Source organism: Pseudomonas sp. 58(2021) (assembly GCF_017491585.1).
Lineage (GTDB): Bacteria > Pseudomonadota > Gammaproteobacteria > Pseudomonadales > Pseudomonadaceae > Aquipseudomonas > Aquipseudomonas fluorescens_BT.
The window spans coordinates 165,569-222,737 of record NZ_JAFGYZ010000002.1 but is presented as its reverse complement, the minus strand read 5'-3'; the positions used below and the strand labels follow the sequence as shown (position 1 = coordinate 222,737).

At 61.5% G+C, this 57,169-nt stretch carries 49 protein-coding genes (2 of these 49 cut by a window edge); 29 read left to right on the top strand and 20 right to left on the bottom strand.

The window, feature by feature from the left end; all coding sequences use genetic code 11:
• Positions 1-849: the 3' portion of a LysR substrate-binding domain-containing protein gene (locus J5M72_RS03090; protein ID WP_169431005.1), read on the top strand. The gene continues 12 nt to the left of window position 1, outside the view; the window shows 849 of its 861 coding nt (coding positions 13-861); the start codon falls outside the window, past its left edge; its stop codon occupies positions 847-849.
• Here the strand turns inward: J5M72_RS03090 and J5M72_RS03085 are convergent.
• Positions 819-1,718, bottom strand: coding sequence for a LysR family transcriptional regulator (locus J5M72_RS03085; RefSeq protein WP_207863986.1), 900 nt, complete (start codon positions 1,716-1,718; stop codon positions 819-821). The two genes, J5M72_RS03090 and J5M72_RS03085, sit on opposite strands and share 31 nt — an antisense overlap.
• 289 nt (positions 1,719-2,007) lie before the next feature.
• Between J5M72_RS03085 and J5M72_RS03080 the strand changes: the two genes are divergently transcribed.
• A complete protein-coding gene (locus J5M72_RS03080; protein WP_207863985.1) occupies positions 2,008-3,333 on the top strand; it encodes an MFS transporter in 1,326 nt (441 codons plus the stop codon).
• A 67-nt stretch (positions 3,334-3,400) separates the two neighbouring features.
• Positions 3,401-4,798 (top strand): FAD-dependent oxidoreductase, encoded by a 1,398-nt coding sequence (locus tag J5M72_RS03075; RefSeq protein WP_207863984.1) that lies wholly within the window; start codon positions 3,401-3,403, stop codon positions 4,796-4,798.
• A gap of 3 nt (positions 4,799-4,801) precedes the next feature.
• Here J5M72_RS03075 and tssI read toward each other — a convergent pair whose 3' ends face one another.
• Positions 4,802-6,208, bottom strand: coding sequence for a type VI secretion system tip protein TssI/VgrG (gene tssI, locus J5M72_RS03070; RefSeq protein WP_207863983.1), 1,407 nt, complete (start codon positions 6,206-6,208; stop codon positions 4,802-4,804).
• A 219-nt stretch (positions 6,209-6,427) separates the two neighbouring features.
• Between tssI and J5M72_RS03065 the strand changes: the two genes are divergently transcribed.
• Positions 6,428-7,132 carry a YebC/PmpR family DNA-binding transcriptional regulator gene (locus tag J5M72_RS03065; protein ID WP_085712455.1) on the top strand — a complete coding sequence of 235 codons (705 nt, stop codon included), beginning with the start codon at positions 6,428-6,430 and terminating at the stop codon, positions 7,130-7,132.
• Positions 7,133-7,197: 65 nt separating this feature from the next.
• On the opposite strand, the gene J5M72_RS03060 is transcribed toward J5M72_RS03065, so the two are convergent.
• Positions 7,198-8,511, bottom strand: a complete 1,314-nt coding sequence (locus J5M72_RS03060; protein WP_207863982.1) for a leucine-rich repeat-containing protein kinase family protein — start codon at positions 8,509-8,511, stop codon at positions 7,198-7,200.
• Positions 8,512-8,574: 63 nt separating this feature from the next.
• Positions 8,575-9,705, bottom strand: a complete 1,131-nt coding sequence (gene zapE, locus J5M72_RS03055) for a cell division protein ZapE (protein ID WP_207863981.1) — start codon at positions 9,703-9,705, stop codon at positions 8,575-8,577.
• Positions 9,706-9,991: 286 nt separating this feature from the next.
• Between zapE and J5M72_RS03050 the strand changes: the two genes are divergently transcribed.
• From J5M72_RS03050 to J5M72_RS03020, 7 genes are all read left to right on the top strand, one after another.
• Positions 9,992-10,513: a spore coat U domain-containing protein gene (locus tag J5M72_RS03050; RefSeq protein WP_207863980.1), complete on the top strand. Its 522-nt coding sequence runs from the start codon at positions 9,992-9,994 to the stop codon at positions 10,511-10,513.
• Between the two features lie 82 nt (positions 10,514-10,595).
• Complete coding sequence (locus J5M72_RS03045) at positions 10,596-11,129, top strand: spore coat U domain-containing protein (RefSeq protein ID WP_169430998.1); 534 nt, start codon at positions 10,596-10,598, stop codon at positions 11,127-11,129.
• A 19-nt stretch (positions 11,130-11,148) separates the two neighbouring features.
• Positions 11,149-11,685: a spore coat protein U domain-containing protein gene (locus J5M72_RS03040; protein WP_207863979.1), complete on the top strand. Its 537-nt coding sequence runs from the start codon at positions 11,149-11,151 to the stop codon at positions 11,683-11,685.
• A 4-nt stretch (positions 11,686-11,689) separates the two neighbouring features.
• Entirely contained in the window at positions 11,690-12,190 is a 501-nt protein-coding gene (locus J5M72_RS03035) for a spore coat U domain-containing protein (RefSeq protein ID WP_207863978.1), read from the top strand.
• A gap of 23 nt (positions 12,191-12,213) precedes the next feature.
• Entirely contained in the window at positions 12,214-12,996 is a 783-nt protein-coding gene (locus J5M72_RS03030) for a molecular chaperone (protein ID WP_207863977.1), read from the top strand.
• A gap of 108 nt (positions 12,997-13,104) precedes the next feature.
• Positions 13,105-15,462, top strand: a complete 2,358-nt coding sequence (locus tag J5M72_RS03025; RefSeq protein ID WP_207863976.1) for a fimbria/pilus outer membrane usher protein — start codon at positions 13,105-13,107, stop codon at positions 15,460-15,462.
• The gene (locus tag J5M72_RS03020) at positions 15,459-16,430 is read left to right on the top strand and encodes a spore coat U domain-containing protein (RefSeq protein WP_169430993.1); all 972 of its coding nucleotides are present in this window, start codon (positions 15,459-15,461) and stop codon (positions 16,428-16,430) included. Before J5M72_RS03025 ends, J5M72_RS03020 begins: the two co-directional genes overlap by 4 nt.
• A gap of 5 nt (positions 16,431-16,435) precedes the next feature.
• On the opposite strand, the gene J5M72_RS03015 is transcribed toward J5M72_RS03020, so the two are convergent.
• Both J5M72_RS03015 and J5M72_RS03010 read right to left on the bottom strand, forming a co-directional pair.
• A complete protein-coding gene (locus J5M72_RS03015) occupies positions 16,436-17,188 on the bottom strand; it encodes an anti-sigma factor (RefSeq protein ID WP_207863975.1) in 753 nt (250 codons plus the stop codon).
• A complete protein-coding gene (locus tag J5M72_RS03010) occupies positions 17,185-17,691 on the bottom strand; it encodes a sigma-70 family RNA polymerase sigma factor (RefSeq protein ID WP_169430991.1) in 507 nt (168 codons plus the stop codon). Before J5M72_RS03010 ends, J5M72_RS03015 begins: the two co-directional genes overlap by 4 nt.
• 254 nt (positions 17,692-17,945) lie before the next feature.
• Between J5M72_RS03010 and J5M72_RS03005 the strand changes: the two genes are divergently transcribed.
• The 5 genes from J5M72_RS03005 to J5M72_RS02985 all read left to right on the top strand — a co-directional run bounded on the left by J5M72_RS03005 (position 17,946) and on the right by J5M72_RS02985 (position 23,423).
• The gene (locus J5M72_RS03005) at positions 17,946-19,523 is read left to right on the top strand and encodes an amino acid adenylation domain-containing protein (RefSeq protein WP_207863974.1); all 1,578 of its coding nucleotides are present in this window, start codon (positions 17,946-17,948) and stop codon (positions 19,521-19,523) included.
• Entirely contained in the window at positions 19,520-20,854 is a 1,335-nt protein-coding gene (locus tag J5M72_RS03000; RefSeq protein WP_207863973.1) for a hypothetical protein, read from the top strand. The genes J5M72_RS03005 and J5M72_RS03000 overlap by 4 nt, the downstream gene beginning before the upstream one ends.
• A gap of 46 nt (positions 20,855-20,900) precedes the next feature.
• Positions 20,901-21,665, top strand: coding sequence for an enoyl-CoA hydratase-related protein (locus tag J5M72_RS02995; RefSeq protein ID WP_169430988.1), 765 nt, complete (start codon positions 20,901-20,903; stop codon positions 21,663-21,665).
• A 121-nt stretch (positions 21,666-21,786) separates the two neighbouring features.
• Positions 21,787-22,881 carry a catalase family peroxidase gene (locus J5M72_RS02990; RefSeq protein ID WP_207863972.1) on the top strand — a complete coding sequence of 365 codons (1,095 nt, stop codon included), beginning with the start codon at positions 21,787-21,789 and terminating at the stop codon, positions 22,879-22,881.
• Positions 22,878-23,423, top strand: a complete 546-nt coding sequence (locus tag J5M72_RS02985) for a cytochrome b (RefSeq protein ID WP_169430986.1) — start codon at positions 22,878-22,880, stop codon at positions 23,421-23,423. Before J5M72_RS02990 ends, J5M72_RS02985 begins: the two co-directional genes overlap by 4 nt.
• A 9-nt stretch (positions 23,424-23,432) precedes the next feature.
• On the opposite strand, the gene J5M72_RS02980 is transcribed toward J5M72_RS02985, so the two are convergent.
• Both J5M72_RS02980 and J5M72_RS02975 read right to left on the bottom strand, forming a co-directional pair.
• On the bottom strand, positions 23,433-24,638 hold the full coding sequence (locus tag J5M72_RS02980; protein WP_207863971.1) for an MFS transporter: 1,206 nt from the start codon (positions 24,636-24,638) through the stop codon (positions 23,433-23,435).
• A 151-nt stretch (positions 24,639-24,789) separates the two neighbouring features.
• On the bottom strand, positions 24,790-25,941 hold the full coding sequence (locus tag J5M72_RS02975; protein ID WP_207863970.1) for a M14-type cytosolic carboxypeptidase: 1,152 nt from the start codon (positions 25,939-25,941) through the stop codon (positions 24,790-24,792).
• A 97-nt stretch (positions 25,942-26,038) separates the two neighbouring features.
• Here J5M72_RS02975 and J5M72_RS02970 point away from each other — a divergent pair, with 97 nt between their 5' ends.
• Positions 26,039-26,278, top strand: coding sequence for a hypothetical protein (locus J5M72_RS02970; RefSeq protein ID WP_207863969.1), 240 nt, complete (start codon positions 26,039-26,041; stop codon positions 26,276-26,278).
• 131 nt (positions 26,279-26,409) lie between these two features.
• Here J5M72_RS02970 and J5M72_RS02965 read toward each other — a convergent pair whose 3' ends face one another.
• A complete protein-coding gene (locus tag J5M72_RS02965; RefSeq protein WP_169430982.1) occupies positions 26,410-26,748 on the bottom strand; it encodes a DUF3077 domain-containing protein in 339 nt (112 codons plus the stop codon).
• Between the two features lie 129 nt (positions 26,749-26,877).
• On the opposite strand from J5M72_RS02965, the gene J5M72_RS02960 reads away from it, so the two are divergent.
• Positions 26,878-27,534 (top strand): LexA family transcriptional regulator, encoded by a 657-nt coding sequence (locus J5M72_RS02960; protein WP_085648459.1) that lies wholly within the window; start codon positions 26,878-26,880, stop codon positions 27,532-27,534.
• A gap of 39 nt (positions 27,535-27,573) precedes the next feature.
• Here the strand turns inward: J5M72_RS02960 and J5M72_RS02955 are convergent, their stop codons facing one another.
• Genes J5M72_RS02955 through J5M72_RS02940 form a run of 4 tightly spaced genes read right to left on the bottom strand, consistent with a single transcriptional unit; the run spans position 27,574 to position 33,135 of the window.
• Entirely contained in the window at positions 27,574-29,523 is a 1,950-nt protein-coding gene (locus tag J5M72_RS02955; RefSeq protein ID WP_207863968.1) for an acetyl/propionyl/methylcrotonyl-CoA carboxylase subunit alpha, read from the bottom strand.
• A complete protein-coding gene (locus J5M72_RS02950; RefSeq protein WP_207863967.1) occupies positions 29,523-30,338 on the bottom strand; it encodes a gamma-carboxygeranoyl-CoA hydratase in 816 nt (271 codons plus the stop codon). Before J5M72_RS02950 ends, J5M72_RS02955 begins: the two co-directional genes overlap by 1 nt.
• Positions 30,339-30,351: 13 nt before the next feature.
• The gene (locus J5M72_RS02945; RefSeq protein ID WP_207863966.1) at positions 30,352-31,959 is read right to left on the bottom strand and encodes a carboxyl transferase domain-containing protein; all 1,608 of its coding nucleotides are present in this window, start codon (positions 31,957-31,959) and stop codon (positions 30,352-30,354) included.
• Between the two features lie 12 nt (positions 31,960-31,971).
• A complete protein-coding gene (locus J5M72_RS02940) occupies positions 31,972-33,135 on the bottom strand; it encodes an isovaleryl-CoA dehydrogenase (protein WP_064597789.1) in 1,164 nt (387 codons plus the stop codon).
• Between the two features lie 201 nt (positions 33,136-33,336).
• On the opposite strand from J5M72_RS02940, the gene J5M72_RS02935 reads away from it, so the two are divergent.
• Positions 33,337-35,034 carry an AMP-binding protein gene (locus J5M72_RS02935; protein WP_207863965.1) on the top strand — a complete coding sequence of 566 codons (1,698 nt, stop codon included), beginning with the start codon at positions 33,337-33,339 and terminating at the stop codon, positions 35,032-35,034.
• Positions 35,035-35,700: 666 nt separating this feature from the next.
• Here the strand turns inward: J5M72_RS02935 and J5M72_RS02930 are convergent.
• From J5M72_RS02930 to J5M72_RS02920, 3 genes are all read right to left on the bottom strand, one after another.
• A complete protein-coding gene (locus tag J5M72_RS02930; RefSeq protein WP_085712431.1) occupies positions 35,701-36,600 on the bottom strand; it encodes a hydroxymethylglutaryl-CoA lyase in 900 nt (299 codons plus the stop codon).
• A 143-nt stretch (positions 36,601-36,743) separates the two neighbouring features.
• Entirely contained in the window at positions 36,744-37,145 is a 402-nt protein-coding gene (locus J5M72_RS02925) for a MerR family DNA-binding transcriptional regulator (protein ID WP_007951507.1), read from the bottom strand.
• A gap of 55 nt (positions 37,146-37,200) precedes the next feature.
• The gene (locus J5M72_RS02920; protein ID WP_011334997.1) at positions 37,201-38,145 is read right to left on the bottom strand and encodes a LysR family transcriptional regulator; all 945 of its coding nucleotides are present in this window, start codon (positions 38,143-38,145) and stop codon (positions 37,201-37,203) included.
• A 189-nt stretch (positions 38,146-38,334) separates the two neighbouring features.
• Between J5M72_RS02920 and J5M72_RS02915 the strand changes: the two genes are divergently transcribed.
• Entirely contained in the window at positions 38,335-39,564 is a 1,230-nt protein-coding gene (locus tag J5M72_RS02915) for an acyl-CoA dehydrogenase (RefSeq protein ID WP_003223710.1), read from the top strand.
• Between the two features lie 140 nt (positions 39,565-39,704).
• On the opposite strand, the gene J5M72_RS02910 is transcribed toward J5M72_RS02915, so the two are convergent.
• On the bottom strand, positions 39,705-41,039 hold the full coding sequence (locus J5M72_RS02910; protein WP_207863964.1) for a phosphate ABC transporter substrate-binding/OmpA family protein: 1,335 nt from the start codon (positions 41,037-41,039) through the stop codon (positions 39,705-39,707).
• A 115-nt stretch (positions 41,040-41,154) separates the two neighbouring features.
• Positions 41,155-41,967 carry an exodeoxyribonuclease III gene (gene xthA / locus J5M72_RS02905; protein ID WP_169430976.1) on the bottom strand — a complete coding sequence of 271 codons (813 nt, stop codon included), beginning with the start codon at positions 41,965-41,967 and terminating at the stop codon, positions 41,155-41,157.
• A 174-nt stretch (positions 41,968-42,141) separates the two neighbouring features.
• Between xthA and J5M72_RS02900 the strand changes: the two genes are divergently transcribed.
• From J5M72_RS02900 to J5M72_RS02870, 7 genes are all read left to right on the top strand, one after another.
• Positions 42,142-42,792, top strand: coding sequence for a GNAT family N-acetyltransferase (locus J5M72_RS02900; protein WP_207863963.1), 651 nt, complete (start codon positions 42,142-42,144; stop codon positions 42,790-42,792).
• A gap of 66 nt (positions 42,793-42,858) precedes the next feature.
• The gene (locus J5M72_RS02895) at positions 42,859-44,586 is read left to right on the top strand and encodes an autotransporter assembly complex family protein (RefSeq protein ID WP_169430974.1); all 1,728 of its coding nucleotides are present in this window, start codon (positions 42,859-42,861) and stop codon (positions 44,584-44,586) included.
• On the top strand, positions 44,583-48,257 hold the full coding sequence (locus tag J5M72_RS02890) for a translocation/assembly module TamB domain-containing protein (RefSeq protein ID WP_207863962.1): 3,675 nt from the start codon (positions 44,583-44,585) through the stop codon (positions 48,255-48,257). The genes J5M72_RS02895 and J5M72_RS02890 overlap by 4 nt, the downstream gene beginning before the upstream one ends.
• Before the next feature lie 245 nt (positions 48,258-48,502).
• Positions 48,503-48,985, top strand: coding sequence for a MarR family transcriptional regulator (locus J5M72_RS02885; RefSeq protein WP_169430972.1), 483 nt, complete (start codon positions 48,503-48,505; stop codon positions 48,983-48,985).
• The gene (locus J5M72_RS02880) at positions 48,975-50,444 is read left to right on the top strand and encodes an efflux transporter outer membrane subunit (RefSeq protein ID WP_207863961.1); all 1,470 of its coding nucleotides are present in this window, start codon (positions 48,975-48,977) and stop codon (positions 50,442-50,444) included. Before J5M72_RS02885 ends, J5M72_RS02880 begins: the two co-directional genes overlap by 11 nt.
• A 15-nt stretch (positions 50,445-50,459) precedes the next feature.
• Entirely contained in the window at positions 50,460-51,662 is a 1,203-nt protein-coding gene (locus J5M72_RS02875; protein WP_207863960.1) for an efflux RND transporter periplasmic adaptor subunit, read from the top strand.
• A 168-nt stretch (positions 51,663-51,830) separates the two neighbouring features.
• Positions 51,831-53,360 carry a DHA2 family efflux MFS transporter permease subunit gene (locus tag J5M72_RS02870; protein ID WP_169430969.1) on the top strand — a complete coding sequence of 510 codons (1,530 nt, stop codon included), beginning with the start codon at positions 51,831-51,833 and terminating at the stop codon, positions 53,358-53,360.
• 124 nt (positions 53,361-53,484) lie between these two features.
• Here the strand turns inward: J5M72_RS02870 and lpxH are convergent, their stop codons facing one another.
• Together lpxH and J5M72_RS02860 are read right to left on the bottom strand one after the other, a co-directional pair.
• Positions 53,485-54,237, bottom strand: a complete 753-nt coding sequence (lpxH, locus tag J5M72_RS02865; RefSeq protein ID WP_207863959.1) for a UDP-2,3-diacylglucosamine diphosphatase — start codon at positions 54,235-54,237, stop codon at positions 53,485-53,487.
• The gene (locus J5M72_RS02860; RefSeq protein WP_169430967.1) at positions 54,234-54,740 is read right to left on the bottom strand and encodes a peptidylprolyl isomerase; all 507 of its coding nucleotides are present in this window, start codon (positions 54,738-54,740) and stop codon (positions 54,234-54,236) included. Before J5M72_RS02860 ends, lpxH begins: the two co-directional genes overlap by 4 nt.
• Positions 54,741-54,992: 252 nt before the next feature.
• Here J5M72_RS02860 and J5M72_RS02855 point away from each other — a divergent pair, with 252 nt between their 5' ends.
• A complete protein-coding gene (locus tag J5M72_RS02855; RefSeq protein ID WP_207863958.1) occupies positions 54,993-56,693 on the top strand; it encodes a glutamine--tRNA ligase/YqeY domain fusion protein in 1,701 nt (566 codons plus the stop codon).
• A 20-nt stretch (positions 56,694-56,713) separates the two neighbouring features.
• Positions 56,714-57,169: the 5' end (the start) of a cysteine--tRNA ligase gene (gene cysS / locus J5M72_RS02850; RefSeq protein ID WP_169430965.1), read on the top strand. 927 nt of this gene lie beyond the right edge of the window; only the first 456 of its 1,383 coding nucleotides appear in the window; the start codon lies at positions 56,714-56,716; the stop codon falls past the right edge of the window.

Sequence of the window (57,169 nt, the reverse complement as noted above, 5' to 3'; positions counted from 1 at the left end):
CAGCTCCGCGCCTTCGACGCCGTGGCCCGGGAAGGCAGCTTCACCCGTGCCGCCGCGCGGTTGTTCATCAGTCAGCCGGCGGTCACCGGGCACATCAAGGCGCTGGAGGAGCACTACCAGATCACGCTGTTGCGACGCACGGCGCGCCGGGTCGAGCTGACGGAGGAGGGCACCAAACTGGCGGCGATCACCCGGGCGATGTTCGGCATGGCCGAAGAGGCCCAAGCGTTGCTGGAAGCCAATCGGCAGTTGCTGACCGGGCGTCTCGAGGTGGCGGCGGACGGTCCGCACATGGTCATGCCGATGCTCGCCAGCTTGCGGGCGCGCTATCCGGGGATCACGGTGAATCTGCGTTTGGGCAACGCTCAGGAAACCCTGGCGGCGTTGTTGTCCGAGCACGCTGATGTGGCGGTGCTGACCGAGGTCGAACCGCGCAAAGGGCTGCATCTGCAAGCGTTGAGTGAATCGCGGATCTGCGCGCTGGTGCCGGCGGGGCATCCGTGGGCGACACGTGCCGGCGAGGTCAGGCTCAAGGAGCTGGATCAGGTGATCATGGTCTTGCGCGAGCCGAGTTCGATTACCCGGCGCACGTTTGATCAGGCCTGTGCGCAAGCGTCGGTCAGCCCGCGGGTGCTGCTGGAACTGGACAGCCGCGAGGCGGTGACAGAGGCGGTGGCGGCTGAGTTGGGGGTTGGGGTGGTGTCATCGGTGGAGGTCAGTCATGACCCCCGTGTCGTCGCGATTCCCATTGCGGGAGAAGGGCTGGTGAACCGGCACATGATCGGCTGCGTGGAGCGCCGGCGGGAATTGCGCTTGATTCAGGCGTTTTTCGGATTGGCACCGGTCTGAACAAGACTCTCGCGCACCATCTCGAGAAACGTTGCCACCACCCGCCTTGAACTCTGCTCGCGCAGGCACACCAGTGTCTCGGTCAAGCGCCTCGTGCAATCGGTAATCGGCAGCGCGCAAACCCGTGAGTCCGCGCCAAACTCCGCTGCCGACACCACGCCCACACCAATCCCCACCACAACCGCCTCCCGCGCCGCTTCCCTGCCTTCGACCTGAATCGCCGGGCGGATGCGGAAACCGGCGCGGGTCATTTCTTCTTCCAGGGTCTGGCGGGTCACCGAGCCGTGTTCACGCAGCACCAGCGGCGTGTCGTCCAGGTCTTCAAGGCAGATCGACTCGCGCTCGGCCCAGGGATGATGGCGCGAGACGAACGCCACCATCGGGTCGTTGCGCAGCGGCACGCACAACAGGCGTTCATCGCTGACATCACGCCCAAGCAATGCCAGATCAGCCTGATAGTTGAACAACCGAAACAGCGATTCATCGGTGTTACCGGTCTCGATCTTCACGCTGATCCCCGGATAGCGCTCACAAAACCGGGCTATCTGCGGCAGTACATGCACCGGTGCATCCACCGCCAGAATCAGGCTGCCGGTCTGCAAGGCCTGGGATTCCTGCAACAACTCCTGGGCTTCGGCCTCGACCACGAACAGGCGCTGGGTGATTGCCAGCAAGCGTTCGCCGAGATCCGTCAGGCGCACCGAGCGCTTGTTGCGATGGAACAGCAACACGCCGAAGCGTTCTTCGAGTTTGCGCACCTGGTCGGAAATCGCCGGTTGCGTCAGATAAAGCCGCTCGGCGGCCTTGGTGAAGCTTCCGTGCACGGCCACGGCGTGAAAGGCTTTGAGCTGGGCGTGGGAAACCGACATGGCTGATTCCTCGTTATACAGGTGCAGTCCAGTAACAAGCTGAGCTTATGTGTGAAATACGATAAATCGATTTTATTTATTAAACAGTAATTGCTTTGATCCGCTCACGCCAACGCTGACTGCCCGGTCGGGCAGCGACGCTGGCCATGAGCCTGTGCGTGCAACACCAGGACTCATCTGACCGGTATCGCCGTAGGGACGGGGTGATATCGCAGTGCTCAACAATAAAAACACAGGCGTTTACTCATCGATTCTGCCGGCACACTCACACCCTGAGGTCAGAACCACAATGAACAAGCACATCGGCACCCTTGCGCGTTGGCGCATGCAGATCTTCGCTATCACCTGGCTCGCTTACGCCGCGTTCTATTTCACCCGCAAAGCCTTTTCGGTGGCCAAACTGGGCATCGCCGAAGACCCCACCTTCATGCTCGACAAAATGGCCATGGCCAACCTCGACGCGATTTACCTGGCGGCCTACGCCATCGGCCAGTTCACCTGGGGCATGCTCGCCGATCGCTTCGGCCCGCGGGTCGTGGTGCTCGGCGGCTTGCTGATTTCCGCTGCGGCGGCGCTGGTGATGGGCAGTTTCGCGACCTTGCCGATCTTCGCCACCTGCATGCTGATACAGGGGCTGGCGCAGTCCACCGGCTGGTCGGGTCTGTGCAAGAACCTCGGCAGTTTCTTCCCCTCCGAACAGCGCGGGCGAGTGCTCGGGTTGTGGAGTTCCTGTTATGCATTCGGCGGTCTGGTGGCGTCGCCGTTCGCCGGCTGGTGGGCGTACACGCTGATCGGTACCTGGCACGCGGCGTTCATTTCCAGTGCGGCGGTGGTCGCGGTGGTGGCGGTGTTGTTCTTCATCTTTCAGCGCAACAAACCGCAAGACGTCGGCCTGCCCGCCGTGGAGCCGGAGCCGCTCATCAGCGCCGAAGAGGCCGAAGCCAACAGCAAGCTCAGCGTGTGGGAACCGCTCAAGGAAATCCTGCGCAACCGCACGGTGCTGGTGCTGGGTCTGGCGTACTTTCTGTTGAAGCCGGCGCGTTACGCGATTCTGTTGTGGGGCCCGGTGATCGTGTTCGAACAGATGCCCTCGGTCGGCAAGGTCGGGGCGGCGATCATTCCGACGGCATTCGAACTGGCCGGGCTGCTGGGGCCGATCATGATCGGCCTGGCCTCGGACAAACTGTTCGGCGCCCGACGCATGCCGGCCTGCGTGTTGAGCCTGCTGGCGCTGACTGTGACCCTCGCGCTGTTCATGGGCGCCCTGCACACCGGCAGCGTGATGCTGGTGGTCGCATTGTTGTTCGTGATGGGCCTGACCCTGTACGGCCCGGACTCGATGATCAGCGGTGCAGCCGCCATCGACTTCGGCAAGGCCAAGGCCGGCGCCACGGCGGCGGGATTCGTCAACGGCTGCGGCTCGGTCGGTGCGGTGCTCGGTGGGTTGCTGCCGGGCTACTTCGATTCGGTGACGGTATTCATTGTGTTCGCCGGTTGCGCGCTGTTTTCGGCGCTGGTGCTGATTCCGCACTGGAACAGCCGTCCGGTCGGCGTCATGGAACCGCGTGCCTCTGTGCCCAATCGGGCCCTGACCATCAAACCTTTGCGTAACTGAATAAACCCTGCCTCGCGGCCTGCTGCGGGATTCGCGGCAGGCTGTACCGTGGCTGACTGACTGGAGAATGTTCATGAGACCGTTTTGGCTGGAGCAGGCCTTGCAGCTCGATTCGTCCAAACCGTGCCCGCCGTTGCAAGGCGAGGTGCGCACCGATGTGTGCATCGTTGGCGGTGGTTACACCGGATTGTGGACGGCGATCATGCTCAAGCAGCAGAACCCCGAACTCGATGTACTGTTGATCGAGGCCGACATCTGCGGCGCCGGCGCCAGTGGGCGCAACGGCGGTTGCGCGCTGTCGTGGTCGGCGAAGTACTTCACCCTCGAGCGGCTGTTCGGCGTCGAAGAGGCGGTGCGGCTGGTCAAGGAATCCGAGCGCAGCATCCACGCCATCGGCGAGTTCTGCGAGCAGTACGGCGTCGATGCCGATTACCGCCTCGACGGTACGCTTTACACCGCCACCAACCGGGCGCAATGCGGTTCGACCGATGCGGTGATTGCGGCGCTGGAGCGCAACGGCATCAACTCGTTTACCCAGCGGCCGGTCGCCGATGTACAGCGCATGGCCGGTTCGGAAAAACACCTGGAGGGCTGGTTCTCGCCGGCCGCCGCCAGCGTGCAGCCGGGCAAACTGGTGCGTGGCTTGCGCCGGGTGGCGTTGCAGCTGGGCGTGCGGATTCATGAAGGCACGGCGATGACCGGGCTGGAAGAGGGCCGTCCGGCGCGCCTGCACACGGCGAACGGCTGCGTGACCGCCGACCGCGTGGTACTGGCGATGAACGCGTGGATGGCCCGCGCCTTTGCGCAGTTCGAGCGCAGCGTAGCGATCGTGTCCAGCGACATGTTGATCACCGAACCCCGCCCGGAGCTGTTGCAGGAAATCGGTTTGACCAGCGGCGTGACCGTGCTCGATTCGCGGATTTTCGTGCACTACTACCACAACACCCCGGACGGCCGGATCATGCTCGGCAAGGGCGGCAACACTTTCGCTTATGGCGGACGGATGCTGCCAGTGTTTGACCAGCCATCGCCTTACGCCGGGTTGCTCAAGCGCAGCCTCGACGATTTTTTCCCGGCCTTCGCCGATGTGAAGGTCGACGCAACGTGGAACGGCCCGTCGGATCGCTCGGTCACCGGCCTGCCGTTTTTCGGCCAGATGAGTGCCAGCGGCAATGTGTTCTACGGTTTCGGTTATTCCGGCAGCGGTGTGGGGCCATGTCACATGGGTGGGCAGATCCTTGCCTCGCTGGTGCAGGGGCTCGACAACCCCTGGACACGCTCGCCGCTGGTCAACGGGCCGCTGGGCTATTTCCCGCCGGAACCGATCCGCTATCTCGGCTCGTTGATGGTGCGCAACGCCATTCGCCGCAAGGAGCGCGCCGAGGATCACGGACGGTGTCCTCGGCATCTGGATGTACGCCTGGCGAAATTCGCCGCTGCTGCGGGCAAGGCCGACAAGGCCTGAACGTCATGCTGACGGCGGGGTGTGCTTGAGCAGCCAGTCGAGCAACAGGCCGTCATCGTGTTGTTCCGGCGCTTGCCTTGTCTTGCGGGTGTGGCTGATATCCAGGCACAGAATCGGTCGGTCCGGATCGCTGTCGAGAAAACTCACCCACACTTCACTGCCGGCGCGAGGCAGGGTTTCCCTGGCGATCGGTCTGTCACCACCGACCATGGCTATCGTCAGCCATAACCTGTCACTGTCGGTATCCAGACCCCGTCCAGGCCACAACCGGACGGCGATACGTCCCTGGTCATCCAACTGAGGCGGCTGTCCGGGCGGGCCGAGCACTTGTGCCGGGTGATACCCCGGAATGCTCGGGCGCGGCTGCGTGAGCGGCGGGCGAAACTCGGTCGACCACGGCAGCGCAGTGAAGTCGTTGTGATAGCGGCGAGGCGCAGGTACCGGGTCGAGAATCGAAGGTTGCTGGCCCTGATGGTGCAATTCGGTGATCAACCACTGATCGTTGAACGCGCCCACCGGGTGATCCGTGACCTGCAGCAAGCGGCCACTGAGCAACTGAGTACAGTCGCTGCGTCCCTGAATGCATCGATACTGGCAACGCTGGCGCTCCAGTTGGCGGCGGCTGCGCTGATCGGCGTAGCGTTGCCCGCTCGGCAGGAAACCACGCTCGGGCCAGATATTGGCCAGGGGATGGTTGGCCGCCTCATCCTCGTTGCTCGGTTGTCCACGATCACGGACGTTGGGTGATACCCGCGCCATGACAGCGTCGTGACGCTGGTAAAGGGCGCTGAGGGCGGGCGATGGCGGCTCGATTTCTGTGCTGAAGGGCACATGCAGTGGCGGCTGCGGCAGGCCAAGGCTGTCATCGGCGAACACCACGACATGGCCGTCCGGCCGGTGTTCGAAGTGGTAGTGAATGCCTTCTTCTTCACACAGTCGCTGCAACAGTGCCAGGTCGGACTCGTCGTACTGGATGCAGAAGGGGCGCGGCGGATAGTGCCCTGTCGTCAGGTCGAACCGATATCCGTGCGCAGGCCACCGATGTTCGACAAGCAACTGTTCGAGAATGTCAGGCACGCTCGATCGGGTGAATACCCGGCGTCGGGTCTGCTGTTCCAGTTGTTGCAGGTGTGGCACCAGTACCAGCCGATAATCGATCCGATGGGCGCCGCGATGCTCGCAACTGGCGCTGTGCAGGGTGCCGTGAATGCCATGGTCGTCACTCAATTGCAGGTAAGCCGACCGATGCAACAAGGTGGCGGGAGCCAGTGCCGGGGCCAGACCAATGACGTCGATCTCGAAGCGATAGGGCCGGTTCAGCGCTTCATGACCGCGAAAACGCAGTACCGGCAGACTCAGGCCACCCTCGATGAGGGTCAGCGTGAAGGGACTTTCCTTGTCATTGAGCATTCGTACGGGGCTCTGTCGGGTAATACGGACGACAGAGGGTACGAAACCGCAGCAGGAAATGGTCATGACAAACCGGTTTTTCAGAATCGCCCTACAAAGTGTGTAGAAGATGTCGACGGGCAACGGATTTTTTGGTCGATTGCCGACTTTAGGCCGTATAAACTTGCGCCACGCGTCGGCCAATAGATGTCTCGGCGCCACAGATCAAGAGAGTGAGTAATGGGCGCACAGTGGAAGGTTAAACACAAAGAAGCGGCAGCCAACGCCAAGGGCAAGATCTTCGGCAAACTGGTGAAAGAGATCACCATCGCTGCCCGCAACGGTGCCGATACCGCCACCAACGCACACCTGCGTCTGGTGGTCGAACAGGCCAAGAAAGCCTCGATGCCCAAGGAAACCCTGGACCGCGCCATCAAGAAGGGTGCAGGTCTGCTGGGCGAGACCGTTCAGTACCATCGCGTGACTTACGAAGGTTTCGCACCGCATCAGGTTCCGTTGATCGTCGAGTGCGTTACCGACAACATCAACCGCACCGTGGCGGAAATCCGCGTGGCGTTCCGCAAGGGCCAACTGGGCGCTTCCGGCTCGGTGGCCTGGGACTTCAACCACGTCGGCATGATCGAAGCCTCGCCGGACACCCCTGACGCCGATCCGGAAATGGCCGCGATCGAAGCCGGTGCCCAGGATTTCGAGCCGGGCGAAGAGGGCGCGACCCTGTTCCTGACCGACCCGACTGACCTGGACGCCGTGCAGAAAGCCCTGCCGGAGCAAGGTTTCACCGTGCTGTCGGCCAAGCTGGGTTATCAGCCAAAGAACCCGGTCAGCGGCCTGAGCGACGAGCAGATGGCTGAAGTCGAAGCGTTCCTTGAAGGCCTCGACAACCACGACGACGTGCAGGAAATGTTCGTCGGCCTGGCGGGCTGATTCATCGCGTCAGCGATCGACCCGGTGGTGGCGCAGCAGGCGTCATCACCACCGGGTCATTGCGGTCAAATCCTGTTGATCTGCCCGACCACTTCATCAAACCCCGGCCGCGCCAGCACATCCGGCTGACAGCAGCGCTGTTCAAGCGCTTCCAGCGCCTCCCGTTGCCCGTCACTCAACCCCGAGTCGATGCGCGCCAGCAATTCCCCCAGCAAGATTCCGAACGCCCGCACTTCGATGCGTTGCAGTGCGCGGGTTTCCAGGTTGTCCGTCGTGGCATGGAATGACGCCGCGCCGAAGTCACCCAACAGGCAGTCGCCTTCCTTGTTCAACAATATGTTGTGGCCATACAGATCGCCATGGGTGATGCCCTGCCGATGCAGATGCTCGGCGACCGACGCGATGCCGCGGGCAATGCGCAACGCGACATCTGCACTGAAACGGCAGTCATCGGTGTAGAGATCCCGCGAACAGGAGGCCAGGCTCGGCAGCGCGGCGAGGTTGCGATAGCTCGGGTCGATCAGTTGCATCACCAGCCCTTGCTGGCCATCTGGGTGATTGCCGATGCGCCCCTCGACCCGGATCAGATTCGGGTGCAGGCCGGCGGTGATGCAGGCGTTCATCTCGTGCAGCGGCGAGCCGTCGCTGGTCATCTCGCCCTTGTAGAGTTTGACTGCCACTGAACGCTCAGGCTGGTCTGCCGATTGCCACACGGCACGGGAAATCACCCCGGAAGCTCCTTCGCCGAGCCGCTGCTGCAGACGCAGGCTCGACCAGTCGATCAGCGGCGTGGCTTCCAGCGCAGCGGCGTCGGCCTCGGTTTCCAGCGGGTTGCCGGCGTAGGCCAGCCAGGTCAGGCTCGGCAGGGTCAGCAACCACTGTGGCAGCTCCGTCAGCTGGTTGGCGGCGATGCGGATCAGTTCCAGCCGATGGCACTGGCTCAGCGATGGCGGCAAGGCACGCAGGCGATTGCCAGCGAGCATCAGCTTTTGCAGGAGCGGGCGTTCGCCCAGTTCGGCTGGCAGGGCTTCAATCAGGTTGTCGGTCAGGATCAGCCAGCGCAACTGCGGTGGCAGCGCTGCGCCGGATACCCGGGCAATCCGGTTGGCCTTGAAGCCGATCATGCTCAGGGCCTCGCACTGGCCGAGGCACTCGGGCAGCTCGGTGAACCGGTTGTCGGAGCAGAACAGCACGCGCAGACGGGGCAGGCGATGCAGGTCGTCCGGCAGGCTGCTCAAGGCATTGCCGCTGAGGTTGAGCACCTCCAGCGTGTCGGCCAGGTCGAATATCTCACGGGGGAACTCGGTCAGGCCTTCGACCAGGTCCAGCCGGGTGATGCCCGACAGTTCGCCGGCGCGCAATTGAGCAAGGGTGTGCATGTCATGGATCGCTATCAAATAGGGCGCAGTGACGCCGGGAATGGGCGGCATGATAACGGCAAATCAGGCCGGCTCGCGCACTTCCGGCAATTGCCCCAGCCGGCTGCGGGTACGCGCCAGATCGATGGCGTTGCCGGCCAGGCTTTCGCGCAGGGGCAGGTACCCGAGCAGCGTCAGGCATTTGTCCTGATCGTAGAGCACGTCAATCAGGTTGATGAAGCGCTGCTGGACGGCTATCGAGCACTCCTCCAGTTCCGGCAGCTCATCGATGATCCAGTGGTCGAAGCGGCGGCACAGTTCCAGATAATCCATCACGGCCGTGGGCTGTTCACACAGGTCATTGAAGGTAAAGGCGACGCGGCGGCCCTCACACAGACGGGCCTGTAAAACCCGGTTGCCCACCGCCAGCGGCTGCGGCGCGGCGTGCCGTGGCGGCAAATCAAGGGTCAAGCGTTGCGCCGGCGTGGCTGGCCACACGTAATGACCCTGAGTGAACATTTGATGGGCGTGATTGCGCGCCTGACTGCGGTAGTCGTGGGGGCCGCCGACTTCCATGACCTGCATGCGGGCATGGATCAGGTCGATCACCGGTTTGAACCGTGCGTGATACAGCGGGTTGGGCAGCAGGCCTTCGGGCGGGTAATTGGAGGTCACAAGCAGCAGGATTGCGCGCTGGAACAGGGCCTTGTACAACCGGGTGATGAGCATCGCGTCGCCGATGTCATGCACGTGGAACTCGTCGAAACACAGCACCCGGCAGTCCAGCAGCAGTTCGTCGAGCGAGGCAGCGAGGGCGTCTTCCTGCTCGCGATGCCGGAACATGGCCTGGTGCAGGTCGGCGAAGAACTGATGGAAATGCAGACGTTGTTTCTGCGACGTCGGCAGGGCCTGGAAGAAACCGTCGAGCAGCCAGCTCTTGCCGCGTCCGACGGCACCGTGCAGGTACAGACCGGGCGGGGTTTGCGCCGCAGGCCCGAACAACATGGCGGCCTGTTGCGCCATGTAGTCGATCACGCGCAGCTGGCTGTGGCTGAGGGTGTAGCCCTGATCATGGGCCTTTTGCCTGAAGTAGTCGCGGATCGCCTGGGCGCTGGCGCAATGGCCGGCACTGGCAAGGTTTCGGTGGCCGAACAAACGGCGTAACCCTGAAAGACGCTGGGACAGGCGCGAACGTTCGGGCGGTCGGGCGGGCACGGTGGGGTCACTCCGTCAGGGTCGGGCCGGCTCCCCCCGAGCGCGGCGGCGTAGTGTAACCAGACGGATAGTTTTCCTTCCACTGCGCTTTGTCGGCCGACGGTCTTGCTGGACAGCAATCTGCGGCGCGTACAGGTTTTTACAGCGTGATGGGGGTGGTAGATCGACAACTTTTCGAAACATATCCCGCACGATCAATGGATCCAATCGACTGGCGCATTCGGCGTCCGTTGCTAACCTGAAACACTGTAACGGCAGAGACGCTGTCGCCATCAAGGATCGGACGGTGAATGCAGGAGTGGTCTGGGCACTGCTGGGCGGGCTCGCGGCACCGGCGCATGGCGCCGATCTGCAGGTTGAAGTGCGGGTCGACGTGCAGCGTGGCTGTCAGTTGATCGGTCAGCAGCGTGACGCGGGTATCGGGCAATTGGGTGTGCTCGATTTCGGCAGTACGGCGCGGCTCGATGATCCGGCCGGACCGCTCGGGGCGGCGTTGACCCCTTCGCGCCTGCCACGCCTGGAGTGCAACCCGGACACGCCATACCAGCTGCGTGTCGATGGCGGACTGCACGGCGGGACCGGCGAGGTGCGTTACATGGCGGGCGAGGCGGGGGGCAAGGCGATTCCCTACCGTCTGTATCAGGATGCCGCGCGGCAGGTGCCGCTGGTGGTGGATGTACCGGTCAGCGGACGTGTACCGGACAGCGGCTCGGTGACGCTGCCGCTGTACGGGCGGATCGAGCGGGTGGCCGAGGTGCCACGGGTCAGTCGGTACTCGGATCTGGTCAAGGTGACCGTCACCTGGTGATCAACCGGAGTGATGCGGCAATGGTGCGTTCAATGACGAGCGCAGTGGACGATCTTCAGGGACCGGAAGGAGTAGGGATGCAATGACGGGCAAGCACTGGCTGGTCATCACCGCAGGCGCATTGCTGTTGCTCACCGAAGGTGCGCAGGCATCGGTCAACGGACAGATCCACGCCCGCCTGACCCTGATCGCAGGCTGCGAAGTGACCAACACCTCCACGTCCGCCAGCCCGGTGGGGGATTTCGGCAAGCTCGACTTCGGCCAGCAGGGCCCCACCTGGAATACTCCCATCAAGGCCAGTCTGGCCAATGACAGCAGCGGCAGGCTCAACGTCGCCTGCAATCCGTCGGTGACCGGTTTCACCGTGAGTATCGACGGCGGCACCCATGGCGACGGCAATACCCGCCGCCTGAGCAACGGTCGTCAGACCATCCCCTATCAACTGTTTCTCGATGCCTCGGGCAGCCAGAGCTACAGCATCGGCCAGCAACACAATTTCGCGGTCACCAGCGGCGCACAGATTCCGATTCCGGTATTTGGCACGGTGGTGGCGAACACCCGCGCGGTACCGGCCGGTGTCTATACCGACACCCTGACGGTGACGCTCGACTGGTAAATCGTAGAGGAAGGACACCATGGGTACGATTGCATCAAGGATAGGTCTGTCGCTGCTCGGTCTGACGCTGGCTTCCAGCGTCAACGCCGCCACCACGGTCACCGGCCAGATCACCTCCAGCCTGATCCTGATCAGCAGTTGCCAGGTCAACGGCTCTGGCGGATCCACCGGACTGAACTTCGGCGCCCTGAATTTCGGCACGGCCAACAGTCTGTTCACCACCGCGACCGGGCAGGTGCTGGGCGGCGGTGGCGGGGCCTTGTCGATTCTCTGTTCTGCCGGCACCACGCCGACGGTCAAGGTGCGGGCCGGCGCCCATGACGGCCAGTCGCCCGGTGGCAGTCGCGCGTTGTACGACGGGGTTGCCAACTATGTGCCCTATGACTTGTACACCGATGCCGGGCACTCGCAACTGCTGGCCATCGACGGGGTGATCAGCCTTGCCGCCAGCACAGGGGTGGCGCAAACCGTGAATATCTATGGTCAGGCGGTGGGCAAGGCCGGCCTGCCGGCGGGCACCTATACCGACACCATTGCCGTTGAACTGACGTTCTAGTGCCATGGGCCGGCATGGCTGTGCGGCACTGCTGGTGCTGTGCGCGGGGGCGGCGCCGTTACCGCTGGCAGCAGTGACCAGCCAGAGCTTTCAGGTCAGCGCGACAATCACACCTGGCTGCCTGGTGGTGGGAGGGGTGTCGAACTATGGCGGACTGAATTTCGGTTCGAGTTCGGCCCTGGCCACCGGCACGGTGCAAGTGGCGTTGACCGGCGGCGTGCAGTTGCAATGCACGCCGGGCGTGACATTGAACATGACGGTCGATGGCGGCCAGTACAACAGCAGCGGTCGACACATGCAGCTCAACAGCGGCAGCGCGCGGGTGGCTTATGCGCTGTTTCGCGATGCGGCCTACAGCCAGAGCCTGGGAATCGGTCAGACCGTGGCGGTGGCCTACAGCGACGCCAACAACATCAGCCTGCCGATCTACGGTCAGGTGCAGTTGCCGGGCACGGTGCCCGGGGGGACGTACAGCGACGTGTTGCAGGTGCAACTGTCGTGGTGATGAATGGCACAAGGAGCGGGGTTATGGGGGTTGTCTCGTCGCGGCTGTTGCGGGCGGGTTGCGCAATGTTGATGTTGGCTTCACTCGGGGCGATCAAGGCCCAGGCGGCCAGTTCGGTGCTGATCTGGCCCATCGATCCGGTGCTTGAGGCCGATCAGCAGGCCAGTGCGTTATGGCTGGAGAACCGTGGCAGCGAGACCGCCAACCTGCAGATCCGTGTGTTTGGCTGGAGCCAGAACGGTTACCAGGAGCAGTACCGGAACCAGCGTGACGTGATTGGCAGTCCGCCGGTGGCGAAGATTGAACCGGGGCAGAAACAACTGGTGCGCCTGACCCGGACCAAAGACGTGCCGCCCGGCCAGGAACTGGCCTACCGGATCATCATCGACGAAATTCCTTCGGCTCAGCCTCCCGTCGCCGATGCGGGGAAAACCGCTGCGGCGATCCGTTTCCAGATGCGCTATTCGGTGCCGCTGTTCGCCTACGGAGCAGGGCTCTGGAGCAAGGAAGACAGCACCCGGCAGCGCGATCCCAAGGGGATCGGCCTGCCGCAATTGAGCTGGCGCACGGTCTCGGTCGACGGCAAACCCTATGTGGAAGTGCGCAACCAGGGCGCGGTGCATGCGCGACTGACGGATGTCGCGCTCAAACAGGGCGGGCAGAGCAAACCTTTGGCGCAGGGATTGCTGGGTTATGTGCTGCCAGGCGCGGTCATGCGCTGGCCGGCGCCGGGATCCGTGACGGGGGAGCTGGTGGGCCGGATCAATGGCGCGGCGCAGATGCAAGGCATCGCCCCGGCGAAGTAGGGACTTCAACCTGCGGGTCTGGTAGTGCGCGGCCGCCGGGCAAGCGACAGGTTGGCGGGCAACAGCGGTTTCAGGAGGAACCAGTCCATTGACGGACGAAGCACGCTAATGAGTCCGGGATGGGCTCGCCGTATTCAGCGTCCGTTGTGGCTTGTCACCGGCGCGTGTTGCCTGATGTTCATTCATCCATCCGGGGCCGGCGATCTGCCGCCGCCTCCCAGCGGCATGGAGGCCGTCAGCGATGCACAGTTGTTTCTGGAACTGGTGGTCAACCAGATGAATACCGGTCGCGTGGTGGCGGTGGATCAGCGCGGCGGGCGGTTGTTCCTGCCGGCCAGTGTGTTGCATGACACCGGCATGACGCTGCCCGAAAGTGCCGGTGCCGAAGTCGATCTCGACGGCCTGCCGGGGCTGCACAGCGACTACGACAGCGTCGGCCAGCGGCTGTTGCTCGATGTGCCACCGGACTGGCTGCCGGAGCAGTTCATCGGTAACCGTCAGGTCTATCCACGCACCCCGGCGCTGAGCAGTTTCGGCGCGTTGTTCAACTATGACCTGTACCTCAACGACACCGATGATGCCGGCACTTATCTGGCGGCGTGGAACGAGATACGGGTATTCGACAGTTGGGGCACGCTGTCCAGCACCGGTCAGTACCGGCAGACCTTGTCCGGGGATTCGGCCAGTACGCTGAACAATGGCTATTTGCGCTACGACACCACCTGGCGGTACTCCGACGACGAGCGGATGCTGACGTACGAGGCAGGGGATGTGGTCAGCGGCGCCTTGCCCTGGAGCAGTTCGGTGCGTCTGGGGGGCGTGCAGTTTTCGCGGGATTTCGCCGTGCGCCCGGATCTTGTGACCTATCCGCTGCCGCAATTCGCCGGTGAAGCGGCGGTGCCGTCCTCGGTGGATTTGTTCATCAACGGCTACAAGTCCAGCAGCACCGATTTGCAACCGGGTCCGTACACCCTGACCAACATCCCGTTCATCAACGGCGCGGGCGAGGCTGTGGTGGTGACCACCGATGCGCTGGGCCGGCAGGTGTCCACCACCGTACCGTTTTATGTCACCAGCAGTCTGTTGCAAAAGGGCCTGAGCGACTTCTCGGTGGCGGCCGGTACGCTGCGCCGGGATTACGGGTTGAAGGATTTCAGCTACGGGTCGGGTATGACGTCGGGCAGCCTGCGTTATGGCATCAGCGACAGCTTCACGCTGGAAAGTCACGCCGAAGCCGCCGAGTCGCTGACCCTCGGCGGCCTCGGTGGCAACCTGCGTCTGGGCAATTTCGGGGTGCTCAACAGTGCGATCAGTCAAAGCCGTTTCGACGGCGATGGCGGTCAGCAATACAGTCTCGGTTACCAGTACAGCGCCCAGCGCTTCAGCTTTTCCTGGCAACGGTTACAGCGCCGCGACCAGTACGCCGACCTCACGGTCGTCGACAGTCCTTACACCAGCCTCAGCAAGCGCAGCGAACAGGCGACCCTGAGCCTCAACCTTGAGCGCTGGGGCAGTCTGGGGGTCGGTTACTTCGATATCCGGGCGGCGGACGATAGCCGCACGCGGCTGCTCAACCTGAGCTGGAGCAAGCCGTTGTGGCGCAACAGCAGTTTCTATCTCTCCGCCAACCGCGAAATAGGCGACGCCAACTGGGCGGTGCAGGCGCAACTGGTGATCCCGTTCGACCTGCGCGGCAGCCTGGCCATCAGCAGCGAGCGCAACAAGAACGGGCAAAGCCAACAGCGGGTCAACTACAGCCGTGCCGTGCCTTCCGAGGGCGGGGTGGGTTTCAACCTGGGTTATGCCAAGGGTGACGGCGCCGATTACCGTCAGGCCGACGTCACCTGGCGCTTGCAGTCGGTGCAATTGCAGGCCGGTGTCTACGGCACCTCGGACGCCGAAACGCGTTGGGCCGATGCCAGCGGTTCGCTGGTGTGGATGGACCATCAAGTGTTTGCCGCCAACCGCATCGACGATGCGTTTGTGGTGGTCAGTACCGACGGTTACGCGGATGTCCCGGTGCGTTACGAGAACCAGCAGATCGGCCAGACCGACCGCAACGGCCACTTGCTGGTGCCGTGGAGCAGCGCCTACTACCGTGGCAAATACGAAATCGATCCGTTGAACCTGCCGGCCAACGTACGCAGCCCGAATGTCGAACAGCGCATTGCCGTGCGCCGTGGCAGTGGCTATCTGTTGGAGTTTGCGCTGAGCCGGGTGATGGCCGCGAGCATCGTGCTGGTGGACGCGCAACAGCAGCAATTGCCGCTGGGCAGCGGCGTGTTGCATGAAGAGAGCGGCACGCGCACGGTGGTGGGCTGGGACGGGCTGGTCTATCTGGAAAACCTGCAGGTGCAAAATTCGCTGAGGGTGACGCTGGCCGATGGCAAGACCTGTCAGGCGCAATTCAACGTCGATCTGCAGCAGGATCAGGTGCCGCTGATCGGGCCGTTGGTATGTCAATGAAGGCGATGCGGCTGTGCCTGTGGCTGGTGCTGATGCTGCCCGGTGCAGTACAGGCGTTGTGCTCGGTGGTCACCACCACACCGGCCGCGTTCGGAACCATCAGTTCGATTGCGGTGCGCACCACATCGCAACCCAGTTCCACGCTGAACGGCGGTCTGAGCTGTACCGGATCGCTGTTGTCGCTGCTGACCAGCAACGACCATTTCTGGGCTACGGTCACCTCGACCCAGAGCGGCCTGCTCGGGCCGAGCGGGGATGTCATCAGCTATACGATCTACGCCAACAACAGCACCAGTTACCCGCTGACTCGCGGCACGGCCTACGATTTCGCCCGAAATGGCATCATCGACGCGCTGGGATTGCTCAACGGTACCGTGCCGAAAACCGTGCCGTTGTATCTCGGCACCACGATCGGCAGCAACGTGGCGGCCGGGGTTTATACCGAAACCCTGAGCATTTTCTGGAACTGGAATTACTGTTCGGGCATCGGGGTCGGCGGACTCTGCCTGGGGCGCGATATCAATAGCGGTACTACGACGCTGACGGTCAACCTGACCGTGGCCAACGATTGCACCATCACCGCGCCCAACATCGCCTTCGGCAGCGCTCCGGTGATCAGCGCGTTTACCCCGGTGACCGGGCAGACCATCAACCTGGCCTGCACAAAGGGCAGCGCCTATACCGTGGGTTTGAGCGACGGACAGAACGCGCTCAGTGTCGGCGGTCGACGGCAAATGATCTCGGGCAGCAATTACCTGGCCTACGACATCTTCAAAAGCGCCGGCACTACCCGCTGGGGCAGTGTCGGCGCTGCACGTCGGGCGAGCACCGATGCCGAGGTCAATCCCGGCAATGGCCTGGGCACCGGCAGCCAGATCTTCAACTACAACGCGAAGATCTACACCGACCAGACCACGCCGCCCGCCGGTACCTATCTGGATAACGTGGTGCTGGATGTCGGTTTCTGAACCGGCTAGAAGCGCTCGGTGTGCTGGAGCAATGGCGCCGCCGGAGTGTCGGTCGGGCTGACCATCGCATAGTTGTAACCTTCGCCGGACCAGTACTCGGCCTGCAGATCACCGTCGCGACGGCTACCCCGTGGCAGGAAGGTGTTTTTCGGCCCCGGCGGGCGCACGTAGAAACTGACCTTGTGCCCGTCTCGATCCTCATACATCACCATCGCCGCCGGACCTTCGTCAGTGCTCAGCAAGCGCCCGCTGACCGGTCGGAAACCCGCTGCGGTCAGGTCCGGCAGTCGATTGGCCTGCGTGAAGTAGCGGTCGAGCCAGCCCTGCATGTCGCCGGCGCCGCCGACCTTGTAGTCCGCCGGCAGAATCCCTTGCTGAGCGATCAAGCGGTACGCCTGCAGGGCATCGCTCATGGGCGCTACCGAACGCACCAAGGTCATTTCCCGGGCCTGCCAGCCACTGACACCGCCGAGGCTGACCGCGATCAGCAACACCGCCGCACTGGCCCAGTGTCGACGTGATCGATGCTTGAGCCGCTGGCGGATCAACACGGGGTCCAGGTCCGGATTGGCCGGTTGTTGCAAGGCGCCACCCAGGGCGGCGCGCAGGTGCTGGGCGTCCTGTTGCCAGGCGCGGATCAACGCGGCCTCGTCGGGGTGGCTGGCCAGCCAGTTTTCCAGTACACGCCGGTCGGCGTCGCTGAGCTGGTGGTCGATGTACGCGTGCAAATCACGCTCGCTGGGGGGCAGGCTGATCATTTGAGTATCCGCAAGGAAGGGCTGCTGATTTCGCCGTCACTGAGCTGGCGCAAAGCCTGGCGGGCGCGGGACAGGCGCGACATCACGGTGCCGGTGGGGACGTCGAGGATCTCGGCGACCTCCTTATAGGTCAGGCCTTCCACCGAGACCATCAGCAGCAGGGCGCGCTGTTCGGTGGGCAGGCGATCGAAGGCTTGCAGGGTCGACTGGGCAATGACGGTGCGCTCCACCGAGGGTTCGGTGTCATCGCGGCCGGTAAAGAATTCGAGCATCCGGGCGTAGCGCCGGGAGCGCCGGTGCGCATCGAGGAACTGGCGGTACAGGATCGAAAACAGCCAGGCGCGCAGATCGCCCTCGGCGCGCTTGTCGCCCCAACTGGACAGGGCACGCTCCAGGCTGGCCTGGACCAGATCGTCGGCGCTGCTGGCGTTGCGCGTCAACGACACGGCAAAGCGTCGCAATCGGGGGATCACTTCGCGAAGTTGTTCGTCGAGTGTGTTCATGGCAGGGGCATGCTCTGGCTCAGAAGCGCGGTAGTCATAAGGAGAGACGCCTCCCGACACAGCTTATTCCATCCTGTGGGCTGAAAGATTTCATAACCTGCTACGTAGGAAAGCTCACCGCATCTTGCAGTCCATGTAATGGATTCAAATTTCCCGGCTCAACCCGTCCGACAAGCGCAAGCAACCACCGAAGCAGTCTGCCGTCGGTGGCTGATCTGGCTGAAACGATAATTTGAGCAATAGGGATGTTAGAGATGCATGCAATCGCAATGGATACCCGGTTCTCCTCGTGCGTCGAACAAGACGCATGGCGTCAGTTCGGTTGCGGTCCGGTGGTCGAGCCTGGATTCTCGTTGATCCATCGCGCAATCGAAGAGCAGGCTGCAGCTCATCCGCAGAATCAGGCCGCGTGTTTTCAGGGGCAAACCCTCACCTATGGTGAACTGAATCGCCAGGCCAACCGGCTGGCCACAGCGCTGAAGGCTCATGGCGTGGTGCCGGGTGATCATGTCGCCTTGTTTGTCGAACGTTCCATCCCGATGCTGGTGGGCATGCTTGCCGCATTGAAGGTAGGGGCTGCCTATATTCCACAGCATGTTGGCATTACGCCTGCGACTCAATTGCGCCACATCATGGAAGTCGCTTCGACGCGGGTGGTGCTGACGCTTTCAACGCTGGCGCATGCCATTCCCCTGACGGCGGAACAGCACTGCATCTTTCTGGACGCGTTCATCGATTCGCCAGGCTCGATTGCCGATGACTTGAACGTGGGGAGTGATGCGTCGTCACCGGATGCGCTGTGCTTTGTGTTGTTCACTTCCGGCACGACCGGGCAACCCAATGGCGTCAGGGTTACCCAACGCAATGTCTGCAATATTCTGCTCACCGCTCCCGGCAATCTCGGTATGCGGCCAGGTTTGAAAGTCGGCCAGATCCTCAACATCGCTTTCGACATGGCGGCCTGGGAAATTCTGGGCTGCCTGGCCCATGGCGCAACGCTGATGATTCGCGGCAAGGACATCGCCGAGACGGCCGAGCAATGTGATGTGCTGATCGCAACGCCGTCGATTCTCGCCACGCTGGACCCCGCGCGCTGCAGTCAGGTGAAGGTGGTAGCCCTTGCAGGCGAACCCTGCCCGCAGCCGTTGGCCGATCGTTGGGCGTCCTTTTGCACTTTTTACAACGCCTGTGGGCCCACCGAAACCACCATCATCAACACCTTGCAGCATTACAAGGGGACGGGCCGATTGACGATCGGCAGGCCGACGCCGAACAACACGGTTTATGTGCTGGATGAAACGGGGCAATTGTGTGGGCCGGGCGAACAGGGCGAGATGTGGGCCGGTGGTGATTGCGTGACGGCGGGCTATCTGGGTAACCCTGCACTGACTGCCGAACGTTATCGTCTCGATCCGTTTCTGGGGCAGGGGCGGATGATGTTTCGTACCCGGGATCTGGGGCGCTGGACGGATGAGGGCGAGCTGGAGCACCTGGGTCGTGTGGATGATCAGGTGAAAGTCAGGGGCTTTCGAGTCGAGCTGGATTCGGTGTCCGCAGCGCTGGAATCGTCACCGGGATGTGAGCGCGCCGTCACATTGAAATTCGATAACCGCAATCTGGTGGCTTTCGTCTACCCCGTTTCCACGGACATCGATGCGGCACGACGCCGTTGTGAAGAGCGCCTGGCCTATTACTGCATCCCCTCAATGATTCTGCCGGTGGATGAAATTCCGCTGACCTCGCGGGGCAAAGTCGACAAACGCCTGTTGCTTGAGCGAGCCCAGGCGTACCACGCACAACGTACCGCCGCCGAACAGGAGGCGGGGCAATGAGCGGGTTGGACACAGGCGTCACTTTGCCCGAGCCGCGTGCGTTATGGCGACGTCTGGGGACGCTGCCGCTGTTTTCTCATTACAACCGGCTGGTCGCGCTGGTGTTGATCTGCAATTTCGCTGCGCTCGGGCATGGACTGACCGCCGGACAGTGGTGGTCAGCTTCGGGACAGGATCTGGAAGCGTTGTCGCAACTGGTGTTGATCAACCTGTCGATGGCGATACTGATTCGTCAGCAATATCTGATCAACGTGTTGTTCTGGCTGGCCACGCGTGCGCCTGCGACCTGGCCGTTGGCGATTCGCCGGTCACTGGCCAAGGTCTATCACTTTGGTGGTTTGCACAGTGGTGGCGCGATGGCGGCGATTGCCTGGTTTTTCGCGTTGTTCGGCTCGCTGGTCTGGCAACGGATCGAAGGCGTAGGTGGGGTTTCGCTGACGCTATTGGCGATCAGCGGCACGTTGCTGGGGTTGTTGTTGCTGATGGCGATCATGGCGATGCCAGGGATTCGTTCGCGGTTTCATAACGGTTTTGAACGTACACACCGTTTTGCCGGTTGGGCTGCCTTGCTGCTGTTCTGGGCCATGACGCTGGTGTTTGCCCGGGACCGCAATCCAGCGACGGATCTGACACCGGTGTTGCTGACGTCTGCGTCGTTCTGGATGCTGCCGGTGCTGACGCTCAGCATTGCGTTGCCCTGGCTGCGTCTTCGCAGGGTGCCGGTGACGTTGGTCAAGCCATCGTCACATGCAGTCATTGCCCGCTTCGATCACCATACGCCGTTCGCCGGATCCTCCACCGCGATCAGTCGCAATCCGCTGTGGGAATGGCATTCCTTTGCCAACATTCCTGCACCGGGCGAGCGGGGTTTTCGCTTGATCATTTCCCGAGCGGGTGACTGGACAGGCGAACTGATCGAGCAACCGCCAACCCATGTCTGGGTCAAGGGCATCACCACCGCCGGGGTCGCTCGCATTGAAACCCTGTTCAAGTCGGTGGTTTACGTCGCCACGGGCAGCGGGATCGGCCCGGTGCTGCCGCATCTTTTGGCGCGGCAGGTGCCCATTCATCTGATCTGGTCGACCCGCAGCCCGAGAAAGACCTACGGCGACGCATTGGTCGATGAAATTCTTCAAGCCCAACCCGATGCGCATATCTGGGATACCGATCTGCTGGGCAAGCCAGACCTGGTGTCGCTGGCCTACTCGGCGGTTCAACGCCACGGCGCGGAGGCGGTGATTTGCATTTCCAACCAGACGTTGACGGAGCGCGTGGTCAAGGAAATGGAGGGACGGGGCATTCCGGCCTATGGCGCGATCTGGGATTCCTGACGGGCGTATTGCCGTTTTCCTTCCCCTTACATAGAAAGAGACTGCGATGAATATATTGATCGAAAGACTGGGTCGCGTGGTGCTGATCCGCCTCAACCGGCCCCACGCCCGTAACGCGCTCAGCGCACAATTGATGCGCGAGCTGCTGGAAACCCTGCAAGCACTTGATGGTGATCCGGGTGTCGGGTGTTTCCTGATCACCGGTACGAAGGATTACTTCGCGGCAGGCGCCGATATCAAGGAGATGTACGAAAAGTCTTGTCTGGACATGATTCAGGAAGATTACTTTGCCGGTTGGGACGCGTTCGCCGCGCTGCGTACTCCGAAGGTTGCGGCAGTGGCGGGGTTCGCCTATGGCGGAGGGTGTGAGCTGGCAATGATGTGCGATGTGATCGTAGCGGCCGAGTCCGCACAATTCGGTCTGCCTGAAATCACTTTGGGGGTGATGCCGGGCATGGGTGGCACGCAGCGACTGACTCGCTTGATCGGTCGTGCAAAAGCCATGGACATGATTCTGACGGGGCGCTCGATGTCCGCTCGTGAGGCCGAGCAGTCGGGGCTGGTATCGCGGGTGATCGCCGCCGAGCATTTGCTTGAAGAGGGATTGGCGGTTGCGCGGCGGATTGGCGGATTCCCTCGCACCGCGACACGGGCTGCGCGAGAGGCGGTGGACCGGGCCGATGAATCAGGGATGCGCGAAGGCCTTCTGTTCGAGCGGCGTTCGTTTCACGGCTTGTTTGCTACGCCCGGCCAAAAGGAAGGCATGCAGGCATTTCTGGAAAAGCGCGAGCCACGGTTCGATCTGATGTAAACGGCCCGGAGGTGGGCTCGCGCGTCACCGCGTGAAAGAAACTACAGTTCAAAGGGAATAAACCTACGAGGCGTGCGTCTCATAGCACCTTTCCCTATGGCCGATGGCCCTGGAGTTTTTCATGGTTGATCGCAGCTCACCGCCCGGCGGCCCCCAACGCCCGCCACTGAGTGCCGCGAGCCTGGTGTTGCGTCTCGGCGGAATCGCCGTGGTGGTCGCAGCCGTGGCCGGGGCGTTTGCCTACGTTCATGGCAACTTTGACCCACAACGCCTGACGCCCAAGGCGCTGGTCGATGTGCTGGAAAAGAACAACGGCGTGCATCCGGGGTTCCGTCGCAATCACGCCAAGGGTGTTTGCGTCATCGGTCATTTCGAAAGCAGTGGTGAGGCGCGTCCTTACTCTGTCGCGCAAGTGTTCAATGAGCCACGCACTCCGGTAGTCGGTCGATTCGCGCTGCCGGCGGGCAATCCTTATGCGCCGGACAGCGCGGTACCGATTCGCAGTCTGGCGCTGCGCTTCACCCAGGCCAACGGGCAGCAATGGCGCACTGGAATGAACAGCATGCCGGTGTTTCCGGTCGGCACGCCCGAGGCGTTCTATCAGTTGCAACAGGCGCAATTGCCGGACCCGGCGACCGGCAAACCCGATCCCGCCAAAGTGCCGGCATTTTTCGCCGCGCATCCGGAGGCCGTACCGTTCCTGACCTGGGTGAAGACGGCCAAACCTTCGGCCAGCTACGTGACCGAGACTTACAACAGTGTCAACGCGTTCTATCTGGTCGACGCGAGCGGCAAGAAGCAGGCCGTGCGCTGGAGCATGGCGCCGTTGGCCCAGGATGCAGCGGGAGCTGTGGCTCCAGAAGGCAGCGATTTTCTCGAGAAGGATCTGGTGCGACGGCTGGCCGAAGGGCCGCTGCGTTTTCAGTTGAACCTCACGCTGGCCAATGCCGACGATCCGGTGAATGACGCGAGCAAAGTCTGGCCAGCCGGTCGCAAAATGCTGAACGCCGGCACCCTGGTCCTGGAAAAGACTCAGCCGCAACTCAGCGGCGAATGCCGCGACATCAACTATGACCCACTGGTTCTGCCCGCCGGGATAGAAGGCTCCGACGACCCGTTGCTGGCTGCGCGCTCAGCCGGCTACGCCGATTCCTATCTGCGCCGCACCAGTGAAGTCAGTCAATTGCCCACTGGCAAACAGGAGGCACGCCCATGAGAACGCCACCGACGCATTTCAATCCGCTGGCGCGGCTGCTGCACTGGCTGATGGCACTCATGATCATCGCCATGTTGTTCATCGGGGCCGGCATGGTGACCTCGGTGTCAGCGCGGCATGAATGGCTGATCAACCTGCACAAACCTTTGGGTATCGCAATTCTGTTGCTGGTGATCGTGCGCATCCTTGTCCGGTTGGGGACTCGTCAGCCACCACTGCCGGAGGACCTGCCGGGCTGGCAGGTGATGGCAGCCAAGGCGTCGCACCTGTTGCTTTACGCATTGATGCTGGTGTTGCCGCTGCTGGGCTGGGCGATGATCAGTGCGGCGGGGGATCCGGTGATGTTGGGGCGATCCCTGCAATTACCGTCAATCCTTCCGGCGGATGCCCAGGTGTTCGCCTTGCTGCGCAAGGCGCATGGCTATCTGGCCTATCTGCTGTTTCTGACCGTGTTGCTGCATCTGGCTGCCGCGTTGTTTCATGGCTGGGTGCGCCGCGACGAGGTACTCGACAGCATGCTGCGGGGACGGAGTCGCGACTGACCCCGGAGGTTATTCCGACGTGGCGAGGGAGCACTGCTCGCCACGTTTTTGCGGTGCCAATGTTCGCCACCAGTAAAGCAGCGCGACGATATTGATTGCGGCACCCAACCAGCAGACACCCGACCATCCTGCCCAGGCGTACATGGCCGTCGAGGCCATGGGTCCCAGGGCGCTGCCAACCGAATAAAACAGCATGTAGCCGGCAGTCAGTCGGCTCTGTGCCTGTGGGCGAACGCTGTAGATCATGCTCTGGCTCGTGACATGCACGGCTTGCAAGCCCAGATCCAGAGTGATTACGCCGATCAGTAGCGCCCACAACGAGGACTGGGTCAATGCGATCGGCAGCCACGAACCGAGCATCAGCAACAAGGACAGGCCGCTGACCCATTGCCCGAGACCACTGTCCGCCAAGCGTCCGGCTCTTGCAGCCGCCAGTGCGCCAGCCGCGCCGGCCAGTCCGAACAATCCGATTTCACTGTGGGAAAGCGACAGCGGCGGGGCGGCCAGCGGCAGGACCATGGGCGTCCATAGCACCATGGCGCTGGCGAAGGTCAGCAACGCCAGAATCGCCCGTTGTCGCAGCACGGGCTCCTCTCGAAACAGGCTGAACACCGAAGCAATCAATGCTGCGTAGGAGGTTGCCGGTTGGGGGCTCTCATCCTTGGGCAGCGCGCGAAACAGCAACAGCGCCATGATCAGCGTCATTCCTGCCGACAACAGATAGATCGCCCGCCAGCCGGCCAGATCCGCCATCCCGCCGGCTACGGTGCGTGCGAGCAAGATGCCGACCACAATGCCGCTGGTGATCACGCCGACGACGTGTCCGCGTTGCGCCGGGATGGCCAGGGTTGCGGCATAGGCCACCAGCACTTGAGTGACGACGGCGAGCAGGCCGGTCAGGGTCATGCCTACCAGCAGCCAGGTGCTGTTGGTGGCCAGTGCGATCATCAACAGTGCTGCGGCGGACAGCAGGGTTTGCGTGACAATCAAGCGTCGGCGGTTGAGCAGATCGCCGAGCGGCACGAGCAATACCAGTCCGATGCCGTAGCCGACCTGGGTCAGCGTGATGACGATACCGATGCTCGCGGGTGACAGGTTGAATGCTTCGGCCATGGCGTCCAGCAACGGTTGCGCGTAGTACACATTACCGACGGCCAGCCCGCAGGCGATGGCGAACAGCAGCACGACACCGCTGCCGAGTGTTTGCGCTTTCATGTTCTGATTCCTTTTCAGGTTTTAAATTAAAACTGGATTGACGGTAGGTAATCTGGTTTTGTTTTGCAACCTGATTAGGCAAAAAGTGCAACGCAAAAAAAAAGATCGCAGACAGCGCTGCGATCTTTCATGTGGCGAAAAACAGGGGATATCAGCGCAGGGTGTCGACCATGTCGGCGATGGTGGTCAGCACGTCCTTGCCCAATTGCTTCGACCGCTGGCCCGACCAACCGGTAAGCGGGTTCGGCGCATCGTCGTGATCCTTGAACGGCATTTCCAGGGTCAACGACAGGCAGTCGAACTTCTGGCCGACGCTGTTGCAGGCCAGGGTCATGTTGGCCTGACCCGGTTCATCGCGGGTGTAGCCGTACTTGGTCTGGAAGTCCTTGGTGGTGTGTTTCAGATGGCTGCGAAAGTGCTCTTCGAGTTTCTCGATCCGCGGGGTGTAGCCTGGATTGCCTTCGCAGCCGGCAGTGAACACGTGAGGAATTTCTTCGTCGCCGTGTACGTCGAGGAACAGATCGACGCCATATTTTTCCATCTGCTGCTGTACGAAAAGCACTTCCGGGCTGACGTCCTGACTGGCGTTCTGCCAGGCGCGATTCAGGTCCTGGCCCATGGCGTTGGTACGCAGGTGACCGTGGAAGGCACCGTCCGGGTTCATGTTCGGCACCAGATACAGATCGGCACTTTCCAGCAGTTTGTTCAGCACTGGATCGTTGTGATGCTCCAGACGTTCGATCACGCCTTCCATGAACCACTCGGCCATGTGTTCGCCGGGGTGCTGCTGGGCGATGATCCAGATCTTGCGGCGGACTTCGGCACCGGTGCCTTTGCGCAGGAGCTGGATGTCGCGGCCTTCGACGCTTTTGCCGGTGGCCAGCAGTTCGGTGCCGGCCTTGGTCAGCGCTTGCTCGATCAGCCAGTCATGACGGCCACGGCTGTAAGGCTCGAAGTAGGCGAACCAGGCGTGAGTCTGCTCGGCTTCGAGGCAGAAGCGCAGGCTGTCGCCTTCGAATTGGGTTGGAATGCGGAACCAGTTGACGTGGTCGTAGGAAGCGACCGCCTGATAGCCGGTCCAGGCTTTGTTGTAGGAGGACTGGCTGGCGTTGACCAGGCGGAACCAGTGTTCCTGATGAACATGCAGGCCGCTGGCCTTGAAGTGGAACCACTGGAAATGGGCGCTGCGGGTATCTGGCCGAATGGCCAGAACCGGGTTGAGCGGGTTGCTGATGTCGATGACTTGGATGTTGCCGCTGTCGAAGTTGGCGCTGATGTCGAACGAAGATTTGGCCACGGTCATAATCGGTTCCTGAATATGATTTTTATGGCGGCTACTTTACACGCAAGGCAGGGGTGAAACCGAGGGAAATTGCGGGTTGCGGCGGGGGGCGTCTTCCATGACGCGCAGGCAGCTTAGTGGCTGTGCGATTGATTCTCAAGTGCTAATTGGCATTAGTTCGCCCCAATGTGGCCGGGGTTCGCTTGCCAAGCAATATTCTTTTGATATTATCCGCGCCATCGAATTTGCGGCACCCAAAGACTTCATTAGCCTGAAGCCAAAAGCCAGAAAACTGGCAAAAAAAAAGACCCGGCAAAAAGCCGGGTCAAAAACCGTGATTAGCCTGATGAGGAGATAGTCCAGAAGACCGACCTAAGGTCTCTGGCCCATCGACTGATCTCGCGACCAGCTGCTTGCAATAATAATCATTATCATTTGCAAGTCAAACGTTTTTATCTGCGCGATTGGAAAATTCTTTCCTGTCCGTCTTCATCGAACACCGCCATCCAGCGAGTGATCGACCATCGCCCGTGCCATGTCCACCATGTGCACTACCGAAAACGCCAGATCCCGACTGACACCCTGCAGACCATCCGCTGCCTTGAATGCCGTGGCCGCCGCGCATCGCAGCAGATCGGAGGCGTGGACCAGGGATTCTTCGCCGCTCAGGTTGCTGTTTACGCCGAAAAATCGTTCTTCCACGTCCGGCGCTGACACAGCCGGTTTCAAGTAATAGTCCAATGCCCGCTGCGCTGCGGCGCAGCCCTGCGGTGACTTGAAAGTGGTGTCTATCTGCAGGTCGGGCAAGTCGTTGCTGGTGATATTCATGGTGAAAGGTCACTCCTTGGTCGATTCAAATCCGTGACCCAAGAATAGTACTTATAGTATTTGTGACCAGAATTTAAATACTACAATATGTGTTTTGCCGGCCGAAGGCGTCCACGTATGGTGCCGCACATGGATAAATGGATTGAGTTGGTCAAAGCCAAAATGAGTGAACTCAACGTCACTCAAGTCGAGCTCGGCGAGCGCGTCGGCATGTCTCAGGGTGGCATCGGCCATTGGCTGAACAAGCGCCGCGAGCCCGGCATCACGCAGATGAACCGCGTGCTGAAAGCACTGGGCATGGAGTATCTCGAAGTCGCGGTGGTAATTCGTGAACCGCAGATCGATGCGGACGACGAAATGCCTCTGGCACAGAAGTACAACCCTTACTTTCGCTATCCGGTCAGCGAGTGGAATGCGCCGGTCGAGGCCCGTGAAAGTCAGCCAGCGTATTCGAGTGCCAAAGACAAGCGACGTTTCGAACTGACGGATTACCACGCCCGTGGCCCGGCGTTCTGGCTCACGGTAACGGGCAACGCGATGACTGCGCCCACCGGGCAGAGCATTGGCGAGGGGATGATGATCCTGGTGGATCCGGCGCTGGAAGCCGAGCCCGGCAAACTGGTGATCGCCCAATGGCCGGACAGCGACGAGGCAATCTTCCGCAAGCTGATCGAAGAGGGCGGCCAGCGTTACCTGGTGCCGCTCAATCCGACCTGGCCGAAAGCCTTGTTGACCGAAGAGTGCCGAATCATCGGTGTCGTGGTTCAGGCAACCGCCAAATACTAGTCAGATCGATCCTCGCCAGGCGTAGGATCGATCCACCTTTCACGCTTCTTCCAGTTCGACCAGTGCGCTGCCTTCGCTGACCATTTCGCCTTCCTGGCAATACAGCGCCTTGATCACGCCGGCATGGGGCGCGCGGATGCTGTGCTCCATCTTCATCGCTTCCAGCACCACCAATTGAGCGCCGGCCTCAACCGCTTGCCCGGCCTCCACCAGCACCCGCACGATGCTGCCGTTCATCGGCGCCGTCAGACCGCCCTGATGGCTGTGACTGGCTTCGACAGCGCTGATCGGGTCGTACGTTTCAACGCGTCGCAGCTCGCCGTCCCATTGCAGATACAGAAACTCTCCACGACGAATCGCACGCAGCTGTCGACGCAGCCCATCGTGCTCGAGCACCAGATGCTCGCCGATCAGTTTTGCATTGCCGTCAGCACCGAGCGTCAACGCCCGATCCTGCCCCTCGCAGCTCAAATGCAGAGCGATTTCCCGTGGCAACCCGGCGCGCAAACCACTGTGAAGCGCCCAAGGCGAAGCGGGATCATCCGCCCGAGCCATCCCCGGCAGGCTCTGTGCAAAAGCCTGCGCCGCCGCCTCCCAGAATTCATCGCTCAGCGCAGCAGGCGCTGGCAGCAACTGTTCCTGATAACGCGGAATGAACCCGGTATCCAGCTCCGCCGCCGCAAACGCCGGATGCCCGATGATCCGCCGCAGGAAGTTGATGTTGGTCTTCAGCCCGCCAATCGCAAACTCGTCGAGCATGCTCAGCAGCCGTAAACGCGCCTGCTCACGATCCTCGCCCCAGGCAATCAGCTTGCCGAGCATCGGGTCATAGAACGGCGAAATCTCATCGCCTTCCTCAACGCCGCTGTCCACACGACGCCCCGGCCCGGCGGCGGATTCACGATACAGATCCAGACGCCCGGTCGCCGGCAGGAAATCATTGGAAGGATCTTCCGCATACAACCGCACCTCAATCGCATGCCCGTTCAGCGGCACCTGATCCTGTGTGATCGGCAACGCTTCGCCACGGGCGACGCGAATCTGCCAGGCCACCAGATCGAGCCCGGTAATGGCTTCGGTGACCGGGTGTTCGACCTGTAGCCGCGTGTTCATCTCCATGAAGAAGAACTCGCCGCGCGCGTCCAGCAGAAATTCCACTGTGCCGGCGCCGACGTAACCGATGGCCTGCGCCGAACGCACAGCCGCTTCACCCATCGCCCGACGCAGTTCCGGACTCAAGCCCGGTGCCGGTGCTTCTTCAACGACCTTCTGGTGCCGGCGCTGGATCGAGCAGTCACGCTCGTTCAGGTACAGGCAATTGCCATGCTGATCGGCGAACACCTGGATTTCCACGTGACGCGGCTTGAGCAGGTATTTCTCCACAAGCATCCGCGAATCGCCGAACGACGACTGCGCTTCACGCTGGGCCGAGGCCAACGCTTCAGCCAGTTGGCTGACGTCTTCAACGACCTTCATGCCTTTACCGCCACCACCGGCGGTGGCCTTGAGCAGTACCGGATAGCCGATGCGCTCGCAAGCATCGCGGAAGGTGTCCAGATCCTGGGCTTCACCGTGATAGCCCGGCACCAGCGGCACGCCAGCCGTTTCCATCAGGGCTTTGGCGGCGGATTTGCTGCCCATCGCGTCGATGGCCGAGGCGGGGGGGCCGAGGAAAATCAGGCCAGCGGCTTCGATGGCGCGGGCAAACCCGGCGTTCTCCGACAGAAAACCATAACCCGGGTGAATCGCCTGAGCGCCGCTGGCTTTGGCCGCTGCGATCAGTTTGTCGATTTGCAGGTAGCTGTCGGCGGCTTTGCTGCCGCCCAGATCGACACGAATATCCGCTTCACGGCTGTGCCGCGCTTCACGGTCGGTGGCGCTGTGCACGGCAACGGTGGTCAGGTCCAAAGCCTTGGCGGTCCGCATGACCCGGCAAGCGATTTCGCCACGGTTGGCCACCAGCAGGGTGGTGAGAACAGGTGCGCTCATCAACGCGGCTCCTTGGTGGTGGTTGCGGCTTGCCAGCTCGGCGGACGCTTCTGCAAAAAGGCCCGCAAGCCTTCCTGGCCTTCCGGGCTGACGCGGATGCGGGCGATGGCGTTTTCGGTGTAGCGGCGCAGGGCCGGAGTCAGCGCGCCGTTGCCGACTTCACGCAGCAGATCTTTGCTGGCGCGCATGGCGGCGGGGCTGTTGAGCAGCAGATTGTCGATCCATTGCTCGACTTTCTGTTCAAGCTCGGTCGCCGGATAGCTCTCGGACAACAAACCGATTTCACGCGCTCGCTGCCCGCCGAAACGCTCGGCCGTCAGCGCATAACGCCGCGCCGCACGTTCGCCGATGGCTTGCACCACGAACGGGCTGATCACCGCCGGCGCCAGACCAATGCGCACTTCCGACAGGCAGAACTGAGCGTCATCGGCGCCAATCGCCATGTCGCAGCAACTGATCAGACCCAGCGCGCCGCCGAACGCCGCGCCTTGCACCACGGCCACGGTCGGGATTTTCAGTTTGGCGAGGTTGTACATCAGCTCCGCCAATTCCCGGGCGTCGTCGAGGTTGGTGTGGTAATCGAGCTCGGCCGATTGCTGCATCCAGGCCAGATCCGCGCCGGCGCTGAAGTGTTTGCCGCGTCCGCGCACCAGCAGGAAACGCAGGCTGGCGTCGCTGGCGACCTTGTCCAGCACCAGGATCAGTTCGCGGATCATCTCGGCGTTGAACGCGTTGTTCTTTTCTTCGCGGCTCAGCCACAGGGTCGCGAAACCCCGTGGATCGCTCTGCAATTCGAGGGTGTTGAAGTCGCTCATGAGGTTCTCCCGATCACATCCGGAACACGCCGAAGCGGTTCGGTTCGATTGGCGCGTTCAACGACGCGGACAAGGCCAGGGCCAGTACATCGCGGGTTTGTGCCGGGTCGATGACGCCGTCGTCCCACAGCCGTGCGCTGGAGTAATAGGGGTGACCCTGTTCTTCGTACTGGTCGAGAATCGGTTGCTTGATTTCGCTTTCCTGCTCGGCACTGAATGCCTGGCCGCTGCGTTCGGCCTGCTCGCGCTTGACCTGAACCAGCACGCCGGCCGCCTGTTCGGCGCCCATCACGCCGATTCGCGCATTCGGCCACATCCACAGGAAACGCGGATCGTAGGCCCGTCCGCACATGCCGTAGTTACCGGCACCGAAGCTGCCGCCGATGATCACGGTGAATTTCGGCACCTTGGCGCACGCCACGGCGGTCACCAGTTTGGCGCCGTGTTTGGCGATGCCGCCGGCCTCGTATTTCTGGCCGACCATGAAGCCTGTGATGTTCTGCAGGAACAGCAGCGGGATGCCGCGCTGGCAGGCCAGTTCGATGAAGTGCGCGCCTTTTTGCGCGGCTTCGGCGAACAGGATGCCGTTGTTGGCGAGGATCGCGATCGGGTAGCCGTGCAGGTGGGCGAAACCGCACACCAGCGTGGTGCCGAACAAGGCTTTGAATTCATCGAACACCGAACCGTCCACCAGTCGCGCAATCACTTCACGCACATCGAACGGCTGCTTGGCGTCCGCCGAAACCACGCCGTACAACTCGTCGCTGGCGTACAGCGGCGCAATCGGTGCGCGCTGCTGCACTTCGCCGAGCTTGCGCCAGTTGAGGTTGGCGACGCTGCGGCGGGCGAGGGCGAGGGCGTGCTCGTCGCTTTCGGCGTAGTGGTCGGCGACCCCGGAGGTCTTGCAGTGCACATCGGCCCCGCCGAGGTCTTCGGCGCTGACCACCTCTCCGGTCGCGGCTTTCACCAGCGGCGGGCCGGCGAGGAAAATCGTCGCCTGATTGCGCACCATGATCGCTTCGTCAGCCATCGCCGGCACGTAAGCGCCGCCGGCGGTGCAGGAGCCCATGACCACGGCAATCTGCGGAATGCCCATGGCGCTCATGTTGGCCTGGTTGAAGAAGATCCGCCCGAAGTGCTCGCGATCCGGGAACACTTCGTCCTGACGCGGCAAGTTGGCGCCACCCGAGTCCACCAGATAAATACACGGCAAGCGGTTTTGCTGGGCGATTGTCTGGGCGCGCAGGTGTTTCTTCACGGTCAGCGGGTAGTACGAGCCACCTTTCACGGTCGCGTCGTTGGCGACGATCATGCACTCGACGCCTTCCACGCGACCGATCCCGGCAATCACGCCTGCGGCCGGCACGTCTTCGCCATAAACGGCGTGGGCGGCCAATTGACTGATTTCCAGAAACGGCGAGCCCGGATCGAGCAAGCGGTTGATCCGCTCACGGGGCAGCAGTTTGCCGCGCGAGGTGTGCCGTTCCTGAGCTTTCGCGCCGCCGCCCTGAGCCACTTGGGCGAGCAGGGTGTGCAGGGCGTCGACCTGTTTGAGCATCGCCGCGCTGTTGGCAGCGAACTCCGCTGAACGAGGGTTGAGCTGGGTATGCAGGATAGCCATGGGCAGCTCCGTTTAGCGGGTTTCGTTGAACAGTTCGCGACCGATGAGCATGCGGCGGATTTCACTGGTGCCGGCGCCGATTTCGTACAGCTTGGCGTCACGCAACAGACGGCCGGCGGGGAATTCGTTGATGTAACCGTTACCGCCGAGAATCTGGATCGCGTCCAGGGCCATTTGCGTGGCGCGTTCGGCGGTGTAAAGGATCACGCCGGCGGCGTCCTTGCGCGTGGTCTCGTTGCGCTCGCAGGCCTGGGCCACGGCGTAGAGGTAGGCGCGGCTGGCGTTGAGCTGGGTGTACATGTCGGCGACTTTGCCCTGGATCAGCTGGAATTCGCCGATGCTCTGGCCGAACTGCTTGCGGTCGTGGATGTACGGCACGATCAGGTCCATGCACGACTGCATGATCCCGGTCGGGCCACCGGACAGCACGACGCGCTCGTAATCGAGGCCGCTCATCAGCACCTTCACGCCGCCGTTGAGTACGCCGAGGATGTTTTCTTCCGGCACTTCGACGTCATCGAAGAACAGCTCGCAAGTGTTGGAGCCGCGCATGCCGAGCTTGTCGAACTTGTTGCTGCGGCTGAAGCCTTTCCAGTCGCGCTCGACGATGAACGCGGTGATGCCGTGGGGGCCTTTTTCCAGGTCGGTCTTGGCGTAGATCACGTAGGTGTTGGCATCTGGGCCGTTGGTGATCCAGGTCTTGCTGCCGTTGAGTACGAAACGGTCGCCGCGTTTATCGGCGCGCAGTTTCATCGAAACCACGTCGGAACCGGCGTTCGGCTCGCTCATCGCGAGTGCGCCGACGTGTTCGCCGCTGATCAGCTTCGGCAGGTATTTGGTTTTCTGTTCGTGGTTGCCGTTGCGGTTGATCTGGTTCACGCAGAGGTTGGAATGGGCGCCGTAGGACAACGCCACGGAAGCCGAGCCACGGCTGATTTCTTCCATCGCCACGACGTGCGCCAAATAACCCAGGCCAGCGCCGCCGTACTCTTCCGGCACGGTGATGCCGAGCAGGCCCATGTCACCGAACTTGCGCCACAGATCAGCCGGGAACAGGTTGTCGCTGTCGATCTGCGCGGCACGCGGAGCGATCTCTTTGGCGACAAAGGACTGAACCTGATCGCGCAGCATGTCGATGGTTTCACCGAGGGCAAAGTTCAGGGATGGGTAGCTCATGGGTCACCTTTTGGCTTTTTTGTAGGGTGGGGAGGGCGGCGTTTTGGCTCTCACCTTTACGTTAACGTAAGCCTGTGACGAATGGCTGTCAATCACCCTTTACGTTAACGTCAACTTGAGCGAGAGTAGGGCCAGTTCTGAATGGTCGGAGCTCATATGGCTCCGGTCCAACACCCACTAATAAAGACAATAGGGGTCGTCATGGATCAACCCAGTGCAAACCCGCAGCGCAGCTACACCCGTGGTTCCCAGGACAAAGCCTTGCTGGCGATGACCATCGGGCAGAAGTTCGACGAAACTGTCGCGCAGTACCCGGACGGCGAGGCGCTGGTGGTGCGTCATCAGCAGCTGCGGTACACCTGGCGGCAACTGGCCGACGCGGTGGACGTGCATGCCAGAGCCCTGCTGGCGTTGGGTTTGCAGGCCGGTGATCGGCTCGGCATCTGGGCACCGAACTGCGCGCAGTGGTGCATCGCTCAGTTCTCCACCGCGAAGCTCGGCGTGATTCTGGTCAACATCAACCCGGCCTACCGCAGCTCCGAACTCGAATACGTGCTCAAGCAATCCGGTTGCCAATGGCTGGTCTGCGCCGGGGCGTTCAAGAGCTCCAACTATCACGGCATGTTGCAAGGCTTGCTGCCGGAACTGGCCGAGCAATCCATCGGCGAACTGCGCAGCGAGCGCCTGCCGGAGTTGCGTGGCCTGATCAGCCTCGATTCACAGCCGCCTTCGGGTTTTCTCCCGTGGTCGCAACTGGCCGATCTGGCCGCCAGTGTCTCTCCAGAACAATTGCGTGAACGCAGCGACAGCCTGCACTTCGATCAGCCCGTCAACATTCAGTACACCTCCGGCACCACCGGTTTCCCCAAGGGCGCGACCCTCAGTCACTACAACATCCTCAACAACGGTTACATGGTTGGCGAAAGCCTCGGCCTGACCGCTGTCGATCGGCTGGTGATCCCGGTGCCGCTGTATCACTGCTTCGGCATGGTCATGGGCAACTTAGGCTGTATCACTCACGGCAGTACGATGATTTATCCCAACGACGCCTTCGATCCGCTGCTGACCCTGAGCACCGTCGCCGAAGAAAAGGCCACCGCGCTGTACGGTGTGCCGACCATGTTCATCGCCATGCTCGATCAACCGCAGCGCGCCGAGTTCGACCTGTCGACCCTGCGAACCGGGATCATGGCCGGCGCCACTTGCCCGATCGAGGTGATGCGCCGAGTTATCAACGAAATGCACATGAGCGAAGTGCAGATCGCCTACGGCATGACCGAAACCAGCCCCGTGTCCCTGCAGACCGGGCCATCGGACGAACTGGAGCTGCGCGTCACCACCGTCGGCCGCACCCAGCCACAACTCGAAAGCAAAATCATCGACGAGGCCGGCAACCCGGTACCGCGCGGCACCATCGGCGAACTGTGCACCCGTGGCTACAGCGTGATGCTCGGCTACTGGAACAACCCGAATGCCACCGCCGAAGCCATCGACGCAGCAGGCTGGATGCACACCGGCGACCTGGCGAGCATGAACGACGAGGGTTACGTGTGCATCGCCGGCCGCAACAAGGACATGATCATCCGTGGCGGCGAAAACATTTACCCGCGTGAACTGGAAGAGTTCTTCTTCACCCATCCAGCGGTGGCGGACGTGCAGGTGATCGGCATTCCCTGCTCGCGTTACGGCGAGGAAATCGTCGCCTGGATCAAATTCCATCCCGGCCACAGTGCGACCGAACAAGAACTGCAAGCGTGGTGCAAGGAGCGCATCGCCCACTTCAAGACGCCGCGTTACTTCAAGTTTGTGGAGGAGTTTCCGATGACGGTGACGGGCAAGATCCAGAAATTCCGGATGCGTGAGATCAGTATCGAAGAATTACGCGAAAAGCACGCCTGACACAGATCAAATGTGGGAGCGAGCTTGCCCGCGAATGCAGTGTGCCATTCACCAAGCATGTTGGCTGACCTGACGCATTCGCGAGCAAGCCCGCTCCCACATGGCGGCGGCGGTGAAAACAGGAATCACAGGAAGCACAAAGGGGAGCCGAAGCTCCCCTTTAATTTTGTCGTCGCGTGCTCTTTTTATTATTGAGGGTCGGTCTGTTGTTGTTTTTGGCAACCGTGGCCCTTTACCGCTGTTTTTGGCGACCCCCATCCGGGGTCAAGAGCAAACGTATTTTTTTGAGCGCTGATCTGCTTTCTCGTCTAGCGATCCAACCGATTCGGGAGCTACCTGAAGGTAGTTTTATTGTTCTCTGCCCGGTTGCGGGTCATTCCGAGGAACACCCTGAAAAGCACACCTTCTCCAAAAAAATCTGTTAGCTGCGTCTCTGCCGTGTTGTTTTTGTTATGTCAGAGTCGGTACGTCTTATTTTTATTGGTTTGCTGCTTTTTATTCTTGTTATGCCATAGAGATAGCAGAAGCCGTGCCAACTTTTCAAAACCCTTGTAAATCAATGGTTTGAGATTTTTGAGGGGTTTTTCCTTCAGGCTAAACCAGACAATTTGTTTCCGTGTTACTCGCTTGCGCCCACGTTTCGCACTCGGCGGTAACACCATCCCCTCACTGTGCGCTACGAGCCTTGGCCACGCGCGATCCAGTTGGGCGACCCAGCACGGCACTGATCTGCTGGCCGGCGGCAATCAAGGCGTCGAGGTCGATACCGGTCTCGATGCCCAGGCCGTTGAGCAGGTACACCACGTCTTCGGTGGCGACGTTACCGCTGGCGCCTTTGGCGTACGGGCAGCCGCCGAGGCCGGCGATCGAGCTGTCGAACACCGCGATGCCTTCCAGCAGGCTGGCGTAAATGTTGGCCATGGCCTGGCCATAGGTATCGTGGAAGTGGCCGGCGAGTTTCTCTCGCGGCACCTGCTTCGAGACCACTTCGAACAGCCGGCGGGTGGCGCCCGCGGTGCCGGTGCCGATGGTGTCACCCAGCGATACTTCGTAGCAGCCCATCGCGTACAGCTCGCGGGCCACCATCGCCACTTGTTCCGGCGCGACCTCGCCTTCATAAGGGCAGCCCAGCACACAGGACACGTAACCGCGCACGGTAACGCCGTGCTGTTTCGCCGATTCCATGATCGGCGCGAACCGCGCCAGGCTTTCGCTGATCGAGCAATTGATGTTGCGCTGCGAGAACGCCTCGGACGCAGCGGCAAACACCGCGACTTCCTTAACCCCGGCGGCCAGCGCATCTTCAAAACCGCGCAGGTTCGGCGCCAGCGCGCCGTAGGTCACGCCGGGCTTGCGCTGGATCTGCGCGAACACCTCGGCGGAACCGGCCATTTGCGGCACCCATTTGGGCGAAACGAAACTGCCGACTTCTATATAGCCGAGGCCGGCGGCGCTCAACGCGTCGACCAGTTGCACCTTGTCGGCGACGCTGATGGGCTGGGCTTCGTTCTGCAGGCCGTCACGCGGGCCGACTTCGATCAGGCGTACTTGGGAGGGGAGGGACATGGCGTTGACCTGCTGTTTGAATTCCTGCGGAACCCTTGTGGGAGCGGGCTTGCTCGCGAAGGCGGAGTGTCAGCCGACAAATCTGATTCTGAAACACCGCATTCGCGGGCAAGCCCGCTCCCACAGGAGATGAATTGTGGCTGTTACTGCGCGACTTGCTGACTCTTGAGCGTCTGCTCCAGCGCCTGCACGCAGCGTTCTTCGGCGGTGTCGAGTTCCAGCTTCATCTGTTCGATGTCCAGCAGTTGCTGTTCAAGCTGTTCACGGCGTTCGCTGATTTTCGCCAGCATGCTGTTGAGTTGTTTGGTGTTACCGCTGGAGGGGTCGTAGAGCTCGATCAGCTCGCGGCACTCGGCCAGGGAAAAACCGATGCGCTTGCCCCGCAGGATCAGCTTCAGGCTGACCTTGTCGCGTGGCGAATAGATACGTTCCTGGCCGCGGCGCTCGGGGCTGAGCAGGCCTTGTTCTTCATAGAAACGGATCGCCCGGGTGGTGATGTCCAGCTCGCGGGCGAGGTCGGAAATGCTGTAAGTCTGGCTGCTCATGAAAGCGCTCGAAGAAGGGTCTTGGCGCTAAGCTAATGGCAGGTTGACGTTTACGTCAAGTGGCGGGCGCCTGCAGCTTGTCGAGCTTCTTCTCGTGCGCTGTCACTTGCTGGCACAACTCGATCATCTGCTCGCGCATCCAGCGGTTGGCCGGGTCCTGATCGGTGCTTTCGTGCCAGTACAAATGGGTTTCCACCGGCGGCACATCGTTGACCGGCAGATTGAACGCATGCAGGTCATGGCGCCGGGCGAACCGCTCCGGCACGGTCATCACCATGTCGGTCTGCTGCAACACCTGGGACGCCATCAGATAGTGCTGCGAGCGCAGGGCGATCTTGCGCTGGATGCCCATTTTGCCCAGGGCCAGATCGACGTGGCCCAGGCCACTGCGCCGGCTGGAAATATGAATGTGGGTCAGCGACAGGTAATCGTCGAGGGTGAATTTTTCCTTGGTCGCCAGCGGATGACCCTTGCGCATCGCGCAGACGTAACGGTCTTCCATCAGCTTGACGTGGCGCACCTGCGGGTCGGTGTTGAGTGGCGCATCCACGGCAAAGTCGAGACGCCCGGCAGCCAGTTCCTTGGTGGTTTCCCGGCGTTTGGACAGAAAGCTTTCGATGATCACAGTCGGCGCCAGGCGACGCAGGCGCTGGAACAGTGGCGGCAGAATCACCGCCTCGGTCAGGTCGGTCATGCTGATGCGGTAGGTCTTGACCGCTTGCGATGGGTTGAAAATCCGGCTTTCCTGAACCGATACCCGCAGCAGCGACAGCGCGTTGCGCACCGGGCCGATGATGTTCTGTGCCATGGGCGTCGGCACCATGCCCTGGGCCGTGCGTACGAAGAGCGGGTCGTTGAAGGTCTCACGCAACCGCGCCAAGGCGTTGGACACCGCTGGCTGGGTGATGCCGACAATCTGCCCGGCGCGGGTCAGGTTGGCTTCGGTGTAGATCGCGTCGAAGACGATGAAAAGGTTGAGGTCGACCTTGCTCAGATTCATTACGCGGCTCTCTTGTTATAGGGGCTTGTCATAGGTGGATGGCGCGGGTCAGGGCGGCCAGGAAAATCAACCAATCATATATCGGTGATGAATGTTTATACACGCCGAGAATAGGCTAGGTAAATTATCAACGCTGTTCTAGCATCGATTGCATGACTTAAACAACCTGCCGAAAAAAGGTAATTGCTCATGGATTTCGCTTATTCGCCCAAGGTGCAAGAACTGCGTGAGCGCGTGACCGCGTTCATGGACACTTACGTTTACCCGGCCGAAGCCGTGTTCGAACGGCAGGTTGCCGAGGGCGACCGCTGGCAGCCGACCGCAATCATGGAAGAGCTCAAGGCCAAGGCGAAAGCTGAAGGGCTGTGGAATTTGTTTCTGCCTGAGTCGGAGCTCGGCGCCGGCCTGACCAACCTCGAATACGCGCCATTGGCAGAAATCATGGGCCGTTCGTTGCTCGGTCCCGAGCCGTTCAACTGCTCGGCGCCGGACACCGGCAACATGGAAGTGCTGGTGCGTTACGCCAACGAAGAACAGAAGCAGCGCTGGCTTGAACCGCTGTTGCGCGGCGAGATCCGCTCGGCGTTTGCCATGACCGAACCGGACGTCGCGTCCTCCGACGCCACCAACATGGCCGCCCGTGCCGTGCGCGATGGTGACGAGTGGGTGATCAACGGCAAGAAATGGTGGACCTCCGGGGCCTGCGATCCGCGCTGCAAGATCCTGATCTTCATGGGCCTGAGCAACCCCGACGCTCCGCGCCACGCCCAGCACTCGATGATCCTGGTGCCGGTCGACACCCCCGGCGTGAAGATTGTCCGCCCGCTGCCGGTGTTCGGTTACGACGACGCACCTCACGGCCACGCCGAAGTGCTGTTCGACAACGTGCGAGTGCCGTACGAAAACGTCTTGCTCGGTGAAGGACGCGGCTTCGAAATCGCTCAAGGTCGCCTTGGCCCGGGCCGGATTCACCACTGCATGCGTTCGATCGGCATGGCCGAGCGTGCACTGGAACTGATGTGCAAACGTTCGGTAAGCCGTACCGCGTTCGGCAAACCGCTGGCGCGCCTGGGCGGTAACGTCGACAAGATCGCCGACTCGCGGATGGAGATCGACATGGCGCGTCTGCTGACCCTGAAAGCGGCGTACATGATGGACACCGTGGGTAACAAGGTCGCCAAGAGCGAAATCGCGCAGATCAAGGTCGTCGCACCGAACGTCGCGTTGCGGGTGATCGACCGGGCGATCCAGATTCATGGCGGGGCCGGGGTCTCGAACGATTTTCCGCTGGCCTACATGTACGCCATGCAACGCACCCTGCGCCTGGCCGACGGCCCGGACGAAGTGCACCGAGCGGCGATCGGCAAGTTCGAGATCGGCAAGTATGTGCCGAAGGAAATGCTGCGTAGCGGTCATTAAGACCGCGGTGCCTGCTATCGCGAGCAGGCTCGCTCCCACGGGTTCGCTGGTGTCCACACACTTTGTGTTCACTGGAGATCTAATGTGGGAGCGAGCCTGCTCGCGATGGGGCCTGCTCGTTCAACGCATCACCAACAAATTCAGTAAACCCAAACCTCAACCCGCCGATTCTTGATCCTGCCTTCATCCCCGCTGTTGGTCGCCACCGGCATCAGCGCGCCAAACCCGCGCACTTCGCGCAACACCACGCCGTTTTTCACCAACTCCCGGCGTACCGCCATCGCCCGCAGCTTCGACAGCAAATCCGCCCGTGCCGGGTCGTCCTTGGCGTCGCCGAATCCCACCAGCGTTACCGCGCGGTCGGTCTTGTCGTGGTGCTTTATATAGTCGAATACCCGGGCCAGATCCTGCCGGGCCTTGTTGTCGAGGCTGGCGCTGCCTTCTTCGAACCGGAAGTTCACGGTCAGACGCTGGGCGTGCCGGCTGAGGGATTGATAACCCTCGGGCATCAGCGCATTGGGCGTGACCGAGATGGCGTGCACGGTCTGGGCGATAAAACCGTTGGCCGCGACAATCGCCTGGCCTTGGCGGCTTTGCGCAAAATCCACCAAAGCTGCGGCCCACGGATTTTGATTGTCGGGTGGCAAATAGAAGAACAGTCGGCGGGACAGTGGATAGTCTTCGGTGGCAATCAGGCTGGCCAGTGGCAGCATGGCCTGGGATTGCCCGTCGACAATCGCCACGGCTTTGGCCTGGCGCACATAGGGCAAACCAATAAAACCGATGGCCTGGGGATCGGCGCTCACGGCGTCGGACAATTGCTCGCTCGATTCGAAACGTTTCGCCGAGCTGTTCAGGGTTTTCCCACGACGGCTGAGGACAAGTTCCTTGAACGTGTCATAGGTGCCGGACTGATCATCCCGCGCATATAAATGAATCGTCCCACCCTTGCCGCCGACGTCTTCCCACGTCTTCGCCTCGCCGCTGAAGATTCGCGCCAGTTGTTCTGTGTTCAGTTGATTCAGCGGATTGTCGGGATGGAGGATGATCGCCAGACCATCGATGGCGATGACTTGCTCGGCGCCGGGGCTTTTCAGATCGCCCCGCACTTGCAGGTTCAGCAGTTCGCTGTCCTTGATCGGGCGCGACGACGCAGCCAGATCTGCGCTGGCGTTCTTGAGTGCAGTGAAACCGGTGCTGGAACCATGGGCGGCGATTTCCACCACGACCCGCTTACCTTGAGCCGTGAGGCCGACGACCCGTTGTTCGTTGGCGGTGTCCGGGGTTTCGCTGTGGATTTTCAACAGCCCCTGATCTTGCAGCAAGCCTTCCACCAATGCCGGACCCAGCGCCGCACCAATGGTGTTGGAACCCTGGATGCGCAAGGCCGGGCCGTTCTCGGGAATGGGTAACGCCGCGGCCGAAACCTGCAGCCAGCCGCTCAGGAGAAAGACGAACAGAACACGCAGGGTCATGCCGGCACCGATTGCAGCCAAGGGGATTGCCGGGGAGATTAAGTCAGTGAGGTTGCTGAAAGATGACAGGACAGAAGATCACAACCGCCGGCCGTGATCTTCTGCTTCAAGCGGGTCAGCTCAATTCCAGCCAGATCGGCGCATGATCCGAAGGCTTTTCCATCCCGCGCAATTCATAGTCAACGCCGGCCGCTTTCACCCGTGGCAGCAAGCCATGGGACGCCAGAATCACATCGATGCGCAGACCGCGCTTCGGCTCGTCTTCAAACCCGCGGCTGCGGTAGTCGAACCAGCTGAACATGTCCGTCACGTCCGGGTTCAGGTGACGGAAGCTGTCGGTCAGGCCCCAGTTTTTCAGGCGGGCCATCCACTCGCGTTCTTCCGGCAGGAAGCTGCATTTACCGGTTTTCAGCCAGCGCTTCATGTTGTCCGGGCCAATGCCGATGTCGCTGTCTTCCGGGGAAATGTTCACGTCGCCCATCACCACCAGTGGCTGTTGATTGTGGAACTGGCTTTCCAGCAACGCCTGCAAATCGCTGTAGAAGCGCTGCTTGGCCGGGAATTTGGTCGGGTGGTCGCGGCTTTCGCCCTGTGGGAAATAGCCGTTCATGATCGTCACCGGCACGCCGTTGGCGTCGGCGAATGTGCCCCAGATAAAGCGCCGCTGCGCGTCTTCTTCATCGGTGGCAAAGCCCTTGTGCACGGCAATCGGCTCCTGGCGCGAGAGCAGGGCAACGCCGTAATGACCTTTCTGACCGTGGAAATACACGTGATAACCCAGGGCCCGTACGTCTTCCAGCGGGAACTGGTCGTCGTGGACTTTGGTTTCCTGCAGGCCGATGACGTCCGGCTGATGCTTTTCGATCAGCGCCGCCAGCTGATGCGGGCGAGCCCGCAGTCCGTTGATGTTGAAGGAAACGATCTTCATGGTCGGCAGTCCTGGCAAAAGGGCGATGCTAGCTGACATGTAGGATCTGGGCCAGCGTGGCGGTAGTCCATATGCGCTGCTAATGTCTTTCGGGTGTGGGAACGATCCCTTCAGCCCAAGGCTCGTATAACAAGAACGGGGCCTGTTGAGTTCCGTCCAGGGAGAATCACCGTCATGCCTGAAACCTCGACCGCCATCGCCGACATCCACATGCTCGACCGCGGCTATTCCCGTGAAGCGCGCTCCTTGCTGTATCAGGCCTATCGTCACGAGCCGACTTTCGCTTACCTGTTCGAGGCCGAACGTCCGGGGTACGAACAACGCGTGCGCGCCACGGTGCGGGAACTGGTTAAACAGCATTTTCTGCAGGATCTGCCGGCCATTGGCCTGCTGGTCAACGATCGCTTGATCGGCATTGCCCTGATCGCGCCGCCGCAACGACGACTGGGTGTCACCGAAAGCTGGGCCTGGCGTTTGCGCATGGTGTTGAGCACTGGTTTTCGCTGCACCCGGCGCTATCTGGAATATCACGCCGCCGTTGAAGCCTGCGTGCCCACCGACTCGGTGCACATGCTGCCGCTGCTGGGCGTGCATCCGCAATTTCAGGGCAAACACTTCGGCGAACAGCTGCTGCAAGCGGTACATAACTGGTGCGCGGTGGACGAAAACTCCCAGGGCGTGATCCTCGATACCGGCAACCCGAGATACCTGGAGTTTTACAAGCGTCAGGGCTACGAGGAAATCGGCGAAGTCGCCGTCGGCCCGGTGCGTGAACACGTGTTTTTCCACGCCAACCCGCAGGTGTTACAAACTGCAATGGCTTGAGGGTCGAACTTTCCGCGCACCCCAAGGCTCTATCACGCTCCCAAGCTCGTGATAGCATCCGCGCCTATGAAGTTTCCAGGAAGATTTACCAGTGGCGTGCTCATGCTGTTAACCAGCTGCGCGGCGCTGGCGCAAAGTGAATTGGATGTGCGGGTCAAACCGTCCAACGATGAACTCAAGGCCAATATAGAAGGCTATATCGGCAGCCTCGGCGATCGTGACGAAGAAGCCTTGCAGCGCTTCAGTCGCGGTGCCGAAGAGCAGGCGCGCAAGGCCGCCCAGGCTTTGGGCTACTACCAGCCGCAGATCGACAGCGAAGTGAAGGGCGGTGAAAAACCGCGTCTGGTGCTGAAGATCGATCCCGGCGAGCCGATTCGCCTGCGCAACGTGACCGTGCGCGTCGACGGCCCGGCGGCCTCCCTCAAATCCTTTCGAGTCCCCAAGAGCGACGTGCTCAAGCCCGGCGCGGTGCTCAACCATGGGCGTTACGAAGATGCCAAGCGCCTGATTCAGAACCAGGCGTCGCGCTACGGCTTCTTCAGCGGTCGTTTCACCAGTCAGAAATTGATGGTCGATCCCCGCGCCGGGGTCGCCGACGTAGAACTGATCTACGAAAGCGGCCCGCGTTATGCGCTGGGCAAAGTCAGTTTCGAGGGCGACACGCCGTTCGATGAAGACCTGCTCCAGCGCATGGTGCCGTTCAAGCCGGGCGAGCCTTACGACTCCGAACTGATCGCCGAACTCAACCGCGACCTGCAATCGAGCGGCTATTTCGAAGGCGTGCGGGTCGACGCCGCGCCGACCGCTGCAAAAAACGACGTGATCCCGGTGGACGTCAAACTCGACACCCGCAAGCCGCGCACCATGGGCCTGGGCCTTGGTTATTCCACCGACGTCGGCCCGCGGATCAAGGCCAACTGGACCCGTCACTGGGTCAACCCGCAAGGCGATAGTTATGGCTGGGAGGCCGAGCTGTCGGCGCCACGGCAGAACGTCGGTCTGTTCTACGACATTCCGCTGGATCCGCCACTGACCGACAAGTTGCGCTGGGCCGGTGGTTATCAGTACGAAGACATCGACGGCTCCGACACCCTGAGCAAACTGCTGACCTTCGGCCCGGAATGGCACAGCAAGTTGCCCAGCGGCTGGCAACGGGTCATTTCGCTGAAATGGCAGCGTGAGGAATACCAGCTCGGTGACGATTCGGGCCTGAGTACCTTGCTGATGCCCGGCATCAGTTACTCCTATCTGAAAAGTGACAATCGTATCGACCCGCACAACGGCTATCGCCTGACCTTCGAAAGCAAGGTGGCGAAAGAAGGCCTCGGTTCGGACAACAACTTGCTGTATGGCACCGCGCTGATCAAAGGCCTGACCACGGTGTTCGACAATCACCGCTTTCTCGGACGTGTCCAGGTCGGTGGCAGTGCCACTAACGGTTACAGTTCGGTGCCGCCATCGCTGCGTTTCTTCGCCGGTGGCGACCAGAGTGTGCGCGGTTACGACTATCAGAGTCTGTCCCCGGAGAACTCCAAAGGCGACCGCATCGGTGGGCGCTACATGGTGGCCGGCAGTGTCGAGTATCAATACTCGATCGCCGAGAAATGGCGGGTCGCGACTTTCGTAGACCAGGGCAACTCCTTCAACAAACTCGAACTGCCGAACCTCAAGACCGGGGTCGGTATCGGTGTGCGCTGGGTTTCGCCGGTGGGGCCGATCCGCCTCGACCTGGCCCATGCGCTGGACGATGACGGCGGCATCCGGCTGCACTTTTCCATGGGGCCTGAGCTGTGAAGCGTGGTTTGAAAATATCGGCGCTGGTGCTGTTGTCGCTGGTGCTGCTGATGGTGTTGAGCGTCAGCGCTGTGCTCGGAACGCAGGCTGGCAGCCGGTGGGTGTTGGGGGTGGTGCCGGGCCTGAGCGTCGACAACTTCCAGGGTCGCCTCGGCGGGCAGTGGAGCGCCGATCATCTGTTGTGGCAGCAAGACAGCAGTCGCGTTGAGTTGAGCAAGCCGATCTTCGAATGGTCGCCACTGTGCCTGACGCGTATGACGCTGTGCATCGAGCAGCTCAAGGCTGATCAAGTCATCCTGCAGTTCCCGCCCAGTGAAGAAACCACCGAAAGCGGTCCGATCAAACTGCCGGACCTGCAATTGCCGGTGGCCATCGAGCTGGGCGACGTGCAAGTCGGCAGCCTGCTGTTCAACGGCAGCGAACAGCTCAAAGGCCTGCAACTGGCGGCGCACTGGACTGCCAAGGGCATGCAGATCGACAGCGTGAAGCTGCAACGCGATGACTTGAGCCTGAAGCTGTCTGGTCTGTTGCAACCCACCGGTAACTGGCCGCTGAGCATTGCCGGTGATCTGACGCTGCCGTCGCCGGGCAGTGGTCCATGGACACTGGCACTCAAAGTCGACGGCGACCTGCTGAAAACCCTCAACCTGCACGCCGACAGCCGTGGCTACCTCGACGGCCAGTTGAGCGGCGAGCTGCAACCGCTGGTGGAAAACCTGCCGGCCAAGGTGCGGATCACCTCGGAAGCGTTCAAACCGAGCGCGGATCTGCCGGATACCCTGCAATTGAATCAACTGGTATTGACCGGCGAAGGCGACCTGAAAAACGGTTACCAATTGCTCGGCAACGCCACGTTGCCTGCGGATAAAGGCCCGGTAGCGCTATTGCTCAAGGGCAAGGTCGACGCCAAGGGCGCACAGATTGCCGGCCTCGACCTGACGGCCAACGACAAGCAAAGCCTCAAGCTCACCGGCAACGTCGACTGGAGCAAAGGCCTCAGTGCCCAGGCCACTATCAACTGGCTGGATTTTCCGTGGCACCGGCTCTATCCGGAGATCGACGAACCGCAGGTCACGTTGCGTACCTTCACCGGCGAAGTCTCCTACACCGACGGTCAGTACATCGGTAACTTCGCCGCCGCCGCAGATGGACCGGCGGGGGCGTTCAGCCTGAGCAGTCCGTTCAGCGGCAATCTCAAGCAGATTTTCCTGCCACAACTGAAACTCGAAGCCGGGCAGGGTAAAGCCGAAGGCCATGTGAACGTGCAGTTCGCCGATGGCATCGCCTGGGACACCGCGCTGGAACTGTCGGCGCTCAACCCGGCGTACTGGGTCGCGGAGCTGCCGGGCACCCTGGCCGGCCCGTTGAAAAGCAAAGGTGAAATGAAGAACGAGCGCCTGAGCCTCAACGCCGACCTCGATCTCAAAGGCAAACTGCGCGGGCAACCGGCGATCCTGCAAGCCAAGGCCGACGGCGCGGGCGAGCAGTGGAATCTGAATGCCCTGCAAATCCGCCTCGGCGACAACAGCATCAACGGCAAGGGCAGCCTGCAACAGAAGCTCGCCGGGCAGATCGACATCAAGCTGCCGCGTCTGGCCCAACTCTGGCCGCAGCTGCGCGGACAGGTCAACGGGCGGGTCGATGTCGCCGGCACGTTGAAGGCGCCGCAGGGCAAGCTCGGCTTGCAAGGTTCGCAACTGGCGTTCCAGGACAATCGCCTGCAAAGCCTCAACCTCGACGCCACTCTCGACAGCGCGCAACGGGCAAAAATCGACCTCAAGGGCAGTGGCATCCAGGCTGGCGACACGACGTTGGGTACCCTGACCGCCAGCGCCCAAGGCGACATCAAAAGCCAGAAACTCAACCTCGACCTGCTCGGGCCGAAGCTGAAACTGGCGCTGGGCCTGGACGGCAATCTGGACAAGGGCAACTGGCGCGGTCGTCTGGCCAGCGGTGACATTCAGGCTGGCGGCCAGGACTGGAAGCTGCAAAGTCCGGCCAAGCTCGAACGACTGGCCGACGGCAAGATCAACTTCGGGGCCCATTGCTGGATGTCCGGCAATGCCAGCCTGTGTGGCGAAGACCAGCGGTTGATGCCGGAGCCGAAGCTGCGTTATCACCTCAAGCAATTCCCGATCGAAAGCCTGGCACAGTGGCTGCCGAAGGATTTCGCCTGGCAGGGCAAGCTCAACGCCGACCTGCAACTGGACCTGCCGGCCAGCGGCCCGAACGGCCAGATCAGCATCGACGCCAGCGGCGGCACCTTGCGCATGAAGGAAAAGGATCAGTGGCTGGACTTCCCGTACCAGACCCTCAAGCTCACCAGCAAACTCACGCCGAAACGCATCGACACCGACCTCAATTTCGTCGGCGGCAAACTGGGTGAACTGATGGTGCAGGCGCAGCTCAATCCGTTGCCGAAGAACAAACCGCTGAACGGCTCGTTCCGTCTCAGCGGGTTGGATCTGTCGGTGGCACGGCCGTTCGTGCCGATGGTCGAGAAACTCACCGGGCACCTGAACGGCAGCGGCACGATCTCCGGCGGACTGCTCGCGCCGCTGGTCAACGGCACCGTGCAACTCAGTGACGGTGAAGTGTCCGGCCCGGAACTGCCGCTGGAGTTGCAGGCGCTGCAACTGCAAGCAGTGATCGCCGGGGAAACCGTGCAACTGAACGGCGGCTGGAAAAGCGGCAAGGCCGGGCAGGGCAGCCTCAGCGGCAATGTTGCCTGGGGCCAGGCGCTGGTGGTGGATCTGGCGCTCAAGGGCACGCAATTGCCGGTCACCGTCGAACCCTACGCCAAGCTTGAAGTGGCGCCGGACCTGAAGATTTCCATGGCCGGCGATGAGCTGGCGATTGCCGGCAAGGTGCTGGTGCCCAGAGGCGAAATCACCGTGCGCGAATTGCCGCCATCGACGGTGAAAGTCTCCGATGACACGATCATCGTCGGCGCGCAGACCGAAGAGGGCAAACCGCCGCTGGCGATGAAAATGGACATCGACGTGGTGGTCGGCGAGGACAAACTGAGCTTTGCCGGGTTCGGCCTGACCGCCAACCTGCAAGGTCACGTGCACATCGGCGACAACATGGACACCCGTGGCGAGCTGTGGCTCAACGACGGCAAATACCGCGCCTACGGCCAACGCCTGACGGTGCGCCGGGCGCGTCTGCTGTTCGCCGGGCCGCTGGATCAGCCGTATCTGGACATCGAAGCGATTCGCCAGACCGACGATGTGATCGCCGGTATCCGCCTGAGCGGCAGCGCCGAGCAGCCGACCACGCAGATCTTCTCGGAACCGGCCATGAGCCAGGAACAGGCGCTGTCCTATCTGGTGCTGGGGCGTCCGCTGAGCACCACGGGCGAAGACAACAACATGCTCGCGCAAGCAGCGCTTGGTCTGGGGTTGATGGGCAGTTCCGGGGTGACCAGCGGTCTGGCCAAGGATCTGGGGATTCAAGACTTCCAGCTCGACACCCAGGGCAGCGGCAACACCACCAGCGTGGTGGCCAGCGGCAACATCTCCGAGAAGCTCAGCCTGCGTTACGGCGTCGGCGTATTCGAACCGGCCAACACCATCGCCTTGCGCTACAAGCTGAGCAAGAAGGTCTACCTGGAAGCCGCCAGCGGCGTGGCCAGTTCGCTGGATATCTTCTACAAGCGGGATTTCTAGCCTGCTTTTCCCTCCCTTTATACCAAGTTGGTGCAATCGCCAGCAGGCTGACTCCCGCAGGGTTTTTGATGTTCACAACTCTGTGGGAGCGAGCTTGCTCGCGAAGGCATTCGCCTGGGCACCCGAAAAACCCAGTCCGCTGGTCAACTAATTACAAAGCAACCTAACTATTACGTTGACATTCGCTGCCTAGGCAGTAACATCTCGACATACATTCACTGCCTAGGCAGTTATTAGGTGAGCACATGAAGCATTTCACCCCCGACGAATTCAAGCATTGCCATCTCGGCCTGTTGCTCGGCCGTGCGGCCTTGCTCAAGGACAAGATCATCGACACCCACATGGAACCCCACGGCATCACCGCCGCGCAGTTCAAGGTGTTGATCATCATGGCCCAGTTCGGCGTCGATACCCCGGCCGAGCTGTGCCGGCATCTGTCGCTGGACAGCGGTTCGATGACGCGCATGCTCGACCGTCTGGAGCAGAAAGGCTTTCTGGTTCGCCAACGCAGTGAAGGCGATCGCCGTCAGGTGCAACTGAAACTCACCGAGCAAGGCCAGCAACTGGCCGATCGCCTGCCATACATCGGCGCTGACGCGATGAATGAACTGGCCGGCGCCGTCACTCCGGACGAGTTGAAGACCCTGGAATACATCCTCAAGAAAATCCTGCTGGCAGCCGGTGACCCGATCACTATCCAGCGGTTAGGTGAACACAATGAGCGGTAAAACCTTGCGCAGCAGCCTGACACTGGTGCTGTCGGCGATGATTCTCGCCGGTTGCGCCAACTACAGTGGCCTCGATACCCAAGGCAAAAACCTTGATGTGAAAGACCTGAAGGTCGGCCAATCCCTCAATGGCGTGACGCTGTCCCAGGCTGCGTGGCCCAAGAGCGACTGGTGGACCAGCCTCGGCGATCCGCAGCTCGACGGTCTGATCCGCGAAGCCCTGCACGACAGCCCGGACATGCAGATCGCCGACGCCCGCGCCCACCAGGCCAGCGCCGCCGCCTATGCCGCCGATGCCGAGCGCTATCCGACCCTCGACGCCAGTGCCGGCATTACCCGTTCACGCCTGGCCAAGGATCAGGACCCGCGAGGGCAGGGCGATGCCTACGCCACCGTGCGCAACATCAGCGCCGGCTTCAATTACAACTTCGACCTGTGGGGCGGTCAGCGTGACGCCTGGGAAGCTGCACTCGGCCAGGCCCGCGCCGCCGAAGTCGACCGTCAGGCTGCGCAACTGACCCTCGCCGCTGATGTGGCCCGGGCCTACAGCGATCTGGGTCAGGCGCACATCGTTTATGACCTGGCCAACGAAGACCTCAAACGCACCAAACAGATGCTCGACCTGAGCCAGCGTCGTTTGAGCTCGGGGATCGACAGCCAGTACCAGTTCCAGCAGACCCAAAGTCTGGAAGCCAGCTCCGAAGCCAGTCTGATTGACGCCGAAAAACGCCTGAACAGCGCGAAAATCGCTCTGGCCGTATTGCTCGGCAAAGGCCCGGATCGTGGCAACGAAATCGCCCGGCCGAAAGTCCTGCAAGCCAGCGCTGTCGCACTGCCATCGGTGCTGCCGGCCGAACTGCTGGGGCGTCGCCCGGATCTGGTCGCCGCGCGCTGGCGTGTCGAGGCAGCGAGCAAGGACATCGACTCCGCCAAGACCCGCTTCTATCCCAACTTGAACCTGTCGGCCTCTGCCGGTGCCGAATCTCTGTTGGGCGACGCGATGTTCGGTTCCGCCAGTCGCTTCTTCAACATTGCCCCGACGATTTCGGTGCCGATCTTCGATGGCGGACGCCTGCGCGCCAACCTCGATGCCCGCGACGCCGATTACGACCTCGCCGTGGCGCAGTACAACAAAAGTCTGGTGAAAGCCTTGGGCGATGTTGGTGACACCATCAACCAGTTGCGTGATATCGGCCGGCAGATCGGCGCCCAGCAGCACGCGACCGAGATTGCCCAGGACTCTTACAACACCGTCGTCCAGCGTTACGGTTCCGGCATCGGCAACTACCTGGACGTGCTCAGCATCGAGCAGCAATTGCTGCAGGCCCAGCGTCAGCTGGCGACCCTGAATGCCGAGCAGATCGACCTGTCGATTCAACTGATGCAAGCGCTGGGCGGCGGCTTCCAGGGTGAAACTCTGACCGCAGCCAACGCCACCCCAGCCACGCCGCACAACTAATTCAAGGTACTTGTCATGGCCACTGCCGAAAACACTCAAGCTCAAGACAACGCCCAGGACACTGGCAATCCGCGCAAACGCAAGATGATGCTGCTGGTGCTGGCCGTTGTGGTTGCCCTCGCCGGTGCCGGTGTCTGGGCGTATCACGAATTCATCGGGCGCTGGAGCGAAAGCACCGACGACGCCTACGTCAACGGCAACGTGGTGGAAATCACTCCGCTGGTGACCGGCACCGTGGTCAGCATCGGCGCCGACGATGGCGATCTGGTGCATGAAGGCCAGGTGCTGATCAACTTCGACCCGAACGATGCCGAAGTCGGCCTGCAAAGTGCCAAGGCCAATCTGGCCCGCACTGTGCGTCAGGTTCGCGGCCTGTACAGCAACGTCGATGGCATGAAGGCCCAGGTCAACGCGCAACAGGCCGAAGTGCAGAAAGCCCAGGACAACTTCAACCGCCGGAAAAATCTTGCCGCCGGCGGGGCGATTTCCCAGGAAGAACTGTCCCACGCCCGCGATGACCTGACCTCGGCGCAAAATGCCCTGGCCAACGCCAAACAGCAGCTGAAAACCACCAGCGCGCTGGTCGATGACACCGTAGTCTCGTCGCACCCGGACGTGATGGCTGCCGCCGCGCAACTGCGCCAGGCCTACCTGACCAACGCCCGCAGCACCTTGATCGCCCCGGTCACCGGTTACGTCGCCAAGCGCACCGTGCAACTCGGCCAGCGTGTGCAGCCGGGCACCGCGCTGATGGCGGTGATCCCGCTGGATCAACTGTGGATCGACGCCAACTTCAAGGAAACCCAGCTGCGTGACATGCGCATCGGCCAACCGGTGGAGATCGAGTCGGACATCTACGGCAGCGACGTGAAGTTCAGCGGCACCATCGACAGCCTCGGCGCGGGCACCGGCAGCGCGTTCGCCCTGCTGCCGGCGCAGAACGCCACCGGTAACTGGATCAAGATCGTGCAACGTGTGCCGGTGCGGATTCACGTCAACGCCGAAGAGCTGGCCAAACACCCGCTGCGCGTCGGTCTGTCGACCAATGTCGAGGTCAACCTGCACGACCAGAGCGGCCCGGTACTGGCCCAGCAGCCGCCGCAACAGGCCTCGTTCAGCACCAACGTCTACGACCGTCAACTGGCCGAAGCCGACGCGATGATCACCCAGTTGATCCACGACAACAGCGCGGCGGTCAGCAAGACCGCGCAACGCTGATCTCATCCTGTGGGAGCGAGCTTGCTCCGGGCGGCGTTCCGACGATGGCGATTTTCAATTCAACAGTTTTGTTGGCTGAGCCGCCGTCTTCGCGAGCAGGCTCGCTCCCACAAAGGGCGGCTGCGTCTGTAACAGACACGGCGCCAACCCGGCTTCATAGGATTCACGATGAGCAATAACGCCTCTTTTTCGCCGCCCAGCCTGTTGCTCAGCACCATCGGCCTGTCGCTGGCGACCTTCATGCAGGTGCTCGACACCACCATCGCCAACGTGGCGCTGCCGACCATTTCCGGCAACCTCGGCGTGAGTTCGGAACAGGGCACCTGGGTCATCACTTCGTTCGCCGTGAGTAACGCCATCGCGTTGCCGCTCACTGGCTGGCTGAGCCGTCGCTTCGGCGAGGTGAAGCTGTTTCTGTGGGCGACCATTCTGTTTGTGCTGGCCTCGTTCCTGTGCGGTATTTCCACCTCGATGCCGGAGCTGATCGGCTTCCGCGTGCTGCAAGGCCTGGTGGCCGGGCCGTTGTACCCGATGACCCAGACGCTGCTGATTGCGGTGTATCCGCCAGCGAGGCGGGGCATGGCCCTGGCGTTGCTGGCGATGGTCACGGTGGTGGCGCCGATTGCCGGGCCGATCCTCGGCGGCTGGATCACCGACAGTTACAGCTGGCCGTGGATTTTCTTCATCAACGTGCCGATCGGGATTTTCGCGGTAATGGTGGTGCGCCAGCAGCTGGCCAAGCGCCCGGTGGTCACCAGTCATCAGCCGATGGATTACGTCGGGCTGATCACGCTGATCATTGGCGTGGGCGCGTTGCAGGTGATCCTCGACAAGGGCAATGACCTGGATTGGTTCGAGTCGAACTTCATCATCATCGGCGCGGCGATTTCGGTGATCGCGCTGGCGGTGTTCGTGATCTGGGAAATGACCGACCAGCATCCGGTGGTCAACCTGCGGCTGTTCGCCTATCGCAACTTCCGCATCGGTACGCTGGTGCTGGTGTTGGGTTACGCCGGTTTCTTCGGCATCAACCTGATCCTGCCGCAGTGGCTGCAGACCCAGATGGGCTACACCGCGACCTGGGCCGGGCTGGCGGTGGCGCCGATCGGCATTCTGCCGGTGCTGCTGTCACCGTTTGTCGGCAAGTACGCACACAAGTTCGACCTGCGTCTGCTGGCCGGGCTGGCGTTCCTGGCGATCGGCCTGAGCTGCTTCATGCGCGCCGAGTTCACCAACGAAGTGGACTTCCAGCACATCGCCTTGGTGCAATTGTTCATGGGGATTGGTGTGGCGCTGTTCTTCATGCCGACCCTGAGCATCCTGATGTCGGACCTGCCGCCGAGCCAGATTGCTGACGGTGCCGGTCTGGCGACGTTCCTGCGGACACTGGGCGGCAGCTTTGCGGCGTCGTTGACCACCTGGATCTGGATTCGCCGGGCGGATCAGCATCATGCCTACATGAGCGAGAGTATCAGCACCTTCGAACCAGCGACTCGCGAGACCTTGCATTCGCTGGGTGGCGCGAGCCAATCGGCCTATGCGCAGATGGATCAGATCCTCACCAGTCAGGCGTACATGCTCTCCACCGTGGATTACTTCACGCTGTTGGGGTGGGGGTTCATGGGGTTGATATTGATTGTGTGGCTGGCCAAGCCGCCGTTTGCTGCCAAGGCAGGCCCTGCGGCCAGCGGCCACTGATCTGCAATCCGATCAAATGTGGGAGCGAGCCTGCTCGCGATAGCGCAATCACACTCAGCATTAATGTTGACTGATTCGCCACTATCGCGAGCAGGCTCGCTCCCACAATTGGACCTGTATTCACTCAGATGGCGGGTGCTGCCAGCTGTGGCGGCGGCGCGAAGTCGAACGGCGCCAACGCAAACCCGTTCTCATCCACCTGCAACGCCCAGCCCTGACGATCCCAATCCCCCAGCACAATCCGCTTCGCCGCCTGATCGCCGATCTGCAACTTGTGGATGGCCGGGCGATGGGTGTGTCCGTGAACCAGGGTTTTCACCCCGTATTCCTGCATGATCCGCGGGATTTCCTCCGGCGTGACATCGACGATGTCATTGGCCTTCATCCGCGTCTGCGCCCGGCTCTCGCTGCGCAGCTTGCGCGCCAGTTTGTGGCGGGTGCTCAACGGCAGATGCCGCAGAATGAACAGGGTGACCGGATTGCGCAGGTAGCGACGCAGCTTCATATAGCTTTCGTCACGGGTGCACAGACTGTCGCCGTGCATCAGCAACACCGGTTCGCCGTAAAACTGCACGACACTCGGATCCTTCAACAGCGTGCAGCCGGCTTCCTTGCAGAAAGCCTTGCCGAGCAGAAAGTCGCGATTACCGTGCATCAGAAAAATGGCCGTGCCGCTGTCGCTCAATTCGCGCAGGGCCTGGCAGATGGAACGCTGGAAGGGGGTCATGGCGTCATCGCCGATCCACGCCTCGAAAAAGTCGCCCAGGATGTACAACGCACTCGCCGAGCGGGCGCGTCCGGCGAGCAAATCCAGAAACGCCCGGGTAATGTCCGGGCGCTCCTCTTCCAGATGCAAGTCTGAAATCAGCAATATCACGCTTCGATGATCTCGGCTTTCTCGATGATCACGTCGTCTGCGGGTACGTCCTGGTGGCCTGCCTTGGACGTGGTGGAAACGCCTTCGATCTTGTCGACAACGTCGGTGCCCGCAACCACTTTACCGAACACGGCATAACCCCAGCCCTGGGCGGTCTTGGCGGTGTGGTTCAGGAAGCTGTTGTCGGAGGCGTTGATGAAGAACTGCGCCGAAGCCGAATGCGGGTCCATGGTACGGGCCATGGCGATGGTGTACTTGTCGTTCTTCAGACCGTTGTCGGCTTCGTTCTGGATGCTCGGGCTCTTGTCTTTCTTTTCTTTCATGCCTGGCTCGAAACCGCCGCCCTGGATCATGAAGCCTTTGATGACGCGGTGGAACACGACGTTCTCGTAGTGACCTTTCTTGACGTATTCGATGAAGTTGGCGGTGGTGACAGGCGCCTTTTCAGCGTTCAGTTCGATGACGATGTCACCGAAGTTGGTGGTCAATTTAACTTGAGTCATGATCGATGCTCTTTGTGAGGAATTCGTGGGTATTGGGACATGTCGGCCCCGTACCGGTTCAGCCCGAGAGGGCCAAGGTGCGCAGTTTAGCGTGACAGGCGCGAATTTCGAGGCAGTTTTTCAATTGCCGGCGATTAAATGCGCGCCTTTATAAGAGTGTGCTCTGTCAGGCCCTTGACAGCATCGGCTATGATAGCGGCTTTGTTTTGTCTGGCCCCCTTTGCGGCCGCGCACATGTAAGTCAAGGATCCTATGAGCAAGCCCACTGTCGACCCTACCTCGAATGCCAAGTCCGGCCCTGCCGTGCCGGTCAATTTCCTGCGGCCGATCATCCAGGCAGACCTGGACTCGGGCAAGCACACCCAGATCGTCACCCGTTTCCCGCCTGAGCCCAACGGCTACCTGCACATCGGCCACGCCAAGTCGATCTGCGTGAACTTCGGCCTGGCCCAGGAGTTCGGCGGTGTCACGCACTTGCGTTTCGACGACACCAACCCGGCCAAGGAAGACCAGGAATACATCGACGCGATCGAAAGCGACGTCAAATGGCTGGGGTTCGAATGGTCCGGCGAAGTGCGCTATGCCTCGCAATACTTCGACCAGTTGCACGACTGGGCCGTCGAGCTGATCAAGGCCGGCAAGGCCTACGTCGACGACCTGACGCCTGAACAGGCCAGGGAATACCGCGGCAGCCTGACCGAGCCGGGCAAGAACAGCCCGTTCCGCGACCGTTCGGTGGAAGAGAACCTGGACTGGTTCGCCCGCATGCGCGCCGGCGAGTTCCCGGACGGCGCCCGCGTGCTGCGCGCCAAGATCGACATGGCCTCGCCGAACATGAACCTGCGCGACCCGATCATGTACCGCATCCGCCACGCTCATCACCATCAGACCGGTGACAAGTGGTGCATCTACCCGAACTACGACTTCACTCACGGTCAGTCGGACGCCATTGAAGGCATCACCCATTCGATCTGCACCCTGGAGTTCGAAAGCCATCGTCCGCTGTACGAGTGGTTCCTCGACGCACTGCCGGTGCCGGCGCACCCGCGTCAGTACGAGTTCAGCCGTCTGAACCTCAACTACACCATCACCAGCAAGCGCAAGCTCAAGCAATTGGTTGACGAGAAACACGTCAACGGCTGGGACGATCCGCGCATGTCCACGTTGTCGGGCTTCCGCCGCCGTGGCTACACCCCGGCATCGATCCGCAATTTCTGCGAGATGATCGGCACCAACCGTTCCGACGGCGTGGTTGACTTCGGCATGCTCGAGTTCAGCATCCGTCAGGACCTGGACGCGAACGCCCCGCGCGCCATGTGCGTGCTGCGCCCGTTGAAAGTTGTGATCACCAACTACCCGGAAGGCCAGGTCGAGAACCTCGAACTGCCGCGTCATCCGCAGAAAGAAGAACTCGGCGTGCGCCAGCTGCCGTTCGCCCGTGAAATCTACATCGACCGCGATGACTTCATGGAAGAGCCGCCAAAGGGCTACAAGCGCCTGGAGCCGAATGGCGAAGTGCGCCTGCGCGGCAGCTACGTGATCCGTGCCGACGAAGCGATCAAGGACGCCGACGGCAACATCGTCGAACTGCGTTGCTCCTACGATCCGGACACCCTGGGCAAGAACCCTGAAGGCCGCAAGGTCAAGGGCGTGATCCACTGGGTGCCGGCTGCTGCCAGCGTCGAGTGCGAAGTGCGTCTGTACGATCGCCTGTTCCGTTCTCCGAACCCGGAGAAGGCCGAAGACAGCGCGAGTTTCCTGGACAACATCAACCCTGACTCACTGCAAGTGCTGACCGGTTGTCGTGCCGAGCCTTCGCTGGGCAATGCACAGCCGGAAGACCGTTTCCAGTTCGAGCGCGAAGGCTACTTCGTCGCGGATATCAAGGACTCGAAACCAGGCCAGCCGGTATTCAACCGTACCGTGACCCTGCGCGATTCGTGGGGCCAGTGATCAAGTCTTAAGGAAACACCGTGCTTACGATCTACAACACGCTCACCAAGAGCAAAGAAGTCTTCAAGCCGCTGGATGGCAACAAGGTGCGCATGTACGTCTGCGGGATGACCGTGTACGACTACTGCCACCTGGGCCACGGCCGCAGCATGGTCGCGTTCGACCTGGTGACCCGCTGGTTGCGGTTCAGCGGTTATGACCTGACCTATGTGCGCAACATCACCGACATCGACGACAAGATCATCAACCGGGCCAACGAGAACGGCGAGTCGTTCGAAGCGTTGACCGAGCGCATGATCGCGGCGATGCACGAAGACGAAGCGCGCCTGAACATCAAGAAGCCGGACATGGAGCCGCGCGCCACGGATCACATCCCTGGCATGCACGCGATGATCCAGACCCTGATCGACAAGGGTTACGCCTACGCCCCGGGCAATGGCGACGTGTACTACCGCGTCGGCAAGTTCATGGGCTAC

What these genes read in the sequence shown, in the direction of transcription:
- J5M72_RS02885 (WP_169430972.1), top strand. Translation starts at nt 48,503, where the DNA reads ATGAAGCATTTCACCCCCGACGAATTCAAGCATTGCCATCTCGGCCTG.
- tssI (WP_207863983.1), bottom strand. Translation starts at nt 6,208, where the DNA reads ATGCTCAATGACAAGGAAAGTCCCTTCACGCTGACCCTCATCGAGGGT.
- J5M72_RS02990 (WP_207863972.1), top strand. Translation starts at nt 21,787, where the DNA reads ATGGTTGATCGCAGCTCACCGCCCGGCGGCCCCCAACGCCCGCCACTG.
- J5M72_RS02880 (WP_207863961.1), top strand. Translation starts at nt 48,975, where the DNA reads ATGAGCGGTAAAACCTTGCGCAGCAGCCTGACACTGGTGCTGTCGGCG.
- J5M72_RS03000 (WP_207863973.1), top strand. Translation starts at nt 19,520, where the DNA reads ATGAGCGGGTTGGACACAGGCGTCACTTTGCCCGAGCCGCGTGCGTTA.
- J5M72_RS02860 (WP_169430967.1), bottom strand. Translation starts at nt 54,740, where the DNA reads ATGACTCAAGTTAAATTGACCACCAACTTCGGTGACATCGTCATCGAA.
- J5M72_RS03030 (WP_207863977.1), top strand. Translation starts at nt 12,214, where the DNA reads ATGGGGGTTGTCTCGTCGCGGCTGTTGCGGGCGGGTTGCGCAATGTTG.
- J5M72_RS02970 (WP_207863969.1), top strand. Translation starts at nt 26,039, where the DNA reads ATGACGCGCAGGCAGCTTAGTGGCTGTGCGATTGATTCTCAAGTGCTA.
- J5M72_RS02915 (WP_003223710.1), top strand. Translation starts at nt 38,335, where the DNA reads ATGGATTTCGCTTATTCGCCCAAGGTGCAAGAACTGCGTGAGCGCGTG.
- J5M72_RS02920 (WP_011334997.1), bottom strand. Translation starts at nt 38,145, where the DNA reads ATGAATCTGAGCAAGGTCGACCTCAACCTTTTCATCGTCTTCGACGCG.
- J5M72_RS02960 (WP_085648459.1), top strand. Translation starts at nt 26,878, where the DNA reads ATGGATAAATGGATTGAGTTGGTCAAAGCCAAAATGAGTGAACTCAAC.
- J5M72_RS03075 (WP_207863984.1), top strand. Translation starts at nt 3,401, where the DNA reads ATGTTCATGAGACCGTTTTGGCTGGAGCAGGCCTTGCAGCTCGATTCG.
- J5M72_RS03080 (WP_207863985.1), top strand. Translation starts at nt 2,008, where the DNA reads ATGAACAAGCACATCGGCACCCTTGCGCGTTGGCGCATGCAGATCTTC.
- xthA (WP_169430976.1), bottom strand. Translation starts at nt 41,967, where the DNA reads ATGAAGATCGTTTCCTTCAACATCAACGGACTGCGGGCTCGCCCGCAT.
- J5M72_RS03015 (WP_207863975.1), bottom strand. Translation starts at nt 17,188, where the DNA reads ATGATCAGCCTGCCCCCCAGCGAGCGTGATTTGCACGCGTACATCGAC.
- J5M72_RS02930 (WP_085712431.1), bottom strand. Translation starts at nt 36,600, where the DNA reads ATGTCCCTCCCCTCCCAAGTACGCCTGATCGAAGTCGGCCCGCGTGAC.
- J5M72_RS02980 (WP_207863971.1), bottom strand. Translation starts at nt 24,638, where the DNA reads ATGAAAGCGCAAACACTCGGCAGCGGTGTCGTGCTGCTGTTCGCCATC.
- J5M72_RS03085 (WP_207863986.1), bottom strand. Translation starts at nt 1,718, where the DNA reads ATGTCGGTTTCCCACGCCCAGCTCAAAGCCTTTCACGCCGTGGCCGTG.
- J5M72_RS02855 (WP_207863958.1), top strand. Translation starts at nt 54,993, where the DNA reads ATGAGCAAGCCCACTGTCGACCCTACCTCGAATGCCAAGTCCGGCCCT.
- J5M72_RS03065 (WP_085712455.1), top strand. Translation starts at nt 6,428, where the DNA reads ATGGGCGCACAGTGGAAGGTTAAACACAAAGAAGCGGCAGCCAACGCC.
- J5M72_RS02985 (WP_169430986.1), top strand. Translation starts at nt 22,878, where the DNA reads ATGAGAACGCCACCGACGCATTTCAATCCGCTGGCGCGGCTGCTGCAC.
- J5M72_RS02875 (WP_207863960.1), top strand. Translation starts at nt 50,460, where the DNA reads ATGGCCACTGCCGAAAACACTCAAGCTCAAGACAACGCCCAGGACACT.
- J5M72_RS02955 (WP_207863968.1), bottom strand. Translation starts at nt 29,523, where the DNA reads ATGAGCGCACCTGTTCTCACCACCCTGCTGGTGGCCAACCGTGGCGAA.
- J5M72_RS02940 (WP_064597789.1), bottom strand. Translation starts at nt 33,135, where the DNA reads ATGAGCTACCCATCCCTGAACTTTGCCCTCGGTGAAACCATCGACATG.
- J5M72_RS03035 (WP_207863978.1), top strand. Translation starts at nt 11,690, where the DNA reads ATGGGCCGGCATGGCTGTGCGGCACTGCTGGTGCTGTGCGCGGGGGCG.
- J5M72_RS02995 (WP_169430988.1), top strand. Translation starts at nt 20,901, where the DNA reads ATGAATATATTGATCGAAAGACTGGGTCGCGTGGTGCTGATCCGCCTC.
- J5M72_RS02895 (WP_169430974.1), top strand. Translation starts at nt 42,859, where the DNA reads ATGAAGTTTCCAGGAAGATTTACCAGTGGCGTGCTCATGCTGTTAACC.
- J5M72_RS02975 (WP_207863970.1), bottom strand. Translation starts at nt 25,941, where the DNA reads ATGACCGTGGCCAAATCTTCGTTCGACATCAGCGCCAACTTCGACAGC.
- J5M72_RS02965 (WP_169430982.1), bottom strand. Translation starts at nt 26,748, where the DNA reads ATGAATATCACCAGCAACGACTTGCCCGACCTGCAGATAGACACCACT.
- J5M72_RS03045 (WP_169430998.1), top strand. Translation starts at nt 10,596, where the DNA reads ATGACGGGCAAGCACTGGCTGGTCATCACCGCAGGCGCATTGCTGTTG.
- J5M72_RS02900 (WP_207863963.1), top strand. Translation starts at nt 42,142, where the DNA reads ATGCCTGAAACCTCGACCGCCATCGCCGACATCCACATGCTCGACCGC.
- J5M72_RS03005 (WP_207863974.1), top strand. Translation starts at nt 17,946, where the DNA reads ATGCATGCAATCGCAATGGATACCCGGTTCTCCTCGTGCGTCGAACAA.
- J5M72_RS03020 (WP_169430993.1), top strand. Translation starts at nt 15,459, where the DNA reads ATGAAGGCGATGCGGCTGTGCCTGTGGCTGGTGCTGATGCTGCCCGGT.
- J5M72_RS02950 (WP_207863967.1), bottom strand. Translation starts at nt 30,338, where the DNA reads ATGAGCGACTTCAACACCCTCGAATTGCAGAGCGATCCACGGGGTTTC.
- J5M72_RS02935 (WP_207863965.1), top strand. Translation starts at nt 33,337, where the DNA reads ATGGATCAACCCAGTGCAAACCCGCAGCGCAGCTACACCCGTGGTTCC.
- J5M72_RS03025 (WP_207863976.1), top strand. Translation starts at nt 13,105, where the DNA reads ATGAGTCCGGGATGGGCTCGCCGTATTCAGCGTCCGTTGTGGCTTGTC.
- J5M72_RS02925 (WP_007951507.1), bottom strand. Translation starts at nt 37,145, where the DNA reads ATGAGCAGCCAGACTTACAGCATTTCCGACCTCGCCCGCGAGCTGGAC.
- J5M72_RS02945 (WP_207863966.1), bottom strand. Translation starts at nt 31,959, where the DNA reads ATGGCTATCCTGCATACCCAGCTCAACCCTCGTTCAGCGGAGTTCGCT.
- J5M72_RS03010 (WP_169430991.1), bottom strand. Translation starts at nt 17,691, where the DNA reads ATGAACACACTCGACGAACAACTTCGCGAAGTGATCCCCCGATTGCGA.
- J5M72_RS02910 (WP_207863964.1), bottom strand. Translation starts at nt 41,039, where the DNA reads ATGACCCTGCGTGTTCTGTTCGTCTTTCTCCTGAGCGGCTGGCTGCAG.
- J5M72_RS02870 (WP_169430969.1), top strand. Translation starts at nt 51,831, where the DNA reads ATGAGCAATAACGCCTCTTTTTCGCCGCCCAGCCTGTTGCTCAGCACC.
- J5M72_RS03060 (WP_207863982.1), bottom strand. Translation starts at nt 8,511, where the DNA reads ATGCACACCCTTGCTCAATTGCGCGCCGGCGAACTGTCGGGCATCACC.
- J5M72_RS03040 (WP_207863979.1), top strand. Translation starts at nt 11,149, where the DNA reads ATGGGTACGATTGCATCAAGGATAGGTCTGTCGCTGCTCGGTCTGACG.